The sequence below is a fragment of the Pseudoalteromonas sp. GB56 genome, assembly GCF_054923835.1.
Window position 1 is genome coordinate 207,501 of the sequence record NZ_JBPCHK010000001.1, and the last position, 57,671, is coordinate 265,171.

A 57,671-nucleotide genomic window follows, 5' to 3' on the forward strand; every position below is an offset into this window, starting at 1 on the left:
CACCCGTCCGCCGCTCGTCATCTTCTAGCAAGCTAGAAATGTTACCGCTCGACTTGCATGTGTTAGGCCTGCCGCCAGCGTTCAATCTGAGCCATGATCAAACTCTTCAATTAAAAGTTTTTTGAATCCGAAGATTCGGCGCTCATTGAATTCTGATTTTGATTCTTTCGAATCGAATTGACTGTGCTGAAACAAGTAAACTTGTTTCCGTTGGTCACTCAGTTCAATTGAGACTCTAAATTTGTTTGCGTCATCTAGCGAACTAGAATCTGCTGTTAGAACTCAACCTGTACGAGTGCCCACACAGATGATTGCTTCATATTTTTAAAGAACGTTTCGAGACTCTTTCGCGTCTCGAGGGCTGTGCATTCTACTCAACCCTGATTTGTTGTCAACACTTAATTTTGAGAATCTTTAAAGTTTTTCAAAACCCAGTTTTACTTGACTCAACCAACTCGTCGTATCGCTTGTTTGTAAGCAGTCCGCCGTGTCGGTGGATGCGCATTATAGGGAGATTCGATTTTGACGCAACCCCTTTTTTAAAGAAAATTGCTAAAAATGGATCGTTTGCACAAAAATAAAACGAAAACCGCTCTAATTAACAGTTAACGATCTAATTTAGATCTAAATTGTTACATTTAAACTGTGAAACTAGTAGGAAAGGAATACTTATATAGATGTATATATAGATGTGAGATGTTTTATTTTGGCCATATAAAGAAAAAGCCGAGCATAAGCTCGGCTTTTTGTGTCTTTTTAAGACTTACTCTGCAGACTGCGCGTCTTCTTGAACTTCTTCAGTCGCAACTGGGCGATCTACTAGTTCAATGTAAGCCATTGGTGCGTTGTCGCCAGCACGGAAACCACACTTCAAAATACGAGTGTAGCCACCAGGACGGCTTTCGTAGCGAGGACCAATCTCGCTGAACAACTTACCAACAACTTCTTTATCACGCGTGCGAGCAAACGCTAAACGGCGGTTTGCAACGCTATCAGTCTTAGCCAGTGTGATTAAAGGTTCAATTACACGGCGCAACTCTTTCGCTTTAGGCAATGTTGTTTTGATGATTTCGTGCTTCACCAAAGAACCAGCCATATTGCTGAACATCGCTTTGCGATGGCTGCTGTTACGGTTTAATTGACGACCACTCTTACGATGGCGCATGACCCTATCCTTCTAACTAAACTAAATATAGTGATTTAGATTACTCAGCTAAGCTTGCTGGCGGCCAGTTTTCTAGGCGCATGCCTAGAGAAAGACCACGTGATGCAAGCACGTCTTTGATCTCAGTTAGAGACTTCTTACCTAAGTTAGGTGTTTTAAGAAGCTCAACTTCGGTACGCTGTACTAAATCACCGATATATTGAATTTGCTCGGCTTTCAAGCAGTTTGCTGAACGAACTGTTAGCTCAGAATCATCAACTGGACGAAGCAGAATAGGATCGAATTCTGGCTTCTCTTCTTTCTCTTCTGGCTCAGAAACATCACGTAAATCTACGAATGCTTCTAATTGCTCAGCAAGAATAGTCGACGCACGGCGGATCGCTTCTTCAGGATCTAAAGTGCCGTTCGTTTCCATATCAATGATTAACTTGTCTAAGTCAGTACGTTGTTCAACACGTGCTGATTCAACCGAGTACGCAATACGCTCAACCGGACTGAATGATGCATCAAGCAACAGACGGCCGATTGGACGCTCATCGTCTTCAGAGGATACGCGGCTAGACGCTGGTACATAACCACGACCACGCTCAACACGAATACGCATGCTGATCTCGCTGTTATTTGTCGTTAAGTGACAAATTACGTGATCAGGGTTAGCGATTGTTACGTCGCCATCGTGCTGAATATCTGCCGCAGTCACAGGGCCTACACCAGATTTAGTCAGGGTCAGAAAAACTTCATCTTTGCCTTCAATGTTTACTGCCAATCCTTTCAGATTAAGCAAGATTTCAATGATGTCTTCTTGTACGCCTTCTTTCGCGCTGTACTCATGTAAAACGCCATCAATTTCTACCTCAGTAACTGCACATCCAGGCATAGATGACAACAGAATACGACGTAGTGCGTTTCCTAGAGTGTGACCAAAACCACGCTCGAGCGGCTCAAGAACCACTTTTGAACGAGTCGGGTTGATAGCGTCGATATCGACTAACCTTGGTTTTAGGAATTCGGTTACAGAACCCTGCATTTTATCCTCTCTTAACTCTTAACTTTACTTCGAGTAAAGTTCGACGATTAGTTGTTCGTTAATGTCCGCAGACAGAATCAGAACGCTCAGGTAGGCGCTTGAAAGTACCTTCCATTTTCTTACCGTCAACTTCAACCCAAGTTGGCTTTTCACGTTGCTCAGCCAATTCTAGAGCTGCTACGATACGCGCTTGTTTCTTAGACTTCTCACGGATTTCTACCTGATCTTTCAGGAGAAACGTTGAAAGAAGGAATGTTAACAACACGACCATTAACCATAATCGCTTTGTGGCTTACTAGCTGACGTGCTTCAGCACGTGTGCTTGCAAAACCCATGCGATATACAACATTGTCTAGACGTTGCTCTAGAAGCTGAAGTAGGTTTTCACCTGTATTGCCTTTAAGGCGAGCAGCTTCTTTGTAGTAGTTACGGAATTGCTTCTCAAGGATGCCGTACATACGACGAACCTTTTGCTTTTCACGTAGCTGTAGACCGTAGTCAGATAGACGACCCTTACGAGCGCCGTGCTGACCTGGTGCAGTCTCAAGTTTACACTTAGAGTCGATAGCTCGTACGCCGCTCTTAAGGAACAGGTCAGTACCTTCACGACGACTTAGCTTGAGCTTAGGGCCCAAATATCTTGCCATGTTCTTTCTCCTAACCTATTGTTATACGCGACGTTTCTTCGGTGGACGACAACCATTGTGTGGAATTGGCGTCACGTCAGTGATGTTGGTAATACGGAAACCAGCAGCGTTCAATGCACGTACAGCAGACTCACGGCCTGGACCTGGACCTTTAATGAAAACTTCTAGGTTCTTTAAACCGTATTCTTGAGCAGCAGTACCTGCACGCTCTGCAGCTACCTGAGCAGCGAACGGAGTAGATTTACGTGAACCACGGAAACCTGAACCACCTGCTGTTGCCCATGAAAGTGCATTACCTTGACGGTCTGTAATAGTAACAATAGTGTTGTTGAAAGAAGCATGGACGTGAGCCATACCATCAGCAACTTGCTTTTTTACCTTCTTACGACGAATTGGTGCTTTAGCCATAACTTACCCCACCTTATTTCTTGATAGGCTTGCGAGGACCCTTACGAGTACGCGCGTTAGTCTTAGTACGCTGACCACGTAGTGGAAGCGAACGACGGTGACGTAAGCCACGGAAGCAACCAAGGTCCATAAGACGCTTGATGTTCAAAGTAACTTCACGACGAAGATCACCTTCTACAGTGTACTTGCCAACTTCTTCACGAAGTACGTCAAGTGTTTCGTCTGAAAGTTCACCGATTTTTGTGGTTTCGGCGATACCAGTCGCAGCTAAGATCGCCTTAGCGCGAGTTTTACCTACACCATAGATGCTTGTTAAACCAATAACTGCATGCTTATGGTCAGGAACGTTAATGCCAGCTATACGGGCCACTAACACATCTCCTATTTTAAGTTTGGTAATCATCTTCTTGAAAAGCCCGTAAGGATACTCAAGCGATAACCAAACTATAATGAAAAACACAGGCCGAGTAGGATACTCAGCCTGCATGACTGTTTAATTAGCCTTGCCTTTGCTTGTGCTTAGGCTCACTGCAGATCACACGTACTACACCAGCACGTTTGATTACTTTGCAGTTACGGCAGATTTTCTTAACGGAAGCACGTACTTTCATTACTCAACTCCGTAAACCGACCTTATCGGCCATAGCCTTTAAGGTTTGCTTTTTTCAGCACAGAATCATACTGATGAGACATCAGATGGGTCTGTACTTGTGCCATAAAGTCCATGATCACAACAACGATAATCAAAATTGATGTACCGCCGAAGTAGAATGGCGTTTGCCATGCCATGGTCATAAACTCGGGCACCAGACAGATAAAGGTAATATACAATGCACCTGCCAATGTCAGGCGTGTCATCACTTTATCAATGTATTTCGATGTCTGCTCACCTGGACGAATACCTGGGATAAATGCACCAGATTTTTTCAGGTTATCTGCTGTTTCACGTGGGTTAAACACCAACGCTGTGTAGAAAAAGCAGAAAAAGATAATAGCTGCAGCCAAGACCATCGCATACAGCGGCTGACCTGGAGTCAACGCTGTCGAAATAGCTTGTAACACATCAGCTAACGGACCTTCACCCTGGCCGAACCAGCTTGCAATTGTACCAGGGAACAGAATGATACTACTAGCAAAGATTGGTGGAATAACCCCAGCCATATTAACTTTTAACGGCAAGTGTGTGCTTTGAGCAGCATATACTTGACGACCTTGCTGGCGCTTCGCGTAGTTAACAACGATACGACGTTGACCACGTTCAAAGAATACCACCAAGTAAGTTACGGCAAATACGATTACCGCAATCAATACCAGTACCAAAATGTTCAATTCACCTTGGCGCGCCATTTCGGCTGTCGAACCAATAGCAGACGGCAGGTTAGCTACGATACCAACAAAAATCAGCACTGAGATACCGTTACCGATACCACGTTCTGTAATTTGTTCGCCCAACCACATGAGGAACATACAGCCGGTTACTAAGCTCACTACAGCAGTGAAATAGAAACCAAAGCCAGGGTTAACAACTAACCCTTCCATCATGTTCGGTAAGCCAGTGGCAATACCGATTGATTGGAATGTAGCAAGCACGAGCGTACCGTAGCGCGTGTACTGGCTAATTTTCTTACGCCCTTGCTCACCCTCTTTCTTAAGCTCTATCATCGCAGGATGTATGTGCGTTAATAGTTGCATAATAATCGAGGCCGAGATGTAAGGCATAATACCCAGTGCTAGCACTGAAGCACGCTCAAGCGCACCACCGCTGAACATGTTGAACATTTCAACAATGGTGCCCTTTTGTTGCTCGAAGAATTCGGCAAGTACAGCGGCGTCAATCCCAGGGATCGGCACGAATGAACCTAGACGGTAAATGATGATAGCACCGAGAACAAATAGTAAACGACGCTTCAATTCCGCAAGCCCGCTTTGTGCACTTTGCATATCGTGACCTGGTTTAGCCATAAAGTACTTCCTTACTCTTCTACCTTGCCTCCGGCAGCTTCAATCGCTTCAAGAGCACCTTTAGTCACTTTAAGACCTTTAACGGTAACTGCGCGAGAAACTTCACCAGATTTTACTACTTTTACGAACTGGACGTTCTTTTTAATCAGACCAGCTGCTTGTAACGCGTTCAAATCTACCACATCGCCTTCAACTTTAGCGATTTCGAATAGATTTACTTCAGCAGACGCAAGCGACTTACGTGAAGTAAAACCAAACTTAGGTAGACGACGTTGCATAGGCATTTGACCGCCTTCAAAACCAACGCGTACTTTACCGCCTGAACGTGATTTCTGACCTTTGTGACCACGGCCACCAGTTTTACCTAGACCAGAACCAATACCACGACCAAGACGTTTCTTAGGTGTTTTAGAACCCGCAGCAGGAGAAAGTGTATTCAAGTTCATCGAATTACCCCTCAACCTTAACCATGTAAGAAACTTGGTTGATCATACCACGTACTGAAGGCGTATCTTCTAGCTCTACAGTGTGGTTGATGCGACGTAAACCAAGGCCACGTAATGTAGCTTTATGCTTCGGTAAACGACCGATAGAGCTACGTACTTGAGTTACTTTTACTGTGTTTGCCATGGTGTCTTACCCCAAAATCTCATCAACGCTAAGACCACGTTTCGCAGCCACTGCTTCTGGAGATTTCATGTTCTCAAGAGCAGCGATTGTTGCGCGAACAACGTTGATCGGGTTAGTCGAACCGTAAGCCTTTGATAATACGTTCTGTACACCAGCTACTTCTAGTACTGCACGCATCGCACCACCGGCGATGATACCTGTACCTTCAGATGCAGGCTGCATGTACACTTTAGAACCAGCGTGACGACCCTTGATAGGGTGCTGAAGTGTATTACCTTTAAGGTCTACGTTGATCATGTTACGACGTGCTTTTTCCATTGCTTTTTGAATAGCAGCAGGAACTTCACGTGCTTTACCATAACCAAAACCTACTTTACCTGCGCCGTCACCAACTACTGTTAGTGCAGTGAAGCTAAAGATACGACCACCTTTAACCACTTTAGACACACGGTTTACCGCGATTAGCTTTTCAGCCAAATCAGGCTGTTGTTGCTTTGCTTCTACGTTAGCCATTGTCTACTCCTAGAATTGCAAACCGGCTTCACGCGCTGCATCAGCAAGCGCCTTCACACGGCCGTGATATTTAAAGCCACTGCGGTCAAAAGCGATACTTTCGTTAACGCCTTTTTCAGCCGCACGTTCAGCAACTGCTTTACCCACTGCTTGTGCAGCTTCGATGTTGCCTGTGCCTTTAACTGTTTCAGCAATTGCTTTTTCAACAGTAGAAGCAGCAGCCAGTACACTACCTTCTGCGCTAATAACTTGAGCGTAGATGTGACGTGGCGTGCGGTGGATAACAAGGCGGATTTTGCCTTGTTCAATAAAATTTCTACGAGTGCGTTTAGCACGACGTAGACGAGCTGTTTTCTTATCCATCGTCTTACCTTACTTCTTCTTAGCCTCTTTACGACGCACGTGTTCGTCAGCATAACGTACACCTTTACCTTTATAAGGCTCTGGCTCACGGTATGAACGAATGTTCGCAGCAGTTTGACCAACTAGCTGCTTATCTGCGCCCTTAACAACGATCTCAGTCTGACTAGGAGCTTCAATAGTGACGCCCGCTGGGATCTCGAAGTTTACTGGGTGTGAGAAGCCTAGAGTTAAATCTAGAACATTACCTTTTACCGCAGCACGGTAACCAACACCAACAAGTTGTAGCTTCTTCTCGTAACCGTCGTTTACACCAACAATCATGTTGTTGATAAGTGCACGAGCAGTACCAGCTTGAGCCCAAGCGTTAGCAACGCCTTCAACTGGGTTCGTTTTGATTACGTTCTCTTCGATTGAAACTTCAACAGCCTCGTGGATAGTACGGCTTAGTTCGCCGTTCTTACCCTTAACTGAGATCTCCTGGCCTTTTAGCGTAACTTCTACACCGGCAGGAACATTAATAGGTGCCTTTGCTATACGCGACATAGTCCCCTCCGATTACGCTACAAAGCCAATGATTTCACCGCCAACGCCAGCACTACGTGCAGCACGGTCAGTCATTAGGCCTTTAGAAGTTGATACGATAGCGATACCTAGACCACCCATTACCTTTGGTAATTCGTCACGTTTCTTATAGATACGTAGACCTGGGCGGCTAACACGCTGGATGTTTTCGATTACAGCTTTGCCTTCGAAGTACTTAAGTTCGATAGCAAGCTCAGGCTTAGCACCTTCAGTTACAGAGTAACCAGATACATAACCTTCGTCAGTTAGCACTTTAGCAACTGCTATTTTCAGCTTTGAAGATGGCATTGAAACAGAAACCTTCTTCGCAGTCTGGCCGTTACGGATACGTGTGAACAAATCCGCAATAGGATCTTGCAAGCTCATTGTCTTACTCCCGTGATTCTATTACCAAGAAGCCTTTTTAAGGCCAGGAACTTCACCGCGCATAGCTGCTTCGCGTAGTTTGATACGGCTAAGGCCGAACTTACGAAGGAAACCATGTGGGCGGCCCGTGATGTTACAACGATTACGTTGACGTGCAGGGCTTGAATCACGCGGAAGACTCTGAAGCTTCAGAACCGCGTCCCAACGCTCTTCATCTGATGTATTAACATCGCTGATGATAGCTTTAAGTGCCGCACGCTTTTCAGCGTACTGTGCTACTAATTTAGTGCGCTTTGCTTCGCGCGCTTTCATTGAATTCTTTGCCATAACCCTACCCTTATTTCTTGAATGGGAAGTTAAACGCTTCTAACAACGCACGGCCTTCATCATTCGTTTTCGCAGAAGTAGTGATTGTGATATCCATACCGCGAACGCGGTCTACTTTATCATAATCAATTTCTGGGAAGATGATTTGCTCACGTACGCCCATGCTGTAGTTACCGCGACCGTCAAAAGACTTAGCGCTTACACCACGGAAATCGCGAATACGCGGGATAGCGATTGAAACCAAACGCTCAAAAAAGTCCCACATACGCTCGCCACGTAGGGTTACTTTACAACCAATTGGGTAACCTTCACGAATCTTAAAGCCTGCAACTGACTTGCGAGCTTTAGTGATTAGAGGCTTCTGACCAGAGATTGCTTCTAGGTCCGCAACAGCGTTTTCTAGAATTTTCTTGTCAGCTAGGGCTTCGCCCACACCCATGTTTAATGTGATCTTTTCGATCTGAGGGACTTGCATGACAGAGCTATAACCAAACTTCTCTTGAAGTTCTGCTACTACTTTGTCTTTGTATACTTCATGCAGTTTCGCCATCTTCTACTCCAACTATTAGATAGTTTTACCAGTAGATTTGAAGATACGCACTTTCTTGCCATCTTCAAACTTGAAACCCACACGATCTGCTTTACCCGTTTCCGAGTTGTAGATCGCAACGTTTGATACGTCGATAGACGCTTCTTTCTCAACAATACCGCCAGGCTGGTTCAACTGAGGAACAGGCTTTTGGTGCTTCTTGATAAGGTTTACGCCTTCAACAAATACTCGACCAGTTTCAGTTACAACTGAAAGCACTTTACCGCGCTTACCTTTGTCTTTACCGGCTAGTACGATTACTTCGTCATCACGACGGATTTTTGCTGCCATGATCGACTCCTTATAGTACTTCTGGTGCTAGTGAAACGATCTTCATGAACTTTTCAGTACGAAGTTCACGAGTCACAGGGCCGAAGATACGAGTTCCGATTGGCTGTAGGTTATCGTTAAGGATAACTGCAGCATTGCTATCGAAACGGATCAAAGAACCGTCTGGACGACGAACGCCTTTTTTGGTACGCACAACTACTGCGTTTTTAACATCACCTTTCTTCACTTTACCGCGAGGAATAGCTTCTTTAACAGAAACCTTAATGATGTCACCAACCGATGCGTAACGACGGTGTGAGCCGCCAAGGACTTTAATACACTGCACTTTGCGAGCGCCGCTGTTATCAGCAACGTCCAGCTGAGTTTGCATTTGGATCATTTTAGATGCTCCGGTGTAGTTTCAACTCGCCATAATTTGTATAAAAATTAAGGCATTAAATATCTTTTCCGCTCAATTATCAGGCAATTTTTATGTCACATGACGTCTGAGGGCGGGCAATTGTATCAGTAATGACGAGCAAAAGGTAGGCTAATTTTTAATTAATTTGAGAGCCAACAGGCTGTATGTACTTACATATTTACCTAGTGAACCGACCTAGTCTTAATCTGTGTTTGCAGCCAATGTGCTGAAAGTTACTACTGCTCAATTGGTTATAAAACAAACAGGGCGCTCAATGCGCCCTGCTCTTAACCGTTTATATGGGGTCAATTAACCACCAAACAAGCCTTTCAATTTATCTTTTACCTTATCTTTTACTTTTTCTTTAGCTTCTTCTTTCGCTGCTTCGCTGACATCCAGACTGATACCCACATCGTGGAATGGCCCTTTTATACGCATAGGAATCTTGAACCCAGTACTTTCATCTGCCGTGCCCTGACCTTCAATTGAGCTCACAATGCCCGTGACCAAGCGGTAATTCACATTAGTCGCTGGTAGGTCTACTGTGCCGCCGCCAGATACGCGAATAAGTGGGCTCTTAAGAGATAAGTCAGAGTTAGTGCCTACGCCTTTGTCGAACGTCATGGTTCCCGTTAACTCGGTGAAGTCCGTTTTTTGCGACTCGTCGTAGCCTGTGTTTAGACCTTCAGTTAACGCACCAGTATTGCCTGAAAGCAGTTCTTTTGCTTTGCGGACCAATTCGGCGACATTGGCACCTTTAATTGCACCATCCGCAAAGTTGAAGCCCAATGTCCCCGCCAACGCATTCACAAAGTCTTTTTGACTTTGACCTTGAGTACTGAGCTGCCATTGCATAGACCCTTTACCCATTAGCTTGTCGAATTTAACCGCATCCGTTAGCAGTGGTTCCGCATCAATGCCTTTAAGCTCGAAGCCAGTGGTAATTTTGTAGGGAGTTTGCTTAGCATTAAGCGTGACTTTGCCTAGGCCTTGACCTTCATACGCGACAAATTTGTCCATGCTCAAGTTCAACAACGCATTTTGCAGTTTAACCGTGAATTGGTTTTCTCCTAATTGGATGTCTCGCGCTTTCAAGCCACTTGAGCGCACGACAACATTCGCATCAAGGCTATTAAGTGCAGCTAAATCAAGCTTCGTGTCATCCCACACAATAGGCTGCGCTTCGCCTTGCTCAGCCTCAGGTGCTTGAGTTGGCGCCTCGACAGGCTCTGGTAAATATGGATTTAAATCTAACATACCCAAGTCAACATTCGCCGAGACCGATAGACGCTCACCTAAATTCAGCGTACTTGAACCTTCGATCGCTAACGCATCAAGCTTGGCAGTGAGCTTAGATACAGTGAACGTTTGTCCTTTAAACTGCATAGAGCCATCAAGGCTAAATGCATTGAATGCTTCATCTTTTGCTTCAAGAGTGACGCCCTGCCATTTAGCAATGTCTTTAACCGAGTCGCCATCTACATGAAGTTCACCGGTAATATTCCCGCCTTGCTCAGCAATTTGCCCCTTAAAATCGAGATTAAGCAGCTTTGACTCAACACGATTTTCAACTGAGAAAGTACGACCTTCAATTGCTTTGACCGGGTTATCAACTATCACGTCCAAATCAAAACGTTGATCCATGTAAGTAATGCCACCTTTAAGCTCTAACGGTTTACGTAACGATTTAAGTAAGACAGCTAAATCAAGAATCGGTGATTTGTTGTTGAGCACCCGTTTGACCGTCCAGATATGTGAACTGACCACCATAGATAGCCACTTCACCCAGCTCGATGTCAAAGTTTTCAGGTAAGGTGATTTGCCCTGCGCTTTTTTGTTGCTCTGTTGGCTGTTCAGCTACGTTGTCAAATAATTGCCAGTTACCTTTACCTTGCTTGTCTGTTTCCAACAAAATGTTTGGCTCACGGATCACAAACTTATTCAGTTTGATTTCTCCAGAAAATACGGTGCTCCATGGAATATGAATATCGAGCTGCTTCATCGTTGCCATATTGTCACGGGAGCCACTGTCCATGTTAGAGAAGCTAACATCGTTAAGCTCTAGTCGTAGGGATGGAAATATGGCCAAGTCTTTATCACCGGCGATAGTGAGGGTACGCCCAGTCGTTTTTTCGACTTGCTCTGAAACCTTAGAGAATATCGCATCCACAGGGATGAAAAATGGAATTGCAATCAACAAACCGATAATCACAATTAGAATAACACCAAATACCTTAGCAAGGGTTTTCATGTTTAACCTCGTTCCTTTTAAGACAACATAGCGAGTAGCTTAACCGATCGGTTAGTGTCCTGTCATTGTAGTAAATCTTAATGAATATATGATGATAGTCGTATGTATCTCCGTTACCAACGATAGCCAATTTGTAATCCAAGACCATCTACTCCGGGATTGGGTGGTGCTAGGCCACCATTGGAAGTGTGTTGATAACGTAGGCTTGTGAAAACATCACTGCCGACAATAAAGTAGGTATAATTCAAGCTCGACATAAAATGCCAGCGGCTGCCTACATAGTGAGCATAATAATAGTTACCATCAATGTAAGTTGGGGAAAATTCAAAGGTAAAGCGAGTGTCGTCACCTGCAAACAACTGCCAGTAAGCCCCAGCTGAGAAATAGAAGACATCTTCAAAGTCATTCCAACTGTATTTTTTGTCTAGTCCATTGAATTCACCGAACGTAAAGACAAAGCCGTCTGCCCAATCAAAAGAAGACGACGTATCGATGCTGTATGAAAGAGCCGTGATACGATCATCGTCATTGGCGCCTAATGTGTACCCTGCATAAAGCGCAATTTCATCTGCAATTGCTCGTGAACTTATTATTGAGCCAAGTAAGACAAACAGGAATAAAAAAGTTGTTATGAGTGTTTTCATCGACGCAGGTTTCATTACAGCGGTAGGCATAAGGCTTCTTAACATCCTGTATTGAAGTAGTTATTCTGTGAACAAGCATAGCTTAGTTGCTAGTTACAAGATACAAAAAGGGGAATAGATGAATATCTTAATAGATACTCCGCGGCTACAAATGCGAGAGTTTTGCATGGAAGACGCCGAAGCGGTATTAGCGTTTAATGCAAATGAAGAAGTCACACGCTACACAGGTGATGCAGGACTCGTTAAAACACTTGAAGATGCTAAAAAGGTCATCTCTGAAATTTGGCTAAGTGACTACAGTAAATACGGCTATGGGCGCTATGCCCTGATACACAAAGCGGATAACAAGATAATTGGCTTCTGTGGATTAAAATATGACCCTGAACTACCAGGCACCGACTTGGGTTATCGCATGCTGCCGGAATATTGGGGGCAAGGACTAGGCTATGAAGCGGCAAAAGCGGCGTTCGATTATGGCCTTGAAACTTTAAAACTAACGCACATCATTGCTGAAGCTGACACCGCTAATCTAGGGTCCATTAAGATTATTGAAAATTTAGGCTTCACTCTGTGCGATAAATACGAAAAATGGGGGCACCCTCTGCTTCGCTATGAATACACAGTTACCTCGTGAACCAGCGGAGTAAATTGAAAAGTCAATATTGCAACAAAACTCAATCTCAGTATGATGCACAGCCCCGCTAATGTCGGGGCTGTGTTGTATCTAGTGAAGCGAGAAGTACCGAGCATGAAGAAGTTGCTGATTTCCCCATCAAAAATGGCGTTGGCCGAACAAGAAAGCCTGATTTATCAAAATATCCTAAAACAAGCGACAGACATCAGTCTTAATTTAATGGCTGTAAAAGTCGACAATCATCCCGAGGACTTTCTTGGTTGGTGCTATGAACTTCTTGATATTGTAACAACTCGTCTTAATTTCGATTTGCTGGAGCCATCGCAACTACCAACGGTTAAAAAGTTACAGACTTTACTAAAAGACGCGATTAGCTTTTTACAATTAAAGACCCTGCGTGTAGCTCCATGGCCTGTAATATGTGAATACTTAAAGCACAATAGCGACCGCGTGTTACTGGGTGAACATCTGGCACTATGTGCTCATATCAAACAGATTCTAGCAACACCGTTCCAAGAATTAACCGCCGAGGATAGGCTGACACTCACCGGTAAACACACAGCAAATCATGACCCTGCGGTATATCGTTTTGATGTTGAACACTTTGCCAGCACAAAAAGTGCAAAAGCGTTTCACCAACAAGTAGATGAACAGCCTCATGCTGTGAATGATGCGCTCGCTCTCATTCCCCTAACGGGTGACGTGACGATTGAACACTACCAAGCCTTTGTAATGGCTTACCTACAATTGTTTGTTGGAAGTGATGACAAACCAACACTCGCACCGGCAACACGATTACTGGCAATGCGTCGCCCCGATGTTTTCACTCCACTTACTAGTTCAAAAATGGACGCATTGTGTTCTGCGCTCAATATTGCCAAGTTGAACAATCGCGACTTCGAACGTTATTGGCAAGATATGGTGTTAACGATCGCTAAATTGCCTTGGTTTTCCATGGCGCACGCGCAAGACGAGCAAGAACAACAACTAGCAGATATCAAAGCCTTACTGCCATGCCTATTTTTCTACTTTGACGAAGATGCTAATGAGCAGTCGAACTACTACAAGCTGTTACACAAACCCAAGCGCAGCACGAGCAATGTAAATACATCGGGCCGTAAACGCTCGAAAGAGTCAGCAGAGCAAATCGTTGACCGAGCATTAGCGCAAGACGATATTCCTCAGCACATTCGTGACAAACGCGATTCAATTGTGCAAGAAGTGGAAAAAGGGCGCAGCGTCGCGGACACCATCAGTTTGATGCGCGCGATTTTTGGATAAACACCCGATTTCAAAGCGCCGTAAGGCGCTTTGTACCCTAGTACCAAAGTTCAACGATTCATTCTGTCCGCGTATGCACGTCCAGTAGCGGGAACTTGCTATGCCCGAAATATACAGTCAGCGATAAAGTCTCATTGGCTTTAAATACCTGAGAAAATTCAATAGGACTGATGCGCTGACCATTTGCAACTACAGCATTCAAGTGCTTCTGAGTCATAGTACGTAGACCATTGGCCTGATTAGATACGGTGACGACTGCCCATCGCTCACCTTCTTCATTACTCATTAATACAACGCTATCCACCACGAATTCACTTAAATCCGGCTGAATTTTCTCATCATTGGGAAAGGCCAATTTCACGCTGTCGACAACGACCCGATCAACCATGATCACGTCATTATTCGCCCACACAGAACTTGCGCTCAATAGTGCTAACCATAAAATCCTTTTCACCATGACTGTTTCCTCAAAGGCCTGAAACAACTCACAATGTGAGCCTAATAAAGTTAATGTAGGATTAAGCGAATTGGGTTAGCACACTCGAGAGACACTCAACCGTTCGCATTAATGACCCTACGTATTAAATTCGTACCGGCTTGCTTAGCGTCGTACATAGCGGCATCAGCCAATTTAAGCAGATCGCCCGTGCGCTGTGCATCTTGCGGATATATCGCCACACCGATACTGCAACCGACACTGAGTTGATGGTCGCTAATGAACACGGACTCATTGATCGCCATCATTATTTTACTAGCAACACCCTCAGCGGAATCACCCTCCTCCATATCCTCAAGCAACACCACAAATTCATCACCGCCATACCTTGCGACGGTGTCACACTCACGAATTTGCTGACAAATTCGTGTAGCGATTGTTTTTAGTAGTTGATCGCCAACATTATGACCTAGCTCATCGTTCACGGGTTTGAACTTGTCTAAATCAATGAACAACAAACCGAGCAAACTGTCGTAGCGCTTGGCCCGCGATAGCGCTTGATTAAAACGGTCAACAAAGAGTGAACGGTTCGCCAAACCTGTTAGGTAGTCGTAATGGGCCAACATGCGCAATTGCTCTTCGGCAGCAACGCGCTCAGAAATATCCGTTAGTACAATCACATAATTGTTTACTGAACCGGCTTCATCACGCACACCATTAATGGTAATCACAACAGGAATTTCGAATCCGCTTTTGGTGTATGCCGTCAGCTCTCCTTGCCAGGTATTTTTCTGCGCCAACTCCGCCTCGATATTTAATCCCTCTGCATGGGCGTTGACGAGAAATGATGGCACTGCGCCAAGCAGTTCGTTTTCGCTAAAGGCCGTCATCTCTATATAAGTGTGATTTACAGATGCAACGTGAAGATTTCTGTCAGTGATGAGGATACCGTTGTTCGCGGAGTTAAATACGGTTGCTGCTAAGCGGATTTCATTCTGCGCTCTTTTTGATTCAGACAGGTCCAAGGTAAAGGCAATCCCTTTGTTTGTTTCGCCACCGAGTAACGCAGGGCCCACCAATACGGGAATTGCTTCCCCCGTGTCACTGACAAATACTTTTTCGAATGGCTTACAGTGTCCAACCTCCAACACTTCACGTAGCTTTTCATCATCTTGTTGATGATACTGCTCGGGAGTAATATTGCGCCAATTCACTTGCCCCCTAGCAACATCCTCTTCGCTAAATCCAAGCATTGTTAAAAAGACATTGTTTGCATCTGTGATGGCGCCATCTTTATCCCAATCGATGATTCCCAATAGCTCTGTACGATATAAGCTTTCAAACCGATTTTCACTGACTATCAGTTCCTCTTCAGCTTCAACTATACTCATCAACGCGCGGCGTGTGATCCATACGATCAGCAAAATAATCAACAGCAGCATGCATGAACCCGCAATCACTGTCACTTTCTTAATCCACCGTGCACCTTCACTTAGGACTGCCGAAAATTGATACTCTTTATCGTGCAACTGGTGGTTCAAGTTATGAAGCGCATCGACATGATTTTCGATAGCACTTTGATCATTTGTTTCAATCGCGTTTTTTAACTTTACGCCTAATGTCAGTAGCTCTTGGATGAGTACATCCGCTTCTTCCCATATGACTATGGCGTCTTTCATATACGGAAAGCTTTGAAAGTGTATAAAGAAGGTGATCAGAATCATTTATGTCTTCAGGGTCATTGCCGCCTTGTACAAACCCTTGAAACGCCCTGTCATAGTCAGGCTTGTCTGTTTGCAACGCAACACGCGCCTGACTATCCCCAAGGTTAACCTCTAATGCAGCTATGAATGACTGGTACTGCCGCACATCCTCACTGTGGGCGTAAGCCAACAAATGTCCCACCGCGTCCTTTTGCGCTTTTGCATACAGACCTTCTCCGCGCACATAACCACGCACGGCATTCAGGACACTTGTTTGTAGGTAGGAGGCCAATGACAAAACAAATAGCGCAACTATCAGTATCGATACCAATACCAACACTTTTCGTTTAATGAATGATTCTCTCTTGGTTCGATGCATTTTCGAGTTAGAGTGATTCAACGGCCTCTCCGTTTAAAATTGTTGTGCATACAACTTCAACTATCTATTTACTATAGATTACAAACTCTTGATAAGGCGGGGTTTATGGAAGGACCGAATGAAACACTATAAAGTTAACGACCTCATGGCGCGCCGCGATGCTGGCAAAACAACGGCGTTACTCGACCAGCACCATTGAAGTCTGAGTCTATTGATAGAGGTTATCCCAATAATCATCCAATATGCGTATTCCTTCAGCCAACGGCTTCGCAAGGTAACGCGCTTCATCGTGAATAACTAGACCCATATTAAGCAGTTTTCTCAGTGCATCGGTGACGTCAAAATCTAAAATGCAGCTATGTTGCTGAGCAAACCACTGCTCGATATCCTGATCAAGTTGCGCTTCTGTTGCTCCCTGATCACCTCTTATCAACAGAAACGAGTAAGCCAACAAGGCTTCTTTGCAATCTTCCTCTTCGGCTGCATCTACAAGGGTATGAAATACCCCAGCGTTATTATCGAGGTTTTTAAAATAGAGGTTATCGGATAGCGCCTTCATAAAACGAATTTTGCGGTTTTTGAATTTCGTCCACTCCTTGAATACAAAACTTCCAAATACCCCCATGCCGATACCAAACGTGATCAAATGTTTTTTTGTCACTTCCACTTCTTGATCTTGCCAACCAAACCAAAAAGCTAAAAAAGAGGCGAGCAACACGATAGACGCGCCGAGCTTGGTCACCAGCACCACCGCGCCACCGATCGCAGCAGAGCCACCGATAACCACCTTGTCGATGGGGCGCATACGTACTTCGCTGTTTGGAAATAACATTTCTAAGTCTGCTTTCGGCACATTTTGAAATAACTTGATGATGGTCGAGCCGGGCGTGAACCCCAAAGGCGTTTTTCGTTTGTTGGCAAAGTGCGTTTCATCTTTAAAAGTGATGTAGATAGCAACGCGATCATAGTTGGTAAATTGCACCTGCTTTTTACGAAGACCCCAAAAACTGCGTATCGTTTCTGTTTTTTGCGATTCCCCGCGACGATAGAACACCACCTCTTCGAAATCATCGAAGGTGACTTCAAGACGAACCTTAAACAAGGATTCCTCACTCAGCGCATGTTGTAAGTCTTGGTCTGTCACCTTTTCAAAATTGGCAGAATCCAGTAACGCAGCAAACTCTTTGGCAAACTGGTTCTTACTCTGTGCCTGCTGCGCTTGTGACGCAGTTAATAACGTGCGGGTATCGCGTTGAGGATCAAATGCGGCGTAGTTATCTTTTAGGCTTTCTAATTGTTGGTGGTACTCATAATGAATGCGATTAACCAGCAGTGAGCAAAACGAGGCAAATTCTTCTTTATTAACATGAACAGGAAGCACCTCGGTACACATACTAATGATGTCTTTTTTACGAAAAGGGATAAAGCGGTCACCAGACATGGATGTTTTCAAATTCGGTATTCATGCGTGCCATCTTAGCGCAAAGCACTCAAAACGCGTACGTTCATGGCCAATTTTATTTATAGAGCCGTAAAGCTAACAATCATGACTCCGCGATCGTTCAGCCCGATAGAGTTATGCATTTAGACTGATTTAACTCGGTGCACAAGCATAAAATATGCACCACCAAGGTGCATGCAGGGGTTTATCACTATCAGATAAAATTCCTAACTTCATCAATTAATAATCTGATAAATAAAAAGTTTTTTATTTTTTTCGGTCAAAAATCAGACATTGGCACATGCTTTGCGAAAGAGAGCGAGTAACACAGCGCTAAAATTAACAGGAATGAAACGATGAAAAAAAATAACTTAGCGAAAGTCATTGCCTTGGCGGCTTTGACGCTTACTCCTTTAGCGAGCCAAGCAGAAGTCACGGCCAACATTGCAGCCAGCTCAAATTATTACTGGCGTGGTATCACCCAGTCAGCAGATAAAGCGGCAGTATCAGGTGGCATCGATTTTTCTTCTGAGAGCGGCTTCTATGCGGGGACTTGGTTATCAAATATCGATTTTGGGGATGAAGCAAGTACTAGCTATGAACTTGACCTATACGGTGGTTTCGCTGGCTCTGCTGGTGATATGGGCTATGACGTGGGTTACATCTATTACGCGTACCCAGACGCTGCTGGCGACATCGGCTTTGGCGAAGTCTACGGTTCAGTCAGCTGGGAGTGGCTAAGTGCGGGTGCAAGCTATCTGCTTAACGCCGAAGATGATGCCACCAGTGAAGAAGACATGCTTTATCTTGAGCTTAATGCCAGCTTCACCATCTTAAACGACACTGAGCTTGCCTTACACCTAGGCCACTCTAGTGGCGATACCGTTGAAGAATGGTACGGTGAAGATGACAGCTATTTGGACTATGGCGTCAGCATTAGCAAATCAGGCTTTACATTCGGTCTATTGCAAACTGACTTAGACGCGGATGACGATTTAAAAGCGTATGTTTCGTACAGCTTAGACTTCGAGCTATAACCTCTCGCTCGACGTTGAACCTTCTTATTGTTGCTGCAAAACCAGGGCCGAAAGGCCCTTTATCTTTTTGCCGCTGTTAAGGGACTGAATGCCCTTTCGAGGCTTCCCAAATTCGATACCATTGCTCACGAGTTAGTGCCAACTGTTGCGCGTCAACAGCACTTTGCACGCGTTCGATATTACCTGTTCCCAGTACCACAGCTGGATTACTCGGGTGTTTCAACAACCATGCGTATACCACTTGGTCCATGCTCGCAGCACCAATCTCTTGAGCAATTGTGGTTAAACATTGCTGTAATCGACGTGCTTTTTCATCGTCTTGTGCGAATAAGCGTCCACCAGCAAGCGGCGACCACAACATTGGGTTTTGGCGTAATTGCTGACACTGATCTAAGGTGCCATCATCCAACGCCTGCATGTTGTATGGTGAAAATTCGATTTGATTGGTCACCAAAGGGAAATCAAGACGTGATTGCAATAAGGCTAGCTGACTAGTGGTAAAATTAGACACGCCAAAGTGCAACACATCTCCTTGCTCTTTCAGTTTCGTGAAAGCGTGTGCCACTTCGTCAGCGTCCATCAAATAATCTGGGCGGTGAATTAATAAACAATCAAGTCTATCAGTGCCAAAATTTCGCAACGATTGCTGTGCACTGGCTATAATGTGTTCGTGCGTTGAATTGTAGTGATTAACATGGCCTGGAACCGCCTTCTCACCTTGCTGTAACACAATACCACACTTAGTGATTATCTTAATTTTCTCACGGATTTCAGGCTGTAACTTAAGCACTTTGCCGAAAGCTTCTTCACACTGATATTGGCCATAGATATCCGCGTGATCAGTGTCTGTGATCCCAAGCTCGATGCATTGTTGTAAGAAAGAAAGGCTTTCTTGATCGGAACGTTGCCAATCCAGCATTCGCCAAAAACCCATGACCAAAGGAGAAATGATTCGTGTAGTCATACTTTGCATCCTAAACATTTTTTGCCACTATAACACGGCCCATCCAATGCACTTCAAGGACGTACCTACATTGCCAAGCTTTTACATGCTTTTATTACTTATTTTCGCCCATTGGCAACAGTCGGTTCTCCCAGAACAGCTCGAAAACAACCAAGTAAGTGCGAACACACCTGAACATTGCGCACAACTTATCACCCAACCTACCAAGATCAGCGCAGCTCCAGTGCCCGAACATTTTAGCGTATTAAGCTGGAATATTTACAAGGCCAGCCACCCACAGCTGCTCCCCGATTTACAAAATTTTGCTCATCAAGCTAACTTCTTATTGTTACAAGAGGCGTATGACGACCCTCAATTTGCCGTACTCAAACCCTATTCGCAATTCGCCCCTGGCTATCGCAGTTATCGCCAACAGACGGGCCTAACGGTATTAAGTGATTGGCCAACGCAATTTAATTGTCGCTTCTATCAACGTGAACCCTGGTTACGCACACCAAAAGCATCCAGTGTAAGTAGCTACGCCACCGCAAATGGCAATTCGCTACTCGTCATTAATATGCATGGCATTAACTTCACACTTGGGACGTCAGATTATGAAGAGCAACTTACGCGTCTAACGGATTTGGCCACCTTGCACACTGGCCCAATCATTTTTGCCGGAGACTTTAATACTTGGAGTGACCAACGGTGGCAGCTAGTACACGATGCACTGATTGGTTTAGGTATGCAAAGAGTGAGTTTTTCACCGGACCATCGCACGACCGCATTTGGGCTGGCGTTAGATCATGTATGGGTAAGAGGTGTGATCGTCACAGATGCACAAACACTCGAGCGCACCAGCTCTGATCACAACCCATTATTGGTATCGGTGTATATCACCACCGATTAGCTCGGTGGTGATACTAGCCTTAGAACTTCTTGATGTTATTGGCACTGTCTCTATCGACCAGTTTCACCAGAGGGTCAACACCGGCATAACTTGGCTTCTCATCCACCAACAACTCAATCACATTTTCGCCCGACTTCAGCGAATGCTTTTGCAAATAAATCACCGCGTTATTTGCGCTGAGTTTTTCAGGGTCTTCACTAAACAAGCCGATATCGATGAGTTGCTCCATCGGTTGCTCCGTTTCATTCCCCTCACCATCTGCAAATGCCTTGCTCGCAGCAATGGTTAAGGTGACCTTGTATTTACCCTGCTCGTTTGCTTCTTGGGCAACTTGCGCATCTTTCATTTCCAATTCAAACAAGGTGATACGTTTGAATTGGTCGTCAATAAACGCTTGTTCCATATCATCGGCATCAGCCTTTAAAAACGTCAACAAATCCAGCGTAGTAGGATATGGCGTATCGCTGTATTGGTATTTATTTAAGAAAGCTCTAAGCGCTGCGTTAGTGCGTTCAACACCAATACGGTCGGCAATTGCCATCATCACAATCGAGCCTTTCTGATAGTGCAGATACTGCTGGCTCTCAGAACGATAAAGCGGCATTTCTTCATAGCTTTCATTAGTACGCCCCATCAAGTAGCGATCCAGCTCGTACTTCAAGAACTTACGCAGCTTTTGCTCACCGTACTTTTCACGCAACACTTGAATCGCGCTGTATTGCGATAGGGTCTCTGAAATTACAGCGGAACCTTGTACATCTGCCGCACCAACCTGGTGCCCCCACCATTGGTGAGCGACTTCATGAGCTGTTACATAGTATGGTGCGTTGATGTCATCAGGGTCACGCAAATCGGTAATGAAGCCGATATTTTCAGAGTACGGTACAGTATTGGCAAAGCTTTGTGCAAAAGAACGGTAACCTGGGAACTCCAAAATACGCAATTGTTTGTGCTGATAAGGGCCAAACACCGCAGTGAAATAGTCAATCGAGTCCTTCGTTGCTTGAATCATGGTATCCACGTTCCACGCATGGTCTCGGTGATAATACACTTCGATATTAATGCCTTTATGTCGCTCTTTTTTCACTTCAAGCTGAGCAGACATAATGTTGTAGAAGTGCACCATGGGCGCATCCATTTTATATTGGAAGCTGCGACGACCTTTGTCTTTATCCACTTCTTCACGCTGCAGATAACCAGGCGCAATTGCAAACTGATCAATGTCGGTGGTGATTGTGGCGCTAAAGTCGATGAAGCCCACTCCTTGACCGAAAAAGCTTTGGTTATAGTAGCGACTGTCTTCGAGTTTGTGCGCGCGCTCTAGTTCAGGCAAGCCTCGCTTGCGACGCTCGTTTCGATCGAACAGTTGATAATCTTCACGATAACCGAACACAGGGAACAACTCGTAGTTATTGATAAAGGTGCCATTTTCGACCAACTGCGTATCAAAGCCATTGTTCTTGAAGCCGTGATGTTCACGTACGACTGACATTTCACCTTTACGGACTTCATTAGGCTGCAATGGCGTATCAAACTCGTACCACCATGATTTAAAGTCAGGCAACTCTTCACCTAACTGGCCACCTTCAAGATTAAGCTGCCATTGTGATGAAAAACGCGGTTTACTCACTAAGAAACGAGAGATAGCCTCATCGCTGGTGTTAGTAAATTCAATCTCAGCCTTAGCCACTAAGCGTCGTTCCTTTGGATAAATATCCGCAGTGACATCTACTTTAGTCACTACAGGGATCGGTGACTCTTTATACTGGACCAACTGTTGCTCGTACTGTGTACGCAGATCTTCGCTTTGGTCATTTGTTTGATAGTCATTCAATACTCGGGTGTTGTGGTAAATCCACGTACCGCTGGCCACAAAAATCACCAAACCCACTGCAACAACACTCTTTCCTTTGCTGCCTAAGTGATAACCCAATAAACGTAAGCGTGACGCTAAACTCTGGTCAGGGCCGCGATGCCATAGTGCATAACCTAAAGCGCCAAGCACCAAGGTTAACCCTAACCAATACAAGTTATACCAATGTACACCCGTTAAAAAATGACCATAAGTGTTTAAATCTGAATAGGGTGCAGACGGTGATTGAGCAAAACGATACATATTGTGGCTAAAACCATAGTTGCTCAGGACCATATTTACCGCGTAGTAAACGATAAACAGCAGCATACCCACGTATTTATTCGGGCTGATCACTTGGAAGAAGAATGCCAAAATCGTGGTCATGATGAGCGGAACCATGGTCATATAACCTAAGCGGAACAAGTATTGCCCTAACTCAATGTTAAATTGCCCCTTAATCAGCTGATATGTGATGGTGAACATCATGCCTGCTGTATAAAGCAGTAAAAGAACCGTGGTGATTGCCAGTAATTTTGATGCCCAAAACACCAAGTTATGTGTTGGGTATGAATCGATGATGTCACCAAAGTTCGAATTGCGTTCACGCCAAACCACTTCAGCGCTGTAGTACACCAAAATGATAATCATGAAGATGCCCATCACCCCTTTAATAAGTGGGATCATGGCTTGGGTTAGCGGCCAGTTCGAGGTGCCGTACCATTGTCCAGGTACTAGCAGCGGCGAAATAAGCATGAACAAGGTGAGCGCTGCCAAAATCATAAAGGGTGCACTGAACACCACTTGCACAATTTCAAAGCGCGTACGCAATAAAAATTGGCTTTTAATACTGATATTCTGAGGTCTTACAGCAATCTTATTTTCCAAAGCTTGCTGAGCACGTTTAAGCATTGACGCTGAAGGTTGCTGTTGCTTTTTGTCCTTACCACCGTTTTTGAATCCACCTCTGAGGCCAAATAACGCAAACATTACCATGCCAACTGCCAACCAGATCAAACGGTTGTAGAGCACATTTCCCTCAAGAACGAGTGTTTGCGTTTCCTTTTCGGCCACAGTCCAATAGCGCGTCGCTTCTGCAAATGCACCATAACCGAAAGGATCAAACAAGGCCGCCCATAAACGAAACTCTGGCTGATCGAAATACACAGATACGGTGTTGTAGCCGATGAAAAGCATCACCGCTGCAATGTACACCGCCATCATGGTACGAAAACGCAGTGCGGCCACATGACAACTTACCGCCATCACAAACAAGGTAGGCACCGCTAAGATTAAGAAAGGCTGTGAATAATATGAGAATTTATTAGGTGCCAACAGTTCTGGGTCTAACCAACCTATGATGGAACCAAACCATGTGCCCAAGAATATGCCCAATGGCACAAAAGCGAACACGACTAACGTCACCAAGAATGAGCCCAAAAAGCGTCCCGCATGGTAGCTTTTGTGAGCGATTGGCTTAGAGTAAACAAGCTCGGCCATTCTCTCACTGTCATTTCGTATGGTGGAGGAGGCAACAAAATTCACCACGGCGAACAAGGCGAAAATCAACATCACCGTAGTAACCATCAATATGGTGTAGGGGCTATTTGCATTAACATTGCTACCGCCTATTTGCACATTGTCAGAAACAGTCGCCAAGAATGAAAGTAAGAAAAACAGCAAACTACATACGTAGAAAGAGGGCTGGCGAACGAAGTAGCGCAGCTCAAAGGCTAACATTTTTAACAGCATGACCCCTCCTTAGGCAGAGACTGCTTGGCGTTGCTGATGCAACGTCGAGAAGTACACGTCTTCTAAACTACTGGTTACCGACTCAAAACCTTCAGGTGCTTGATCAGCGAACACATGCAAGATGGTGTTACCCGCAAACAATCGCTTCGAGATCACAGGCAGTGCTTGCTCAAGTTCTTGTACTTCTTGCTGCGTCACCACTTCTTTGCGCCAAATACGGCCATTTAATTGATGCGTTAGGTCTATTGGATTGCCTTTTAAGAGGATTTCGCCGCCTGCTAGAACCGCCATATTAGGGCACAGTTCACTAACATCATCTACGATATGGGTTGAGAGAATAACGACTTTTTGTTCCCCTAAACTCACCAGCAAATTGTGGAAACGGTTACGTTCTTCAGGGTCTAGACCCGCAGTTGGTTCATCTACAATCAATAAGTCTGGGTCGCCTAACAAGGCTTGCGCGATACCAAATCGCTGGCGCATACCGCCAGAAAAGCCACTCACAGATTTAGACTTGTGTTGATATAAGTTGGTATGTGCAAGCAAACCTTCAACAACTTCTTTACGCTCTTTGGCATTGTTGAGCCCTTTGAGCACAGCCATATGATCAAGTAACTCAAAGGCACTAATACGCGGATAAACACCAAAGTCTTGAGGTAAATAGCCTAAGCGACGACGCGTTTCTTGTGGTTGTGTTAATACGTCAATGCCATCGAAGGTAATGCTGCCGCTGTCGGCACTTTGCAACGTTGCGATAGTACGCATCAGCGACGATTTGCCCGCCCCATTGGGACCCAATAGACCAAACATACCCTTGGGTATTTCCAAGTCCACTCCTTTGAGAGCCTGAACACCATTGCTATAGGTTTTGGTAAGACCTTGAATTGTTAGCACCTGTTTATCCTTAAATTAGCTTTTATTATCTATGCTGGTTATACCATAGGGGTACAGTGGCACAAAGGTGAATGAGACATTAATAATGTAAAAATTTATAACAAACAAGCTTGCTGCCCCCGATTCAAATGGGTATAAAAAATAGTAACTTACCAATTCAGTTGTCGCGTACACATAGGAGCAAGCATGCAACCTCATGAACACCAACCACTGTGTGATTTCATCGAGTACCCAGAGCAAGAGATGCAAGCACGAGCAGATGAATTTCTAGAGACCGCGAAACGCCGCCACAGCATTCGTAAATTTAGCGACCGTCCTGTTAGTGCTGAGCTCATTAAAACCTGTATTAAAGCGGCAGGAACAGCACCCAGTGGCGCTAATCATCAGCCATGGCATTTTGTCGCCATTAATTCTGCGGATGTGAAAAAGCAAATTCGTGAGCAGGCCGAACAACTCGAACGCTCGTTTTATGAGGGCCGAGCGGGACAGGAATGGTTGGACGCATTAAAGCCTTTGGGTACCGATGCGCAAAAACCCTATCTAGAGCACGCGCCATGGCTTATTGCGGTATTTAGTCAGAAAAAAGGCGGCTTACATACGGAAGATAAAAACACTAACTACTACGTTCATGAGTCGGTGGGCTTAGCAACGGGTTTTTTAATACAAGCTTTGCATCGAAGTGGGTTGGCCACCTTAACCCACACGCCAAAACCAATGAGTTTTCTAACCGAAATATGTGGTCGAGACAGAGATAACGAGCGCCCCTATATGCTTATCATAGCGGGTTATCCAGCGGAAGATGCCACAGTACCCGCACACGCTTTACAGAAAAAGACGCTCGATGAAATAGCTACTTTTTTAGAGTAAGTTAGGCTGTGCATCCAAGGCGAGCTCATCGCCTGGCTGCAAGCCACTGATCACTTCTATTTTGTCCCCTTGGGGCTGGCCTAAACGCACATAGCGGCGTTTCGCTTCCTTATTTTCAACCACATACACCATATCTAATTGGCCGAAGCTATGTACCAAAGCGGGCTCGATTAACACCGCTTGGCGAGTTGGCAACGGCAACTCAAGCTCTGCGAATAAGCCTGGTAATAACTGAGTTGAATTGGGCGCACCAAAGCGCATTAACAACGAACGAGAAGCACTGTCTGCCGCTGGCACAATTTCCACAAGCTCGGTGGACGCTTCAATTGCCAATGCGGGGATGGTCACTTGGCGTACATCAGCAAGCTGCAGATTTACCGCCTGTTGTTCACGTACCGCAAACTCAAGCTGCATTTGCTGTGGATTGTAAATGGCAAGCAAGGCTTGTCCGGGTGAGGCAGTATCCCCCGCTTTCGCAAATCGCTCCACCACACGCCCAGCAATAGGCGCCTTGATTGTCGCATACCCCAAAGCCACATTAGCTTGCTGTTGACGCTGTTTTGCCTGCATTAAACTCGCTGATAGATTGTCGTGACTCGCTACTGCTGCGTCGATATCACTTTGGGATACTAAGCCTTGCGCATAAAGATCTTGAGCGCGCTTTAACTGTTTTTGTGCCTGCAAGTAAGAAGCTTCCAGCGCTTTTACCTGCGCTTTCGCCTGCTGAAACTGTGCATTGAGTTCCTGCTGATCCAAACGCACCAAAACTTGACCTTGGGTGACAACATCCCCTGCTCGTACGGCCATTTCTTCAATTTGTGCCAATACGCGTGCCGCTACTGTGGTATTTTGTTGCGCAATCACGCGCCCAGGCACAGTTTCAAATTCAATTAATTCCTGATATCCAACACGGTGTGTTGCGCCAGCATACTGATGGGCGGCGTCTTTTTGTCCGGGCTCAATGTGCTGGTTAAACACGCCCGAAAACCACACGATTGCCACACCTAAAAAGCAAACCACTAAAATCATTGTAAGCTTAGCCTTCATGGGCATGCTCCTCATTTGCAAAAACAAGGTAGTACACTAGAGGCACTACCAATAATGTGAATAATGTTGAGGCAATAATGCCAAAGATAATGGCAATTGCGAGACCGCTAAACACAGGGTCAAACACGATAACAATGTTACCTAACAAGGTGGTGCCTGCGGTTAATAGCACCGGTCTCATGCGCACTCGGCCCGCCGTGACCAAGGCTTCTTTTATCGCCATGCCTTGCGCTCTAGCTTGATTAATAAACTCAACCAGTATCAGCGAGTTACGAACCACAATCCCCGCTAATGCAATCATGCCTATCATCGCTGTAGCGGTGAACAGTACGGGCTCTGGCGCTCCCGCAACCTGACGCTCCCCGAACTGATTAAGCAGTAAAAAGCCCGGCATAATGCCAATCACAGTGAGCGGAATCGCTGACATAATAATTAACGACAAACTCATTGAGCTGGTTTGAATACGCAACACTACCAGAATCGCAGTTAACGCAAAGGCAAAGGCAATGCCCATGTCCCTAAACACATCAATGGTGATGCGCCATTCTCCCTCTCCGCTGAACGACGCCTCTACACCTGGCGGTAGTTGCCATGCACTTGTACCACCAGCACTTAGGAAGGTACGTGACTGCCATTGGCTCACATCCACATCGTGAGCCCCGAAGTCAGCGCTCACATCTGAAATAATTTCAGCGGGTGTGCGACCGTTTAGTTCAGCCATCACGTAAATGACGCGCCTCAAGTCTTTGCGCACAATAACTTGTGGACGTTCAGAATCAACAAACTGCCCAACTTCCGATAACGGTACTAAAGGTTGTGGTGCGGATGTTAAACCCAACTCATTACTAGTTTGACTGAGTTGACGCTGACCTTTGATTTGCAGTGCCAGTATTTGTGCTTCATTTCGCTGCTCGTAGGGCAATGCCACATGAATAGGTAAAACTTTCGCCTCTTCAGGCACGTACAATGCCCCAACATTCTTGCCACTCACTGCGACTTCGAGCGCATCGGCAACATCTTGCGTGCTCAGCCCAGACAGTGCAGCCTTCGTTTTGTCGGTCACAAAACGAGCTTGCTGTTGTATGCGCTCCATCGTAGTATCAACTTCGACCACATGCGGCTCTTTTCGCAAGCGCTCAACCAACAATGCCGCACCTTGGCGATGTACGTCTTGACTGACAAAAGGCTCTGCGTACACTTCCGCCACTAAGGTACTCAACACTGGTGGACCTGGTGGTACTTCAATGACTTTGATGCTGACCCCATCCGTTGCAAGGTCTAACAACTGCTGGCGCATTCGCAACACCACAGCGTGAGATTGATGCTGACGTTCACTTTTATCACTGAGCAATATTCGCAGCTCACCCATGTGCTCGCCGTAACGTCGATAGTAACCGCGAACCATGCCATTAAAATCCATACTCGAAGGCTGACCTACAAATGCAGCGACTGTATTAACTTCATTGAGCTGCCAAACTTTAGCTTGTACCTTGGCAGCCATGGCCGCAGTGTCTTCCAATGATGTGCCCTCGGGCATATCGATGAGTACTTGTACTTCGCTCTTGTTGTCATAAGGGAGTAATTTGAGTGGTACCAAACGCAACACAGGTAAGCTGGCGCTGAGAACAAACAAGCCGAGTACGGCGTAGAGCACCCATTTAGCGCGACGATGACTTTGTAGGAAGTAATCAAGCAAACGTGTATAGCTGTTCGCTTGTGCCTCGTTTGTATGACTTTCTTGTGCTTGCGGCTTAAGTAGCTTCATCGCCAACCAAGGCGTTACGAAGAAAGCAACAACTGTCGAAATCGCCACACTAATGGGCACGTTAAACGCCATGGGAGCCATGTAAGGTCCCATCATTCCTGTGATGAAAGCGAGCGGAAAAAACGCCACCATAATAGTCAATGTCGACATTAACAGTGGCGTGCGGATTTCAGCCATGGCTGCAACAATGCGCTCTTGAACTGTACCTGACCTGCCCAAGTAACGGGTGATGTTATCAATACCTGTGATCGGGTCGTCCACCAGCAGGCCCAGCGCCAAAATAAGTGCAAATAGGGTGACTCGGTTGATGGTGTAACCAAAGGCCCAGTCAAAACTGAGCGTGAGACCGTAACAAATAGGCAGCGCCAAAGCGATAACAATAGCTGGACGCCAGCCGAGGAACACTCCGATAAATAGCACTACGGTGATCACCGCAAATACTAAACTGGCACCTAGATTGTTAACCTTCTCATTTGCTGTTTGGCCATAGTCTCGCAGCGTAACCACCTTTACTTCGGCTGGTAGCAACTGCTGTTGCAGCTGCTGCATTTGTGCATGCACAGCGCGCGCAACACTGACCGCATTAGCGCCGGACTGTTTGGCCACGCTTAACGTCACCATGGGCATGCTGTCAGTGTTACCGCTGTTAGTTTGTAACCATTGATAGTGCGACGGCTCACTGGGTCCGTCTACAATAGCGGCAACGCTGTCTAAACGCACAGCCTGGCCATTAACCACATTCACAACCAGCGCGCCTAGCTGCTCGACGTTACGCAGCGCATCTCCTGCTTGAACCTGAACACGCCATCGACTGTTTGCCTCTTTCACAGTGCCAACATCGCGCAATTGATTGGACGCGTTAAGTGCATATAGCACGTCTTGAATCGTCGTTTTATGCGCACTCAACGCGGCGCTATCAAGATACACATTGGCACTGCGCGTGCGACCAGCAATCACTTTTACTTCGCTGGTATCTTCTATCTGCTGCAAGTGTGTTGCGAGTTCTTGCGCTAAACGCGTTAATTGATAATCATCGTATTTTTGCTCGTCTTCGCTATACAAGCCGAGCATGACTATCGCCACATCATCCACTTCGATGGGTTTAATTTGCCACTGCTGAACAACTGGCGACATAGTGTCTTGATAAGCGTAGAGTTTTGCGTAGGTATCGATCAGTGCTTGTTCTCGAGAGTGCCCGACCTCAAAACGTAAGGTACTCACAAGTTGGCCGTTTTGCGTCATCGAGTAGATGTGCTCTACCCCTTTGATTTGCGCCAACAGCTTCTCTAGCTCAACGGTTACTAAGCGCTCCACTTCAGGTGCCTCAATATTCGGCGCAGACACCATAATATCGAGCATCGGCACGACAATTTGTGGCTCTTCTTCACGAGGGGTATTCACCATCGCGAAGCTGCCTACAACCAAAGCGAGAATAAATATAAACAGTGGCAGTGGACCACTGAGGCTTGCTTTAACTCCCTGATTTAACCATCGCATTTGTTATTCCTGACAAAATATCTCATAGAGCGTTGAAAGAATTGCGCGTGCATGATCATTGCACAGACTGTAAAAGATAGTCTGGCTTTCACGGCGTGTCGTAACTATGTCTTCTTGGCGCAATGCAGCGAGGTGCTGCGATAATGCAGACTGACTTAAAGGCACACGCTCATTAAGCTGCGAAACACTCATTTCACCTTGCTGTAAACAACATAAAATCATCAGACGATTTTTATTCGCTAATAGCTTTAACAAGGCCTGTGCTTGTTCGGCATTGTCTGCCATTTTCATGAGGTCCATACGTCTCCCCTTCTACTTTGGTAATGAGTATAGAAATTAACATTAGGGAAGTCTAATATTAATTGTTGCTAAATTAGATTCTACTAATATACTTAATTATAAATTCACTAACTGCATTGGGTGCAAAATGAAAATTAACGCAGCTTTACGGTTGATCGCTGGCATCATGATTTTATTGTCGCTATTGTTAACCTACCTAGGTGGCCCAATGTGGCTATGGTTTACCGGCTTCATCGCCTTGAACCTAATACAATCTGCGTTCAGTGGCTGGTGTCCGATGATTTCTATTCTTCGCAAATTAGGCATGGAGGAGTAATATGCTCACGCCAATCCCAGATTTACTTAAGACTATCACCCCAAACCAACGCCGTATTGATGCTCATCAAGCAAAAGCCGAGCTCGCTGAAAATCACGGCTTACTCATCGATGTTCGCGAACCCGCAGAGCATGCAACACGATCGGCGACGGGCGCTATCAACATCCCTCGCGGGGTGTTAGAAATGAAATTGATGGAAATCGAAAAAGACGCTGCACGTCCGATTTATTTGCACTGTGCGAGTAGCGTGCGCGCCACACTCGCAGCAGAGCAGTTAACTCGCGTTGGCTATGAAAATGTCACTGTGATCAGCTGCAAAGCGGATGATGTGTGTAGTGCATTTTAAGCACTTCAGCCAACAATAGAGGTCTTCATACTTCTATTTGCCAATAAAAAGCGTCACTCTCTTTCGATAAGTGACGCTTTTTTGCGTTTAACTCACTAACATACTGGCTATTGCACTGCTGATACCGTCACCGTTAGTTTACTCAAGTCTGGCCCTTTCACAGTAAAGCGATAATTGCCTGCATCAGCGATACTCAGCGCAATATTGGCCCCCACAGCTTCAAGCGGCGTTGCTTCACCAAGCACAGCAACTGGCGCGTCACCACTGCCGCCAAAGTCCACTGTACTCCAGTCTTCAGAAGCAACTTTGAACTCGTAGTCACCCGCCTCGAGTGTCACGGTTGTGCTGTACATAGCATCGCCGTCATAGATCAGTGGGTTGTCTGTCCCCCAACCATTCACACTACCGCGCAAGTAAACTTGTGTGTCGCCAAACATTTGTGCATTAAACACGGTCATTAGCGGCTCATCAAGATTACTGGCGTCAAATACAAACTGATATTGGCCATCTGCTGGGATATCAATCGTCATGTTGGAACCTTTTGCCGCGAGGAGCTTTTCGGTGCCAATAATGACCGAATTACTGCTCTCGCCAGAGCCATAATCAACCGTACTCCAATCCTCAGAAGCCACTTTAAATTCATAGCTGCCTGCTGTTAATTGCTTAGTGAAGGCGTAAATACCTTTACCTTGGTAACTTAGCTCATCGCTGGTCCCCCAACCATTCAAGCTGCCACGCAGATAGACAGGCGTGCCCACAAATGGCTCTTCGTTATACACTGTCAGAACTGGATTATCCGTATTTGTCGCATCAAACGAGAACACGTAGGTTGCATTCATGGCGGCATTAAAGGTGAGGTTTGCACCACTGCGAGTGAGTTGCTCAGCTTCGCCCTCAATGACTTCCGCTACGTCCCCTGAAAGTGCACCGAAATCAACGGTAGACCAATCCTCAGAAGCTACTTTGAATTCATAACTGCCCGCAGTCAGTGCAATCGCAATTCGGTATTCGCCATTACCCACATACTCAAAGGCATCTGCTGTACCCCAGCCATTCAATGAGCCGCGCACATACACTGTTGTACTGCCAAATGGCACGATGTCTGGTGCGCCTACTGTAGCATTCGCGCTTAAACCTTCACCTTGGGCGTCACCTTGCGGCTTAACAAAAACAGCAATGGTGTAAGCAGGAACACTGAACGTGCCTTCACCTTCACCTTGAGCAAAATAAGACGATGACATAGAGGCATCGACACTTGCTTTTAGTAATGGGTGTAATTCAAAACCTGCCGCTGTTGGTACAGTGTGCGATAACGTTTGTTCGGTACCATTCATCACCATAAGGATGGCATCAAACTGGCTATCTAAATCTGTCAGACCCACACCATCATCAATACTCATCACCACCAAACCGTGTTGTTGACGCTTACCAACATTGTGGAAACCAACTCGGTCTAAGATAGCTTGTTCAGAGGTCAGGCTAAACAGTGGACTGGTACTACGAACAGCTAGGAACTCAGCGAATACATCGCTTGCGTATTGGATGTCACTGGCCATCGCTTGAGCATTGGTATTGGCTGAAATCGGCGCAATTTCACCCCATTTACCTTGGTTATCTTGCGCAAGAGGCAAGCCAACGTTCCAGTTATTACTGTCTTTACTGAAATCGACGTAGTTGAACCAGTCGCCCGAATCATAGCTGTTGCGGTCCATTGATTTAGAACGCAGCATATCCGAACCCATTTGCATAAATGGGATACCTTGGCTCATCAGTGGCATGGCCAACGCCATGTTATGAACACGTACGCGGTCGCTAATGCTTAAGTTAGTGCCGTTTTTATATTGCAACTGGTCCCACAGCGTCTCATTGTCGTGTTTAGAGACATAGTTAATGCTGTCGGCAGGGTCTAGCGCATACGCTGCTGGCTGACCACCCCAACTGAAACTACTGCCTTTTGACGAGTTGCCCTTGAAATCTTTTAAGACGTAATTTTGCAAGTTACCTGCCAATGACAAACGTAAAGTGTCTTGCTCAGACAAGTTACCGTCAGTGGCATTGTTGCTAAAGAATGCGCCGCCGCGAATTGCTTCGCGAATACGGTCATTAAATGTACCTACCTCAGTGCCAGCCATATCCATTTGCTTCGCTTGCACGAACAAACGGTTATCAGCTACTTCCCCGAAGTTCCAACCTTCGCCGTAAAAATAGGTGTCTGGGTCTACCGCTTGTACCGCTTCAAGTGCTGCCATTATAGAGGCTTTCGGCATGTGGCCCATCACATCAAAGCGGAAGCTATCGTAGCCAAAGTCACGGGCTAGAATCACCATTGAGTCAGCGACAAACTTGTCCATCATCACGTGCTCTGTCGCTGTATTTTCACAGCAAGTCGAACGTTCGATATCGCCTGAGGTTTCGTTGTATCTGTGGTAATAACCAGGGACCAATTTATCGAAAACTGATTTATCCCAAATACCCGAGGACGTAGTGTGGTTGTAAACAACATCCAACACCACACGTAAGCCAATTTCTTGTAACGATTGGATCATCGCACGCGTTTCTTGTACGCGGGCCACACCTTCTGGTGAAGACGCATACGAACCTTCCGGTGCAATAAAGTGGTGTGGATCGTAACCCCAGTTAAAGCTATCAACACCGCGCATCGCATTGGCAAGCGCTTGGGCCTCATCTGAACCCGGTAAGTAAGATGCCATGAGATCAATGATTAATGCGCTTTTATCTTCAGTTTTACAGGCATCTGCGTCGTCATTGATACGTGTACACAACTCACCCAAAGTTGCTGTCACATCAATACGCTGGCTGGCATCTTCGTCAATGGTGCCAATGTCGGTCAACGGCAGTAAATGGAAGTGTGTTAAGCCACTATCTGCCAGTTTTTTCAGATGCTGCATTGGCGCACTATTAAGCTCGGTAAAGGCTAAGTACTTACCGCGATTCTCAGCGCTCACAGTTTCATCTCGCGCACTGAAATCACGCACATGACCTTCGTAAATAACCGCTTTTTCAGGGTAATCTATGGTAGGAACTATACGCTCATCCCAACCGCTTGGTTTTGTGTCTTCATCGTCCAAGTTAATAAGTTGGCTATATAAACCATTGGTTGAAACATTCAGAGAGTAAGGGTCGGTGCTCCACAAATTTTCTATTTTCTTAGTCGTTGGATGGTATACATCAAACACAAATCGATAGTAGTGACGATCATGCGCCAAATCGACGTTACTTGACCAAATACCCGTGTCCATATCAAAGCTCATATCAAGCTGTTCAAGCTCAGCTTTGTTGGCATCATACAGGGCCAACTTCATGTTGCTTGCAGTGGGTGCCCACACTGATACATCAATACCGTTCGTGGTGTAATGAACGCCTAATTGTGCTTCATTCGCATCGTCCTCAGCGCTGGTGTATAGGTCATCCAATGCTTTCGCAGTTTGCACGTAGGTAGCTTCGATGAGTTTGCCATCAGCGTCATAGCCTGCCACAACGAGCTGTTGTTTAATTAGCTCTTTCGCCGTAGCGGCATCCCAATTGCCTTCGTAGGCGTTCCAGCCACTCAGGTGCGGTACCTTTGCAGCTTGCTCATCACTGAGCGATGTTTCCATAAGCTCTACGGCTTGACCGTTTAGTTCACCACTGTCTGCATCAACGGCAAGGTCAGCGGCGCTAGAAGCGTGAAGTTTGATGATACTGGTAAGCTCATCACTCGGTTGATAAACAAATGTAGAGAGATCAAGCCAATGTGCAGACGCACCCGAGATACTCACTGGACGTTCGCCCAAACTCATAATCGGGTATTCAAACACTGATGCCTCACCGTGAATGGTGAAGTTCATGCGTTGAAATTTTTCGTCATCTTGCATCAGCGGCATTTTTAAGTCGATGTCACCAAATGCTTTACCCGACCCTTCGGTGCCTATATGCACAATAAAGTTAGCGCACTCGTTGTAACCCTCTTTGAGTTTTACAATCCAGTAAGCGCCATAGTTGGGGTCAATGCCATCATACTCATGGCCGTTAGCCCAATCCGTTGCATCAAATGGCGGTGCATAGGCATCACATTCCTCGTTGTTCCACGTATGCAAACGGTAGCCTTCATACGCACCATCATTGATGCGGTTATAAAACAAGATTGCTTCATCATCCGCAGGGAATACGATGGGATCTGGCAGTGTCGGGTCTGCACCAACGATACACTGTTCATTCTTGTCATCCGGTACTGTAGGGGGTGGACAATTTATAGGCGGCGGGTCGACACAGTCAGTACCCGCTGCATTAGGTACTTGTGGTACGTTACAGGTTAATAATACTTGCCCTGGCTCTATATCACTGCTGCCACCACCACATGCGCTCAGTAGAACTAGGCTTAGAGTGATCAGCAAGCGGTTTAAATTTGCTATTATTTTCATTATGTTATCTCCAACTTGCTGCTCAGTGATTATAGGTAAAACCTAAATAAAACTGGCGACCGAAGAACTGCGTCGTACCGGTTTTACTGGTTGTGCCAAAATAGCTTTGTGTTGGCTCATCAGTGAGGTTATTCACTTGCAACAACATGCCAAACGAGTCTGAGAACTGATACGAGGTTTGGAAATCCACGACGGTCTCTGCGTCAAAGTTAACCACCTGCTCATTTACCGCCACTTGCTCCGATACGAAGTCATCGCGGTAGCGCACGTTTAAACGCGTTTCAAAGTTTTCATAGCTGTAGAACAACGTGGTGTTAAATACGTTATTTGACAGTCCAGGTAGGTCTTGAGCGACCGTTTCACCACCTAAATCAGTGATTGATTGCACTTCACTCTCGGTGTAGGAGTAGCTGGCATTGACACCCAAGCCATCAAATGGTGCGGGTAAGAACGAGAATACTTGCGTATAAGCAAGTTCGATACCGCGAATATAACCACCTTCGGCATTGTTCACAGCTGTCGTATAAACACCATTGGTGGTCTCTATCTGCTCACCGCTCACAGGGTCAACAATGAAGTCAGGTACGTTGAATCCGTTGCCTTTGAAGTCAAAGTTTTCAAGCGCTACGGTATCGATAAATGAGTCGATATTCTTGTAGAAACCCGCCACGATAAACGCACCGTCAGTGTCTTCAAAGTAGCGCTCATAAGAAATATCGTATTGATCGGCATAGAAAGGTTTTAGGAATGGGTTATTGGTACTTGAACCGTTGATTTCACCGTCATTGTTAACTGATGCACTGGCATCACCTGCTAAACGGTTGATGGGTGCTCGTGCCATCACTTTAGCGGCAGCAAAACGCACTTGCGTTGCGTCGTTTACCTTGAAGTTAAGGTTGAGAGATGGTAAGTAATCGGTGAAATCAATCCCCAGTACGCTGGGTGCATACAGGCTGTTCACAATGCCATTTTCGTCGACAATGTACTGCGCCCCTAACTGCGGATCGCCACCGACATTTTCTAAAACCGTCGCAGACTGGTCAGTATCAACACGGCGAATACCGATATTACCTGTGACTGGTAAAGAACCAATTTCAGTGTCGATATTGAGCATCACATACGCCGACACCACCTCTTCATAAACCGAACCGCTTTGCAACATGGTCCATGAGTAGTTAGTGGTATAGCCTTGAGCATCTGGTTGACCGTCACCATCCAAATCCACTACGCCATCGGCATTACCCCAAGTTTGTACTGGTTGTGGGATGCCATTTGGGAACCAAGCATTGAGCGCTTTGTTAAGGTCAATGGCAAGATACGATGGGAAGTAACTGAACTCACCTTGCCAATCCACTACGGTTGCCATGTCATCTGTTAAGCGCAGTGGCGGCTGAGTAGCAGAAAATGCGCCGTCATTGCCGTATTCAAACACTGAGCGATCGTTACTGTATTCACGATCTGAATAACGTGCGCCAAATTCAATTGAGCTAAACCAGTCATTTTCCAGTTCATATTTGAAATCGAGACGAAATGCTTTCACTTCGTCTTCGTTTTCGTACGGATAAATACCGTACTTACTCACCATGACGCGATCGATATCACTAAACGCAGCGGCTTGATTAAAGCCAATATCAGGCAGATCCAAACCATTTAACTGGTAGTTAATCGATACATTGGTATCAAACACTGGATTTTCTACGGTTGCATCTTCCGCCACCAGCGCCCACAGCAAACCATTGCGGAAATTGCTTTTCGCGCGCGATAGCGACACATCGGCGTTAACGTTTAAGCGTTCTGTGACTTGCCAATCAGCATTAATGCCATAGCTATCAACTTCATCGAAATCTTGGTTGTCATCATTCACAATTTCAACACGAGTAAAACTGTTCGACGTGCGGTTGATAGCGCCGCCAATCACCGCATTGCCATCTAAAACAGGATTCGCATACACAGCTGAAGGGCCACCAAACTTCACTCGGAAGCCACGGGCAAACGATTCACTGTCAAAACGCGACAAAAACGCATCGCCTTTGAGTTTGAAGTTATCGGTTGGCACCCACTCAATTGAAGTTAAATAACCATTTCGGGTTTCTTCACCGCCTAAATGTTGCAGCTCAAAACCTTCACTGATGTACTCATTAGCAGGGTTATCCGCCGGACCGTTCGTGTCATTTTCAAGACCATCGACATCTTTATTGCCGTTGTAGTGCAAACCTATGAATTGCGTCGCGACACTCGGCTGAAACAAACGTGCATAACCTAACGCAACGCCAAGCGTTTCATCAAGAAATTTACCTTGGTATGAGAAACTAATACGATCCCCATATTCTGTGGCGTCAAATACCTCAGAAGCTCGGTCGTTATACATGCCGCGCACATTCGCCGTAAATGAATGTTGTTGGTCGTTGTCCAATGGGCTAGCTGTTTGCAGCTCAACGGTGCCGGCTACGCCGCCTTCTATCAAAGATGCTTTAGGCGATTTATAAACCGCCGCAGAGCTAATTAGCTCTGACGGGTATTGGTCGAACTCAATGCTGCGACTGCCGCTGGTTGATACTTGCTCGCGACCATTAAGGGTCGAAAATACAAACCCACCTGAGAGACCACGAATGTTAATTTCCGCCGCTTGTCCGCCCGTACGCACCGCCGAGATACCGGGTAGTCGCGTTAATGCATCGGCCATCGATACATCAGGTAAGGCACCAAGATCATCCGCAGATAGCTGCTCTGATACGGTGTCGGTAAAACGTTTTTGGTTTAGTGATTGAATTAAGCTGCGACTAAATCCACGTACTTCGATTACTTCAAGCTCAGGATCTTGCTCCTTTGCTGTTGTACTTTCTTCGTCCGTCGCGGCTATGGCACCCTGCGTTGCGAACATCGCAAGCATTAATGCACTTAGCTTGAATTTCCCCATTGGAATTCCACCCTGTTATCGTTGGAGGCTTTGCACCTGTTGTATTGTTGTTGTCAAAAACCAACTAATAAATTGTAACTAATAGGTGAATTACATGTGATGAATACGTATGCAATATGTGGGGTACGGGGTACAGCGAGGAGTGAAGGTTAAAAAACAGTCATACAAACGTGCTAGAGCGGCGAATAACCAAAAATCCCGATAATCGCAATAGAAAAAGTGCTGGCGAAACAAGCCACTCAATCAATTATGCGCAAAAACATGTCGAAAAATGCAGATGATTCGACCCAAAACGACGCAGTCAATTAAAAGCGCGATTAATGATCGCGCTTTTCAATGCTGGCTAGGCGTGCATCAATGCGCTCCACAGCCTCAACTAAGCGCTCTATGAGTTCTCGCTGCTGTGAACCGCAATCTGACTGGCGCAAACCTTGTGTTGAAGATACTGATTCAGAGGTGTGCTGTTGGTTGTCTGCTAATTTTTCTTTTTGGGTGAGAATGGCTTCACGAAACTGCGCGGCTTCTATGACACCGAGCAAAGATACCAAAGCGCCGGTGCCTGATTGTCCTGCTGTTTCAAAACTCAGACGGTGAATACCAAACATACGCATGATTGGCCCCTGACTTAAGGCAACGTCGGTGATTTTATCCAGCGGAATCGATTTTTCGACGCGCACCAAGATGCCACGTTTTACCACCAGCTTCTTTTCGCTTAAAGTCGCTGACATGGCTGCCAAGATGCGCCCACTGACTACCCACACAATCAAGGCTATAACGGGGATCAACACAATCCCAAATAAGGTCAAACAACATACTAGTAGCCAAATGACTAACCAATACTGTTTTACCTTGGGGTCAAATTGCGCACTCGCAAGCACCTTTTCTTGCGCACTCATGCATTAGACTCCAGCTCAAAATCAAACTCATAAACGTGTTGGCCATCTTCAATTTTGATGCTCATTTTTCCAGACAATCCTGTTAACTCACCACTGCCTGAATCTGGCACTACTTCAAGAGTCAGGGCATCTTTACCTTTGTTCATGGTGCCAAAATGTTGTAATACAAAGCTTCCCTTTTTATCTACCAGCGTGCCCGTTACTTGTTCAATCGCAACATACCCCGCCGAACCTTTAACAGCGGTCATGGCGCTGAGCATTTCACCCTGACTAATTCCATGTAAGTCACCACTGAAGGTTTTGTCTATCGACATGCGCCCTAAGTTTATATTGTCCACACCTGTGGCATACGCATCTTGAGGATTCAAAGTGACATTAAACGTACCTGTTGCTTTCATAAATAGACGCCTTAAAAATAAGCTGTTTACCCTATTTATACCCAAAAGGGTTGAAGTTACAAGCCGTCTACTCGAGATAAAAAGCTCACCTAGGTCGGTGAGCTTGGAGTGGTTACCTATTCGATATTTCGACGCAGTTCTTTTTTGTGAACTTGTTGTTCGGGTGCAACCTTCTTATTCGCTTGATATTGCATCCACTGGGTAAGCGCGATGGACATCTGCAACGAATAATCCAATGAACGCCATTGCTTGTCTGAACTGCCCGAATAATTGGGCGCATTGCTAGCGACCATCAAGTTGACCGTTTCACCTTGCTCATTCGGCACCATCATATTGAACGGTTGTCCTGCTCCCGTATTGGTGAAATACGTTTGGTCTACCGTCGCAAATGCGATGCTACTAAGTACCTCAGCGCTATCGCCAGCGCGATCCATGCCCTGCTGTGTATTGCTGATCAGTGGCGATACACATTGATGGGTTTGGTCGCCAGAGAACTGAGAAATTAATGGTGGTGTGGTGAATTCGTCATCGGGAACTGATGCCGTACCATGGCACGACATACACGAACTATTGCTATTGTCTGCGGGGCCATTCAATCGCTCATTACAACCCAAATGCCCCGGTGCTCGAGTGCGCCCTGAACCCGCATATTTGTTTAGCTCATCCACTGTATCCCAGATGATCACCGCTTCTTTAAAACCGTTTTCTCGTGGTGATTCTGGGTAGTTAATGGCGTAGTGGCCTTGTGCTGGCGTATCGTTACCCCACATCACGCCTAGCAATGACATACGACGCCACGGATTTTTTTCCTTGGCTTTGCGAAGTCCATCCGCGACAAAGGTACCGTAGACCCAGCTGGTATCGGGTGCGCGACTGTCTTTGACGGCAAAGTCGAATTGCAGCAGTTTTACGTCATCCCACTGGGCATAGCTACGTGGGCACTGTTGTGCTTCCTCTTGCAAGGTACACTCGTTGCCTGACTTTGGTTTACAGTTACAAAAATCGGGATCAGAAATGTTGGCATTCCAGCTCGGCATATTGGTCAATATTGGTAGCTGCGTGACAGTTGAGGTGTTAAATAAAGGCTTAGCAATGACCGCCCCTTCATCGAAAGTGATGTTGCTTTGTGGCACCTTCGCTGACCCATTCTGCCACACTGTACCAAGAGTGTAGGCCGCTGTGGCATTATAAATGCCCACTGCCCACATGGTTGATTGGTCAGTGCCTGTGCCGCCCTGTACAGAAAAGGTCACTGGCGCTTCACGTGTTAAGCCGTGTGTAAATTCACGCCCTGACATCGGGTCGTATGTTTGAAATGGCATGTGGAACCAAGGCCTTATCTCGTTTTCACACACATTAAAGTCTTCCATTCCCGCTCGCTGAGTATTGCCTGCCAAGACGTAGTCCATTACCGCCTGCGAATACTCGAGTGCGAGTTTGTATTTCTTTTTCGCATCGGTGTTTTCATCAAACAAGGCATCAAAGCGTTTATCTCGCCATTTTTGCGCTTTGGCGTCATCGACAGGTTGCGTTGGATATAAATCGGATAACTGAAAAACGGGCCCCGAATATACTTGGGTGGGCACATTAGACATGACCTGCCCCGGCCACATGTCACTGAATTTTGGATCTTGCCAATAACTCGGAAATTGCCCTGAGCACGTATTCAATGTGCTGTACTGGTCTTTGTACATGGATTCTTTTTGCCAATCGGCGTGAGCCGATAGACTCGCAATCATCGCTATAGCGGCGCATACACGCTTGATAGTGTGATAATCTTCACTTAGTTTCATCTTTATTCCTTTCTTTAAGTCACAACGCCACAGACAACCTTAGAAACCACAAGGTTAATTATTAGTTAAATAACAGTTAATTATTTTAAAATTGATATTACATCTGCTTACGATATAAACCCGAGTTAAAGAAGTATTGATGTATATTCACCCGTAAAATGCTCTGTTACACTGTAATCGTCAGTCCCTAACTAGGTTCCAGCATGACCAACACAGCAACAGAAAAAAGCGCATTGCGCCATTTGCGTCCCATTTTTCGTTTTCTTATCCCTTATAAATGGGTGGTTGCTGGGGCACTGCTCGCGCTCGTCATTACCGCAGGTATCAACTTATCGCTTGGGCAAGGCTTGAAGCAGGTAATTGACCAAGGATTTATTGCTGGCTCTATGGAGCAATTACGCAGCTCTGTGTTCATGCTTATTGCTTTAATAGCGGTGATGGCAGTCGGTATATTTTGCCGATTCTATTTAATGTCATGGCTTGGAGAGCGGGTAAGTAGCGACATTCGTAAAGCGGTCTTCGCACGCATTGTGGCACTACACCCTAGTTATTTTGAGGAAAATCGCAGCGGTGAAATAATGTCGCGCCTGACGACTGATACCACTTTACTTCAAAGCATCGTCGGTTCTTCATTGTCCATGGCACTGCGCAGCAGCTTGATGCTGATCGGTGGCATCATCATGCTATTTATCACCAACGTAAAACTCACCCTAATTGTTCTATTGTGCGTGCCTGCGGTGCTGCTGCCAATGAAGTTGTTCGGTCGCCGCGTGCGTAAATTAGCAAGTAGCTCACAAGATGCGATTGCTGATATCAGTACCTACGCTGGCGAAGTGATGCAAAATATCAAAACGGTGCACAGCTTTAACCGCCAAAGCAATGAGCTTAATGCCTTTAGCGCCGAGGTAGACAAAGCATTTGCCGTCGCCAAAAAGCGTATTATTCAGCGCTCTTTTTTGATTGCCTTTGTTATTTTCATCTCCTTCTCAGGTATCAGTCTAATGCTCTACAGTGGCGGTGTGGATGTGCTCAGCGGGGCCATGTCTGGTGGTGAATTAGCAGCCTTTGTGTTTTATGCCATTGTGGTCGCCATGTCGGTAGGCACTGTGGCAGAAATCTATGGTGAGCTACAACGCGCGGCAGGCGCAGCGAAGCGTTTAGTTGAGTTATTGGAGGTGAACAGTGACATTATCGATCCCGAGCAGCCTCAAGTATTACAATTTGCTGTACAGCAAACCTTAATTCAGTTCCACGATGTGTCGTTCCATTACCCATCAAGACCCAATCAAGCGGCACTCAGTCATTTTAATTTAACCATTGCCGAGGGTGAAACTCTCGCCATCGTCGGGCCATCCGGTGCGGGTAAAAGTACCCTGTTCGAACTACTGCAACGCTTTTACGATGTCAGTGAAGGCGCCATTGAGCTTCAGGGTGTAAATATAAAAGAGCTTTCTCTTTTCGACTTACGCGACAAAATGGCCATCGTCGCACAACAACCGGTGTTATTCAGCGCGGATGTTTATCACAACATCGCTTACGGCAAACAAAATGCAGACGAACAAGAGGTGATTTCAGCAGCAAAACAAGCTCACGCCGATGAGTTTGTGCAGCAACTGCCTGACAAGTACCAAAGTTTTCTAGGTGAACGTGGCGTGCGTTTATCAGGCGGTCAAAAACAACGTGTCGCCATTGCCCGTGCAATCTTAAAAGACCCAGAAATATTACTACTCGATGAAGCGACCAGCGCACTGGATGCCGAAAGTGAGCATCATGTGCAAGCTGCACTGACTGAATTAATGAAAACCCGTACGACACTGATTATTGCGCATCGTCTCAGTACGGTCATGCATGCGGATAGAATAGTGGTGATGGACCAAGGAAAGGTAGTAGCAAGCGGCAATCACGCAACCTTGTTGCAGCAATCACCGCTTTATCAGCGTTTATGTGAGTTGCAGTTTAATCAACCCACACAAAGCGCTTAGTTTTGTACGTTAGGTACGATTTGAATCTCTACGCGGCGGTTTAACGCACGACCGTTTGCTGTGCCATTGTCTGCAATTGGGCGACTTTCACCGTAACCACGAGTGCTGATACGTGCAGCAAGAATGTTGCTGTTTACTAAGTAGTTTTTAACACTCAGGGCTCGCTGCTCTGACAAGCTTTGGTTGTAAGAGTCTTTACCTGTGCTGTCAGTGTGACCTTCAACACTGAGGTAGGTTTTCTCGTATTTGTTCATTACGCTGGCAATCGCATCAAGGGTGTTGTGGAACCCGCTTGAAATATACGATTGATCCGTTGCAAACGTGATGTTTGAAGGCATAACGAGGCGAATATTGTCACCTTCACGCACAACCTCAACACCTGAACCCGCAAGCTCATCTCTAAATGCTTGCTCTTGTTTATCCATGTAGTCACCCACAGCTGCTCCAGCGAGAGCACCGATTGCGGCACCGATGAAAATACGCTTATCATCGTGGTCACCTGTGGCTTTACCTAAAACGGCTCCAATCCCTGCGCCAATCCCTGCTCCTTTTTGCGTGTTGGTAGCCTGACAGCCTGTTAGCAATAATGCGACTGATGCTGCGGCAATAACGGGAGTAAAAGATTTTGCTAGTTTGGCCATGATTTGTTGTCCTATTTATTTCCTTAGGGGCTGATGTTATCAACGCTTAATGAACTTGCGGTTAAGATTGTTCATCTTACGCGGGCGGTTTTAAATTGTTTTTATAGCGAATAGCTGGGTACGGGAGGAAGGGCATATGGCGCAACCAACTCAGTGAGTTCACCTTGGTTTGCCATCTGTCGATATCTGTTGGTAATCTCTTTCGCCATCTCTGTTTTTGCGAAGTCATCGCTAAAGGCCATGTGACCAAAAATAGAATCTTCGAAGTGATACGGCTGTTTAATCAATTGCTCAGCCGGTTGCTGTAACACACTCATTGCATGATCGGCTGTGTCTTCAACACCAATAAACAAGTCGACACGATGTTTCAAAAGCATCTCGACCGCTAATTGCTCGGATGTGACGGGCACCTTCATTAACTTAGCGTCTTTATCAAATCGCAAAAAGTGGGCTGCACCGCGCATCACAGCAATACGTTTACCGTATAAATCGTCATATTCGCGCACGACTAACTCTGTTGCACGCAATGAATAGAAGCGAAAAGAAGAATGCAGCGCCATGTAGGCTGGGGTGACGAACGTGAGTTGCTGCTCTCTTTGCGGTGTGCGAATTAGCCCCCATCACATCGGCTTCACCCTGCTCGAGCATGTGAATGCAACGTGAGAACGGGCAAGTTACGGTCTTAATTTCAATACCTAGCTCTTGTGAGATAGGACGTAATATATCGAGAATTAATCCACTTGGTTGAGCGACATCATTGGTGTAACTATAAGGAGGGGCGTGATCTATAGCCACCGTCACTTTGGTTACTTCAGCGACGGCGAAAGAGCACTGTAATAAGAGAAAAAGCCCAGCGAAGATCCTAATACACATTAAGTAACTGCCTCGATTATATTGCAACTCGCCCATACCTTCCTGTAGTGTCACATATGTTACACACAGTACCAGTATAATTTAACAATGAAGTTGTTATCACTATTTTATCAGTTCTTCTTGCTCGGCTGTACCAGTTTTGGTGGACCAGCCGCACATCTTGGCTATTTCCAACGTCATTTCGTGGACAATAAGAAATGGCTCAGCCAACAGCAATATGGTCATTTGATTTCGCTTAGCCAGTTACTTCCAGGACCCGGCAGCTCCCAAGTCGGCTTTGCTATAGGTCTCGAACGAGCCGGATTTTGGGGAGGAGTGGCTGCTTTTCTTGGCTTTACGCTACCATCTGTGCTCATTATGACAATGCTTGCTGTCGGTGCTAGCCAAGTGCAATGGGCTACATCTGGTGTGATTACCGGTCTGAAACTCTTTGCCGTTGTAATTGTGTGTGACGCGCTGATATCTATGACAAAAAGCTTTTGCAACAATTGGACGCTGAGGGCTCTTGCAGCGCTTAGTGCCTTGGCGCTCATATTACTGCCAAACTTATATACACAACTTGCAGTATTAACTTTAGCGGCGTTGATAGGGGTTACATTCTTAAAGCCATTTGAGGATCATGTTGCACAAAAGGCTTCATCGAAAATCAGTCTATTGCCATTAAGTCTCTTTCTTATACTCTTCGCATTGAGCTTTTTGGCAAGCTCAGGTTTTTGGTTGCTCAGTGCCCAATTTTATCAGGCGGGTTCTTTAGTATTTGGCGGTGGTCATGTTGTTTTACCCTTATTAGATACCATCTTGAGCGATGTCGATGCTGATTCCTTCTTGTCGGGTTATGCTGCAGCACAAGCCATTCCTGGGCCGATGTTTACCTTTGCCACCTACTTAGGGGCCGTATTAGTGCCATCAGCTCCACTGGCTGGAGCGCTCGTGGCTACTTTAGGGATTTTCGCTCCGGGATTCTTACTCGTACTCGCTTTTCACAAGCATTGGCATGCATTGATGGCAAACCCAGCAATCGCGGGTATTAGCACGGCGATTAACGCCACAGTGGTAGGCTTTATTTTGGCTGCGCTTTATAACCCCATTATTCCAGCTGGGCTGACGCAGTGGTGGTATGTGGTTTTTGCGGTTATTGGGCTATGGATACTGCGCCAATTTAAGCCGCCTATCTTGATGCTTATCGCGGTGTTTGTAGCTCTGGGCCTATTGCTGGTGCAATTTAGCTAAACCAAAACTGCGGTGCTACTGTGCACCGCCGTTAAACTGCCCCGTCACGCTCTGATACGGTCTGAGCTCAAATATCGGCAATACCGCCAACAGATGGTCCATGATTTCCGCTTGCAGGTGTTCATACGAAATCCACCGTTTATCTGCACTAAAACAATAGAATTCAATGGGTAAGCCATGATTGAGAGGCTGAAGCTCGCGCACCATTAAGGTAAGATCGCGATTAATACGCTCATTTTGTTTCAAGTACCCTTCGGCGTAACGACGGAACAAACCCAAGTTCGTTACTTTTTCTGGTAAAGAAGCCTTATTGATTAACTCTGACAATCCTAGTGTTTGCTCTAATTGCTGCTGCAACTCTTCATCAGCAATACGAATACTGTTCATATCAATATTGAGCGAGCGTTTAATACGTCGACCACCTGATTCCTGCATACCGCGCCAGTTTTTAAACGACCCAGATACCAAGGTGTAGGTTGGCAGTGTGGTGATGGTGTTATCCCAGTTTCTAACCTTTACGGTATTCAAACCAAGATCAATGACCTCCCCGTCTGCACCATAGCTGTCCACTTGTATCCAATCACCATAGGTAACTAGGCGGTTAGCAGCGATTTGAATACTGGCAACAAAACCAAGGATGGTATCTTTAAACACTAACATGGTTACGGCTGCAATCGCACCAAAGCCCGAAATAATGTAAGTCGGTGAACGCTCCAGCAACAACGCCACGATTAAAATGCCGCAAATGATGAAGGTGATCAACTTAACTAATTGAATTAATCCCTGAATGGGCACTTCGCGAGAAAATGCGAATTGGTTATAAATTGCACCACCGATACTGACTACACTGCTAACAATAAAGCCGCCATAGATAATTAAGATGATTTTGACACAAGAACGGATGACATCAATGGTGACGTCCGATGCAAGAAAGACATTATGGAAAGTGGCTAAAAAGGCAACGCTGCAGATAAACCCCGCCAAGCGGCGATTCAATTTCACCAGCAATGGCTTGAGCGCAGATGTTGTCGAAGGCGCAACGCGCATCACCAGATTTTGCAATCCAGGTAACATCAAGCTGGTGAGAAAAAAGTACATCAGGATGATTGCTAACACACCAATGCCTGTCGCGGTCATCGCTGTTAGAAATTCCGCCCTCTCAGTTCCCGCAAATAGCGGGCTTATTAAGCTGTGTAAATGCCCTTGAGTCATACCTTTCCTGTATTGTTTGCGACTTCAGTGCAGTCCGTTGTTGCAACCGGTCTGATCTGTTTCGCGATGATCCCATCTTTGGTGTGCCAAATGTCATTTAATTGCTGTTGAAATTCAACTCTAAACGCTTTGTCCTGTTGGTAATCGCCCAGCATTTCGGGAGCAATTTCCCGCACATCGACGACTAAATCAATTTGCGACAACTGTCCCACCATAAAATCGCGACATATATGCGAGCTCTTTGATTTATAACACAGTGTAGCATCTAGCAGACCATCAAACTGTTCACCAAGTACTTGTAAAGCAAACGCTATTCCACCCGCTTTTGGTCTTAACAAGTAACTAAATGGGCTCTCTTGGCGTTGATGTTTATGCTCAGTAAAACGAGAACCTTCAACGAAATTAACGATACAAGAAGGGTATTGTTTAAAGTTGTGGCAGCTGCGCTTTGTGCGCTCTACATCCATGCCTTTTAACTTTGGATTTTTGGCTATTTGCTCTTTGCTGGCACGCTTCATAAATGGCATGCCCATGGCCCATGCACCACTGCCAATAAGAGGCACATACTTAAGTTCATCCTTTAGGAAGAATTTTGGCGCGGGCAAGTCAGTGATAGCACTTAACACTACGATATCCAACCAGCTTAAGTGGTTAGAAATCAATAAATACCACGCATTGCTGTCAACTTGACCGTTAAAATCAACATTAATTTGTTCGCATCCGAGTATCAAAGCAACGCGGTTGCCAGTGCGCCAACCATTGTAGGCCCAATGCAGTACGACTGTGGTTGCCCTCATTGGCAAAATGAGTTTCACCAATCCGAGTAAGAAGACGATTATTCCCCACACTAGGGTGTTTGCTAACAACAAACTTGTTGCCAGCATGCCTACTAACCAGTTGGGTAATAATCGTTTTAGCATACTTAACTCCCGCTATGCTCTGCCATTTGCTTGTAAGTGGCTTCTTTTTCTTGCCACAGTGTGTTCAAGCTTTGCTGAAACTCTACGCGAAATGCACTGTCGTTGCTATAGTCGCCGATTAGCTGCTGATCCAGCGGCATCACGTCAACATGTATCGCGACTTCTTTCACTTTACCGGCGGCAAAATCCATAAAAGTCGGCACCCCACTCGGGTAGTAAATAGTGACATTGACTATCTTGCTTATCTGCTCACCCATGGCTTGCAACACAAAAGCGATACCACCCGCTTTCGGTTTTAACAGGTGTTCAAATGGGCTATTTTGACGCGCATGCTTGTCTTCGGTATAGCGTGTACCTTCAACGAAGTTCACGATAGATACCGGCATTTCTTTGAATTTTTCACAGGCTTTACGCGTTGTTTCAATGTCTTTACCGCGCAACTTCGGATTCTTTTTGAGCTGTGATTTGCTGGTGCGCTTCATAAAGGGGAAATCCAGTGCCCACCACGCAAGCCCGAGAAACGGCACGTAAAGCAGCTCTTTTTTCAAAAAGAAGTTTAGAAACGGAATACGGCCGCGGAAAATACGCTGCATCACTAAGATATCAACCCAGCTCTGGTGATTGGCAATGACCAAGTACCAGTCTCTTTTACGCAACTGCTCAAGACCCGTCACTGAAAGTTTGTATGGTGTCACCAGCTTTTGATTCAGTGAATTACACGCCACCCATAAGCTAGCCATCGCTTTTGCTGTCGCACTCATTAACTTTTGCCAAGGCTTAATTGGCAGCAGTTTTAACACGCCACACAATACAATTGGGAAGAACCAGAACAAGGTATTCAGGGTGTACAAGCCAATACTAATAATTTGCCGAACAACAGCGACCACACAATGCAAAGCGAATTTCCTATTTGGGTATAAAAAACAAGCGCCAATGATAGCGCTTTTTTTAGAGTCTGTTGACCTTTAAGGATTTAAATTTGTTCAATCTGGGCAACAGTAAACCAATGTGTGGGCTTTACACCCACATTTAAGGTTAATCTTCGAAGTAGGTGTAACCTTCTAAACCATGGGTGAGCACTTCGAGGTAAGACTGTTTTTGCTCGTCACTGATGCTCATTTGCGAAATACGCTTGTTGTAGCATGCCTCAAGCGCCGCACTATCGTAATGAACGAACTTCAATACATCCTGAACGCTATCACCCTTAATCTTGTTGGTGAGTACGAATTCACTGTCACGCATTTCCACGTGAACTGAATCGGTATCACCAAACAAGTTGTGTAAATCACCGAGAATTTCTTGATAAGCACCCACCATAAACATAGCAATGTGATACTGCTGACCAAATTCATATCGCGGAATCGGCAAACTCGCCTCAACCCCTGCACCGTCTACGTAATCACGGATCTGGCCGTCTGAGTCACAGGTAATATCTTGGATAATCACGCGTTGATCTAATGGTCTATCAAGGTGCTCAATTGGCATCACTGGGAATAGCTGACCAATACCCCATACGTCAGGCAAAGATTGAAACAAGGAAAAGTTTACAAACAGTTTGTCAGCAAGTTTCTCATTAAGCTCATCAATCACTTCACGGTGGGCACGTGCCGATTCATTCAAGCACGCGCGCACTTTATGTAACGTTGCAAAGTACAGCTGCTCCACCAGCGCCCATTGCTCAATGCCTAACATGCCGTGTACGTATTGACTGTGCGCTTCACTGAACAGGTGCATGGCATCGTGGTAACTTTCAATTGCCATACGTGGACTAACCGATTGACAGGTCTGGTGCATTTCCAGCACAACTTTAGGCAAATCTGCGTATTGCTCAATGCTGACTTCATTATTGGGCGCACGTTCTACATCCACCACATCGGTGATCAACACCGCATGGTGCGCCGTTAAAGCACGACCTGATTCAGTAATAATCGCAGGATGTGGGATCTCGTTCGCATCGCTTACTTCCGCAAATGCAGCCACCACATTCTTTGCATACTCTTCTACGGTGTAGTTCATTGAGCAACTGCTACGTGAGCCAGAACCTTCATAGTCCACACCCAAACCGCCGCCAACGTCGACCGTTTTCAATGGTACGCCCATTTTGTAGAGCTGCGCATAGTGTCTGGCACACTCGGTCAATGCACGCTGGATGTCACGAATATTGGCGATTTGCGAGCCGATATGAAAGTGCACCAGCTCCATCAAATGCAGCTTGTTGTGCGCTTTTAACTTTTCAACGGCTTGCAATACTTGCGATGCGGTTAAGCCAAACTTGCCGCGCTCACCACCGGTGTTTTGCCACTTGCCTTTACCAACAGAGTTGAGGCGAATTCGAATACCGATGGGTGCTTCGAGGTTCATCGCTTCCATTTCGCGAAGCAATGCATCGAGTTCTGAGAGCTTTTCAATAACAATATTGACCTTGTGCCCAGTTGCCTGACCAATTAACGCTAGGCGCATAAATTCACTGTCTTTGTAACCATTACAGACGATGGTAATGTCTTTGTCAGCAAGACCTAAAATAGCCATCAATTCTGGTTTTGAGCCAGCTTCTAGGCCAACTTGACCACTGCAATGGGCCAACAGCTTATTTACTACTGAGCGTTGTTGGTTCACCTTGATAGGGTATACACACGTGTATTCGCCGCGGTACTCTTTGCTTTCTTTGGCTTGTGAGAATGCGGCAATCAAACGGGATGCTCTGTGCTGGAGAATATCCGTAAAACGCACCAATACAGGTAAAGTAAGCCCCTGCTCTTTAAAGCGCTCAACTAACGCATTCAACGCCAAACCTTCTTTGCTGTTATCACCATCAGGATAAGCAACTAGCTCGCCGCGCTCGTTAATATCAAAGTAACCATCGCTCCAATGACTGACATTGTATACAGCCTGAGCAGCTTGGTAACCTTCTGCTGGCACCGTTAGGGGACCCCTTTGCATATTGAACTCTCAAAAATTAACCACGTATTTTGCCGCTATTTTAATACCTCTTATGACGACTAGCGAATAGAAAATCGTATAAATAACGCTAAAATTTGATTGAGCATTGGATTACTCACTGGCAAAATTGCCCATCTCAACAACTGGCGATTATTTAGCACATGACAAGTTTAGATAAAAACCACTGGTTTACAGAAATCAGTGACCGTGATGGCAGTGCATTTTCACTGCGTATCAACAAATTACTTGAAGAAAAACAGTCTCCATTTCAGCATGTAGCCATGTATGAAACGACTGACTTTGGCAACCTGATGATTATTGATGGTTGTACCATGGTAAGTACCCGCGAAAACTTCTTCTACCATGAAATGATCGCCCACCCTGCCCTATTCAGTCATCCAAATCCTAAAAACGTGGTGATTATTGGTGGTGGTGACTGTGGTACGTTACGCGAAGTGTTGAAGCACGACTCTGTAGAAACAGTCACACAAATCGATATCGACCAAGTTGTTACTGAAATGTCGCTTAAATACTTCCCTGAGCTATGCAGTTCAAATGAAGACCCACGCGCAACGCTGTTATTTGATGATGGCATCAAGTACATGCGCGAAGCGGCTCCTGAATCTATCGACGTTGTGATTGTCGATGGTACGGATCCAGTCGGCCCTGGTGAAGGTTTATTCAACCACGCATTCTACGAGAGCTGCTTAAAAGCACTTCGCCCTGGTGGCGTACTTGTGCAGCAGAGCGAAAGCCCACTTATGCACATGCCACTGTTAGTAGACATGCGAGGTGCAATGAAGCAAGTTGGTTTTGGTGCATTGCAAACATTACCATTCCCACAGCCAATTTACCCTTCAGGTTTGTGGTCAGTAACGCTAGCGCGCAAAGGCATGGGCTTTGATGGCTTCCGTGCATGTGACCCAGTCTCAATGCAAACAGAATACTACACGCCGGGTATTCACCAAGGCGCACTGTGCGAGCCACCATTTATGGCACGCGCATTCGAAGCTGCTGGACAATAATCAGCACATCATAAAAAGGCGAGCTTAGGCTCGCTTTTTTATTGCCAGTCTCTTTCCCCTTAATGCTGAATACGTATGCAATCCCTATGTAAATGAAGGGTGTTCACCTTACTCTAAGGTTTACCTTTGGGCTAACGCCGATGTTCATGTTGCAACACACTAGTGAGCATAAGCGCGCATTATTAGGAAAAATCTATGCGAGTATTCATTCCTCTGCTACTGGCCTCGCCACTGGCTCTAGCAAAAACAGTGAGCGTCAGCTCGCCTGATGGCCAAATTCAAGTGTCACTCAGTGATGATGGTGCGCCAAGCTACCAAGTCAGCTTCGCAGGCAAACCTGTTATTAATTCTTCCAAACTAGGCTTCTACTTCAAAGATGCTGCGCCTCTGCGTGATGGCCTAGTAATAAGCAACACACAGACCCACAGCGTTGATAATACGTGGCAACAGCCTTGGGGTGAGCAACGCGAAATTCGCGACCAACACAATGAAATCGCGGTTACCTTTAGTGACGAGCAGGACGCAAGCCGCAACTACACAGTGCGTGTTCGCGCATTTAATGACGGCTTAGGTTTTCGCTATGAACTTGAAGGCAAAGACCGCCCTGATTATCAAATCACTGACGAGCTAACTGAATTTGCGCTCGCTGGGCAAAACAACGAAGCCTTATGGATCCCTGCGCGCGGCTGGAACCGTTATGAATATGTGTATAACCGCACAAATGCAAGCGATGCCGCTCATGTACACACGCCTTTTACCTTAAAAATGGACAGCGGAGTGCATGTCAGTATTCACGAAGCTGCATTGGTTGATTATGCAGGTATGACGCTCAACCAACGTCGTCCAGGCACTTTCAAAGCCGATTTAACGCCTTGGTCTGACGGCATTGCTGTAAAAACCGAGAACGGCTTTACCACTCCGTGGCGTACCATTCAAATTGCAGAGCAAGCGACAGGTTTGCTTAACTCACACCTGATTCTAAACCTGAATGAGCCAAATAAACTGGGCGATGTATCTTGGGTAAAACCAGGTAAATACGTGGGTATTTGGTGGAGTATGCACATCAATGAAAATACCTGGGGCAGCGGTGAAAAACACGGTGCAACCACAGAAAACACCATTAAATACCTCGATTTTGCTGCAAAATACGGCTTTGACGGCGTGTTAGTAGAGGGCTGGAACGAAGGCTGGGATGGCGACTGGTTCTTCAATGGCGACGTATTTAGCTTCACCAAAAGCTATGACGACTTTGACATCGAAGCCATTGCCAAACATGGTGAGAAAGTCGGTGCAAAATTAATCGGTCACCACGAAACCTCTGGCAATGTCAGCAATTATCGCAACCAAATGGAAGATGCGTTTAAACTGTATGCCAAAAATGGGGTGAGCCAAATCAAAACAGGTTATGTAGCCGATGGCGGCAACATCAAGCGCATCGATGATAAAGGTATCGCACGCTATGAATGGCACGATGGTCAGTTTATGGCCAACGAGTACCTGTACAACATTGAGCTGGCAGCGAAATATAAGCTCTCGATTAATACCCATGAGCCAATTAAGGACACAGGTCTGCGCCGCACCTACCCGAACTGGTTAGCGCGCGAAGGTGCGCGTGGGCAAGAATTTAATGCATGGGGCACACCGCCTAACCCACCTGAACACACCACTAACCTAGCCTACACACGCATGCTAGCTGGGCCAATGGACTTTACTCCAGGTATTTTTGATATGGGCTTTAATGGTTTAGGTGCGGATACTAACCGCCCACAAACGACGCTGGCAAAACAGCTAGCCCTGTATGTGGTGCTGTACAGCCCAATCCAAATGGCGGCAGATTTACCACGTAATTATTTAGCGAAACCTGACGCGTTCCAGTTTATCCAAGATGTTCCGACAGACTGGGAAACAAGTAAAGCAATCGCTGGTGAAATGGGTGAGTACGTGGTGTTCGCCCGCAAAGAGCGTAAGCGCGACCATTACTCTGGTAACGACTGGTATCTCGGTGCAATCACTGATGGTGATGCCCGCGAGGTCACCATCAAGCTTGACTTCTTAGAACCAGACCAACGTTTTGAAGCGCAAATCTACGCTGACGGTGAAAACGCGGAATGGATCAACAACCCATACAGCATGGCCATTAGTAACCAAGTTGTGAGCGCTAACGACAGCCTTACGCTGAAACTTGCGCCAAGCGGCGGTACAGCTATTCGCTTTAAAGCACTCAATTAAGATAGGAAAAGCCACCTTAATCGGTGGCTTTTTTATGAGTAGCCATGATGAGACTTTCCGTGCGCTTTAACTCACGAATGATGGAAGTGCGATTCATCTCCATAAACATCCAAAGCTTCACGGCAATTTGCATCATCAAGCCAACGATAAACCACACCGCCCAGAAAATTTGATCGCTCACGGTATCCGCGACAAAGAAGCGATAGCCCGCGTAAATAAAGCCAACGGATAACAACACCGCCAAAATCGTACTAAACCACATCCACCGCTGCATAGCGCCTTGATAAGTATTTCCCAAGCGTTTAAACAATCCCTCATCATGACTCAAAATCGTGTCTATGTGCTGCTGCTCTTGTTGCAAAGAAGCTTTGATTTGTTCATCTATATTCATCACTACACCCGTTATTTTGTGCCGCTTCACTGAGCTTATTTCGTGCTGAATGAAGCCGCGATTTAATCGTGCCTACTGGCGTCTCTAGGATAGCGGCAATGTCGCCAATCGTTAGCTCTTCTAAATAAAACAAGTACACAGTGTGGCGCTCAACCTCGGGCAAACAAGCAATCAGCGTTAATACATCCAAACCAGCCTCGATGTTGGGCGTTTGCTCTATTGTTTGCTCGGGAACTACCTCCATTAGTAACTCCTTTTTCTGCCGTCGCGTTAAATCGATAAAACGTCGATACACCGCGCGAAACAACCATGCTTTAAACGCACTGGGTTCAAGTAACGCACGAATATCTTTCGCGACTTTACTCCACACTTCCTGAGCAATATCTGCCGCATCGTGCTCACTCTGGCTAAGTTTAAAAGCAAAGCGAAAACTGGCTTGATAATAATGTTCGCATAACGCCACAAACGCTTGCTTGTCACCTTGCTGAGCGGCGATTACGAGTAATGCTGTAGAGGTTTGCGTCATAAATCACACTGAATCTTTATTACAAGACGTAGCAAGCAAGAAAAAGGTTGGCCGAATAAATCGTATTTTTATAGATTAACGCGAAGTTGCCTTGTTAGTATGGTCGAAATATCTGATTTTAGGTGCTTTTATGCGATTACTGCGCTTCTTTTTATTGTGCTTTAGTGGGCTTGTTTACGCCCAAAACGCCCCCTACACCATAGCGCACAGTGAAATTATTGACCTGCAAGACACACAAACAAAGCGCACCTACCCGCTATACATTAAGCTCCCTCATTCCTACGGTAAAAACAGCGACAGCCGTTATCCTGTGATTTATTTAACGGATGCTCATTACAGCTTCCAAACGGTTTCTGGCGCCACTCGTTTTGCCATGAATTCAGGCACTCTGCCAGAAGCCATTATTGTCGCCATTGGTTACAGCAACGAGGCCAAGGGGCCTGCAAGTCGGGTGAGAGATTACACACCATCTCGGGATTCAAGCTGGAAGTTGCAAACGGGAGAAGCGGGTGTTCATGCTCGGTTTATTCGTGAACATGTATTTCCCTATATAGAAAGCCAATATCGCACTGAACATTCGCAACGCCTGTATGTAGGGCATTCATTAGGCGGATTGTTTGGCGCCTATATGGCGTTGCACGAGCCGGATATGTTCACGGGGTTTGTGCTTAGCAGCCCATCGATTTGGTTCAACAAAAGAGCTGTACTTACCTTGCCTTTCAAACCGAGTAAAAATCCACCCAAGATTTATCTCTCTGTTGGTAGTTTGGAAACCCCAGAGCACGGCGAAGGCGAAAACATGGTGGAGGAAGCGAAAAAACTCGAAGCTTTGCTGCGCACTTTGCCGAAAAGCCACACTGCGTTAAAGATGAAGGTCATTGATGATGCTCGCCATGCGACGGCGTTCCCGACATCAGCCATCCAAGGTTTGGATTGGCTAATGCGGGAGTAGTTAAAGCCTTACTTCGGCCACTTGACCTCTGATGCCAACACTCGCTCTGGAGCAATGTAATGAATAATGTCGCCACCTTGAATGGTGTAATCCAACGGTGGATTCAAATCCATATCGAGCGCACTGCGGTTGTGTGCAATACCGAGAATAGTGGCGTCATATTGACGTTTAAACACTTCGAAAATATCCGCAAAGGTAAACTGCGCCACCTCGTTTGGAATCGTCATCGAGAAATGCGTATCGCCATGTAAGCTCGACATAATTTCTTGCTGTACTCGGCTTGCACCAGGGTCTTCCATCGAGCGCACTAACACTTCCGCAGTGCGGTTTGAGCTGCACTCTACGTTAGCACAGTGCTCAGACAGCATCTGCGCTTTACTCTCATCATCGAAGTAAGCACAAATATGGGCAGACTCCTTCACCAGCTTACTGATTTTCAGTGCCGTGGTGAAACTTTGGTTATCATCGACCCCTTCCACGATGATTCTGTCGGCCGTGGTAATGCCGACACGATTCAATTGCTCTTCATCGGTGTAGCTGCTGAGTTTAACAAAGCTAACATTGGGCTCGGAGAAAAAAGGATGTTCAATGTCCTCAATCACCGCCAGTACGATGTCTCTGCGAACTCGTTTTTCATCAGCAAGAATGTAGCGCACCATTTTACGGGTGCGCACTGGATGCCAGCCAAAAATAATGATGTGATTGGCAAAATGCGTTACGTCTTTTTCACCTGTCATAGCACGCCTTATTATATGTGTGA

54 protein-coding genes, 1 rRNA gene and 2 pseudogenes (2 of these 57 cut by a window edge) are annotated in these 57,671 nt (G+C 45.9%); 12 read left to right on the forward strand and 45 right to left on the reverse strand.

Annotated features, from left to right (window positions below; all coding sequences use genetic code 11):
• The 20 genes and pseudogenes from ACH19P_RS00980 to ACH19P_RS01075 form a co-directional block, all read right to left on the reverse strand.
• Window positions 1-113, reverse strand: a 16S ribosomal RNA gene (locus ACH19P_RS00980) (it extends 1,420 nt beyond the left edge of the window).
• Between the two features lie 650 nt (window positions 114-763).
• Window positions 764-1,165 (reverse strand): 50S ribosomal protein L17, encoded by a 402-nt coding sequence (rplQ, locus tag ACH19P_RS00985; protein ID WP_105200316.1) that lies wholly within the window; start codon window positions 1,163-1,165, stop codon window positions 764-766.
• 40 nt (window positions 1,166-1,205) lie between these two features.
• Entirely contained in the window at window positions 1,206-2,192 is a 987-nt protein-coding gene (locus ACH19P_RS00990) for a DNA-directed RNA polymerase subunit alpha (protein ID WP_462156687.1), read from the reverse strand.
• Window positions 2,193-2,216: 24 nt separating this feature from the next.
• Window positions 2,217-2,839 (reverse strand): annotated as a pseudogene (gene rpsD, locus ACH19P_RS00995) (30S ribosomal protein S4).
• 21 nt (window positions 2,840-2,860) lie between these two features.
• Window positions 2,861-3,247: a 30S ribosomal protein S11 gene (gene rpsK, locus ACH19P_RS01000; protein WP_022943956.1), complete on the reverse strand. Its 387-nt coding sequence runs from the start codon at window positions 3,245-3,247 to the stop codon at window positions 2,861-2,863.
• Between the two features lie 13 nt (window positions 3,248-3,260).
• Window positions 3,261-3,617: a 30S ribosomal protein S13 gene (gene rpsM / locus ACH19P_RS01005; protein WP_105189430.1), complete on the reverse strand. Its 357-nt coding sequence runs from the start codon at window positions 3,615-3,617 to the stop codon at window positions 3,261-3,263.
• A 127-nt stretch (window positions 3,618-3,744) separates the two neighbouring features.
• Window positions 3,745-3,858 carry a 50S ribosomal protein L36 gene (rpmJ, locus tag ACH19P_RS01010; protein ID WP_002959476.1) on the reverse strand — a complete coding sequence of 38 codons (114 nt, stop codon included), beginning with the start codon at window positions 3,856-3,858 and terminating at the stop codon, window positions 3,745-3,747.
• A gap of 22 nt (window positions 3,859-3,880) precedes the next feature.
• The gene (secY, locus tag ACH19P_RS01015; RefSeq protein ID WP_462156688.1) at window positions 3,881-5,209 is read right to left on the reverse strand and encodes a preprotein translocase subunit SecY; all 1,329 of its coding nucleotides are present in this window, start codon (window positions 5,207-5,209) and stop codon (window positions 3,881-3,883) included.
• An 11-nt stretch (window positions 5,210-5,220) separates the two neighbouring features.
• Complete coding sequence (gene rplO / locus ACH19P_RS01020) at window positions 5,221-5,655, reverse strand: 50S ribosomal protein L15 (RefSeq protein WP_347391980.1); 435 nt, start codon at window positions 5,653-5,655, stop codon at window positions 5,221-5,223.
• A 4-nt stretch (window positions 5,656-5,659) separates the two neighbouring features.
• Window positions 5,660-5,839, reverse strand: a complete 180-nt coding sequence (gene rpmD, locus ACH19P_RS01025; protein ID WP_105189433.1) for a 50S ribosomal protein L30 — start codon at window positions 5,837-5,839, stop codon at window positions 5,660-5,662.
• Between the two features lie 6 nt (window positions 5,840-5,845).
• Window positions 5,846-6,352 carry a 30S ribosomal protein S5 gene (gene rpsE, locus ACH19P_RS01030; RefSeq protein ID WP_105189434.1) on the reverse strand — a complete coding sequence of 169 codons (507 nt, stop codon included), beginning with the start codon at window positions 6,350-6,352 and terminating at the stop codon, window positions 5,846-5,848.
• A gap of 9 nt (window positions 6,353-6,361) precedes the next feature.
• Complete coding sequence (gene rplR / locus ACH19P_RS01035; RefSeq protein WP_347391979.1) at window positions 6,362-6,715, reverse strand: 50S ribosomal protein L18; 354 nt, start codon at window positions 6,713-6,715, stop codon at window positions 6,362-6,364.
• A 9-nt stretch (window positions 6,716-6,724) separates the two neighbouring features.
• Window positions 6,725-7,258: a 50S ribosomal protein L6 gene (gene rplF / locus ACH19P_RS01040; protein ID WP_462156689.1), complete on the reverse strand. Its 534-nt coding sequence runs from the start codon at window positions 7,256-7,258 to the stop codon at window positions 6,725-6,727.
• 12 nt (window positions 7,259-7,270) lie between these two features.
• Window positions 7,271-7,663, reverse strand: coding sequence for a 30S ribosomal protein S8 (gene rpsH / locus ACH19P_RS01045; RefSeq protein WP_462156690.1), 393 nt, complete (start codon window positions 7,661-7,663; stop codon window positions 7,271-7,273).
• A 21-nt stretch (window positions 7,664-7,684) separates the two neighbouring features.
• Window positions 7,685-7,990, reverse strand: coding sequence for a 30S ribosomal protein S14 (rpsN, locus tag ACH19P_RS01050; RefSeq protein ID WP_347391978.1), 306 nt, complete (start codon window positions 7,988-7,990; stop codon window positions 7,685-7,687).
• A gap of 10 nt (window positions 7,991-8,000) precedes the next feature.
• Entirely contained in the window at window positions 8,001-8,540 is a 540-nt protein-coding gene (gene rplE, locus ACH19P_RS01055; RefSeq protein ID WP_462156691.1) for a 50S ribosomal protein L5, read from the reverse strand.
• Between the two features lie 15 nt (window positions 8,541-8,555).
• A complete protein-coding gene (gene rplX, locus ACH19P_RS01060) occupies window positions 8,556-8,870 on the reverse strand; it encodes a 50S ribosomal protein L24 (RefSeq protein ID WP_347391977.1) in 315 nt (104 codons plus the stop codon).
• A 10-nt stretch (window positions 8,871-8,880) separates the two neighbouring features.
• Complete coding sequence (rplN, locus tag ACH19P_RS01065) at window positions 8,881-9,249, reverse strand: 50S ribosomal protein L14 (protein ID WP_105189441.1); 369 nt, start codon at window positions 9,247-9,249, stop codon at window positions 8,881-8,883.
• Window positions 9,250-9,579: 330 nt separating this feature from the next.
• Window positions 9,580-11,521, reverse strand: a pseudogene (locus ACH19P_RS01070) (AsmA family protein).
• A 113-nt stretch (window positions 11,522-11,634) separates the two neighbouring features.
• Complete coding sequence (locus ACH19P_RS01075; RefSeq protein ID WP_462156692.1) at window positions 11,635-12,195, reverse strand: acyloxyacyl hydrolase; 561 nt, start codon at window positions 12,193-12,195, stop codon at window positions 11,635-11,637.
• Between the two features lie 88 nt (window positions 12,196-12,283).
• On the opposite strand from ACH19P_RS01075, the gene ACH19P_RS01080 reads away from it, so the two are divergent.
• Entirely contained in the window at window positions 12,284-12,799 is a 516-nt protein-coding gene (locus ACH19P_RS01080) for a GNAT family N-acetyltransferase (protein ID WP_462156693.1), read from the forward strand.
• 114 nt (window positions 12,800-12,913) lie between these two features.
• Complete coding sequence (locus ACH19P_RS01085) at window positions 12,914-14,080, forward strand: hypothetical protein (RefSeq protein ID WP_462156694.1); 1,167 nt, start codon at window positions 12,914-12,916, stop codon at window positions 14,078-14,080.
• Window positions 14,081-14,138: 58 nt separating this feature from the next.
• Here ACH19P_RS01085 and ACH19P_RS01090 read toward each other — a convergent pair whose 3' ends face one another.
• The 4 genes from ACH19P_RS01090 to ACH19P_RS01105 form a co-directional block, all read right to left on the reverse strand.
• Window positions 14,139-14,537 (reverse strand): hypothetical protein, encoded by a 399-nt coding sequence (locus ACH19P_RS01090; RefSeq protein WP_462156695.1) that lies wholly within the window; start codon window positions 14,535-14,537, stop codon window positions 14,139-14,141.
• Window positions 14,538-14,632: 95 nt separating this feature from the next.
• Window positions 14,633-16,195 (reverse strand): diguanylate cyclase domain-containing protein, encoded by a 1,563-nt coding sequence (locus tag ACH19P_RS01095; protein ID WP_462156696.1) that lies wholly within the window; start codon window positions 16,193-16,195, stop codon window positions 14,633-14,635.
• Entirely contained in the window at window positions 16,107-16,619 is a 513-nt protein-coding gene (locus ACH19P_RS01100; protein ID WP_462156697.1) for a hypothetical protein, read from the reverse strand. Before ACH19P_RS01100 ends, ACH19P_RS01095 begins: the two co-directional genes overlap by 89 nt.
• A 187-nt stretch (window positions 16,620-16,806) precedes the next feature.
• On the reverse strand, window positions 16,807-18,039 hold the full coding sequence (locus tag ACH19P_RS01105; protein WP_462159292.1) for a TMEM143 family protein: 1,233 nt from the start codon (window positions 18,037-18,039) through the stop codon (window positions 16,807-16,809).
• Window positions 18,040-18,395: 356 nt separating this feature from the next.
• Between ACH19P_RS01105 and ACH19P_RS01110 the strand changes: the two genes are divergently transcribed.
• Window positions 18,396-19,076, forward strand: coding sequence for a TorF family putative porin (locus ACH19P_RS01110; protein WP_462156698.1), 681 nt, complete (start codon window positions 18,396-18,398; stop codon window positions 19,074-19,076).
• Between the two features lie 76 nt (window positions 19,077-19,152).
• Here the strand turns inward: ACH19P_RS01110 and ACH19P_RS01115 are convergent, their stop codons facing one another.
• Window positions 19,153-20,040 carry an aldo/keto reductase gene (locus tag ACH19P_RS01115; protein ID WP_462156699.1) on the reverse strand — a complete coding sequence of 296 codons (888 nt, stop codon included), beginning with the start codon at window positions 20,038-20,040 and terminating at the stop codon, window positions 19,153-19,155.
• Window positions 20,041-20,125: 85 nt separating this feature from the next.
• Here ACH19P_RS01115 and ACH19P_RS01120 point away from each other — a divergent pair, with 85 nt between their 5' ends.
• Window positions 20,126-20,929 carry an endonuclease/exonuclease/phosphatase family protein gene (locus tag ACH19P_RS01120; protein WP_462156700.1) on the forward strand — a complete coding sequence of 268 codons (804 nt, stop codon included), beginning with the start codon at window positions 20,126-20,128 and terminating at the stop codon, window positions 20,927-20,929.
• Window positions 20,930-20,948: 19 nt separating this feature from the next.
• On the opposite strand, the gene ACH19P_RS01125 is transcribed toward ACH19P_RS01120, so the two are convergent.
• The gene (locus ACH19P_RS01125; protein ID WP_462156701.1) at window positions 20,949-24,533 is read right to left on the reverse strand and encodes an ABC transporter permease/M1 family aminopeptidase; all 3,585 of its coding nucleotides are present in this window, start codon (window positions 24,531-24,533) and stop codon (window positions 20,949-20,951) included.
• A 9-nt stretch (window positions 24,534-24,542) separates the two neighbouring features.
• Window positions 24,543-25,427 (reverse strand): ABC transporter ATP-binding protein, encoded by an 885-nt coding sequence (locus ACH19P_RS01130; RefSeq protein ID WP_462156702.1) that lies wholly within the window; start codon window positions 25,425-25,427, stop codon window positions 24,543-24,545.
• Window positions 25,428-25,613: 186 nt separating this feature from the next.
• Between ACH19P_RS01130 and ACH19P_RS01135 the strand changes: the two genes are divergently transcribed.
• Window positions 25,614-26,294 carry a nitroreductase family protein gene (locus tag ACH19P_RS01135; protein WP_462156703.1) on the forward strand — a complete coding sequence of 227 codons (681 nt, stop codon included), beginning with the start codon at window positions 25,614-25,616 and terminating at the stop codon, window positions 26,292-26,294.
• Here the strand turns inward: ACH19P_RS01135 and ACH19P_RS01140 are convergent.
• From ACH19P_RS01140 to ACH19P_RS01150, 3 genes are read right to left on the reverse strand one after another with little or no spacing between them, the layout of a single operon-like run.
• Window positions 26,286-27,341: an efflux RND transporter periplasmic adaptor subunit gene (locus tag ACH19P_RS01140; protein ID WP_462156704.1), complete on the reverse strand. Its 1,056-nt coding sequence runs from the start codon at window positions 27,339-27,341 to the stop codon at window positions 26,286-26,288. The genes ACH19P_RS01135 and ACH19P_RS01140 overlap by 9 nt on opposite strands.
• Window positions 27,331-30,603 carry an efflux RND transporter permease subunit gene (locus ACH19P_RS01145; protein WP_462156705.1) on the reverse strand — a complete coding sequence of 1,091 codons (3,273 nt, stop codon included), beginning with the start codon at window positions 30,601-30,603 and terminating at the stop codon, window positions 27,331-27,333. Before ACH19P_RS01145 ends, ACH19P_RS01140 begins: the two co-directional genes overlap by 11 nt.
• A 3-nt stretch (window positions 30,604-30,606) precedes the next feature.
• The gene (locus tag ACH19P_RS01150; RefSeq protein WP_462156706.1) at window positions 30,607-30,903 is read right to left on the reverse strand and encodes an ArsR/SmtB family transcription factor; all 297 of its coding nucleotides are present in this window, start codon (window positions 30,901-30,903) and stop codon (window positions 30,607-30,609) included.
• Window positions 30,904-31,030: 127 nt separating this feature from the next.
• On the opposite strand from ACH19P_RS01150, the gene ACH19P_RS01155 reads away from it, so the two are divergent.
• Together ACH19P_RS01155 and ACH19P_RS01160 are read left to right on the forward strand one after the other, a co-directional pair.
• A complete protein-coding gene (locus ACH19P_RS01155) occupies window positions 31,031-31,219 on the forward strand; it encodes a YgaP family membrane protein (RefSeq protein ID WP_462156707.1) in 189 nt (62 codons plus the stop codon).
• 1 nt (window position 31,220) lies between these two features.
• On the forward strand, window positions 31,221-31,565 hold the full coding sequence (locus ACH19P_RS01160) for a rhodanese-like domain-containing protein (RefSeq protein ID WP_462156708.1): 345 nt from the start codon (window positions 31,221-31,223) through the stop codon (window positions 31,563-31,565).
• Between the two features lie 107 nt (window positions 31,566-31,672).
• Here ACH19P_RS01160 and ACH19P_RS01165 read toward each other — a convergent pair whose 3' ends face one another.
• The 5 genes from ACH19P_RS01165 to ACH19P_RS01185 form a co-directional block, all read right to left on the reverse strand.
• Window positions 31,673-35,986 (reverse strand): alpha-1,6-glucosidase domain-containing protein, encoded by a 4,314-nt coding sequence (locus ACH19P_RS01165; RefSeq protein WP_462156709.1) that lies wholly within the window; start codon window positions 35,984-35,986, stop codon window positions 31,673-31,675.
• Between the two features lie 22 nt (window positions 35,987-36,008).
• Complete coding sequence (locus ACH19P_RS01170) at window positions 36,009-38,903, reverse strand: TonB-dependent receptor (RefSeq protein ID WP_462156710.1); 2,895 nt, start codon at window positions 38,901-38,903, stop codon at window positions 36,009-36,011.
• 317 nt (window positions 38,904-39,220) lie between these two features.
• Window positions 39,221-39,799: a PH domain-containing protein gene (locus tag ACH19P_RS01175; RefSeq protein WP_462156711.1), complete on the reverse strand. Its 579-nt coding sequence runs from the start codon at window positions 39,797-39,799 to the stop codon at window positions 39,221-39,223.
• Complete coding sequence (locus ACH19P_RS01180) at window positions 39,796-40,197, reverse strand: DUF3224 domain-containing protein (RefSeq protein WP_462156712.1); 402 nt, start codon at window positions 40,195-40,197, stop codon at window positions 39,796-39,798. Before ACH19P_RS01180 ends, ACH19P_RS01175 begins: the two co-directional genes overlap by 4 nt.
• 116 nt (window positions 40,198-40,313) lie before the next feature.
• The gene (locus tag ACH19P_RS01185; protein ID WP_462156713.1) at window positions 40,314-41,990 is read right to left on the reverse strand and encodes a hypothetical protein; all 1,677 of its coding nucleotides are present in this window, start codon (window positions 41,988-41,990) and stop codon (window positions 40,314-40,316) included.
• 203 nt (window positions 41,991-42,193) lie between these two features.
• Between ACH19P_RS01185 and ACH19P_RS01190 the strand changes: the two genes are divergently transcribed.
• Entirely contained in the window at window positions 42,194-43,972 is a 1,779-nt protein-coding gene (locus tag ACH19P_RS01190) for an ABC transporter transmembrane domain-containing protein (protein WP_462156714.1), read from the forward strand.
• Here ACH19P_RS01190 and ACH19P_RS01195 read toward each other — a convergent pair.
• The 3 genes from ACH19P_RS01195 to ACH19P_RS01205 all read right to left on the reverse strand — a co-directional run bounded on the left by ACH19P_RS01195 (window position 43,969) and on the right by ACH19P_RS01205 (window position 45,522).
• On the reverse strand, window positions 43,969-44,613 hold the full coding sequence (locus ACH19P_RS01195) for an OmpA family protein (RefSeq protein WP_462156715.1): 645 nt from the start codon (window positions 44,611-44,613) through the stop codon (window positions 43,969-43,971). The genes ACH19P_RS01190 and ACH19P_RS01195 overlap by 4 nt on opposite strands.
• A 101-nt stretch (window positions 44,614-44,714) precedes the next feature.
• Window positions 44,715-45,173: a hypothetical protein gene (locus ACH19P_RS01200; protein WP_462159372.1), complete on the reverse strand. Its 459-nt coding sequence runs from the start codon at window positions 45,171-45,173 to the stop codon at window positions 44,715-44,717.
• Complete coding sequence (locus ACH19P_RS01205; protein ID WP_462159293.1) at window positions 45,106-45,522, reverse strand: substrate-binding periplasmic protein; 417 nt, start codon at window positions 45,520-45,522, stop codon at window positions 45,106-45,108. The genes ACH19P_RS01200 and ACH19P_RS01205 overlap by 68 nt, the downstream gene beginning before the upstream one ends.
• 51 nt (window positions 45,523-45,573) lie before the next feature.
• Here ACH19P_RS01205 and chrA point away from each other — a divergent pair, with 51 nt between their 5' ends.
• A complete protein-coding gene (gene chrA / locus ACH19P_RS01210) occupies window positions 45,574-46,716 on the forward strand; it encodes a chromate efflux transporter (protein WP_462156716.1) in 1,143 nt (380 codons plus the stop codon).
• Between the two features lie 15 nt (window positions 46,717-46,731).
• Here the strand turns inward: chrA and ACH19P_RS01215 are convergent, their stop codons facing one another.
• The 4 genes from ACH19P_RS01215 to speA all read right to left on the reverse strand — a co-directional run bounded on the left by ACH19P_RS01215 (window position 46,732) and on the right by speA (window position 51,788).
• Complete coding sequence (locus tag ACH19P_RS01215; protein WP_462156717.1) at window positions 46,732-47,928, reverse strand: mechanosensitive ion channel family protein; 1,197 nt, start codon at window positions 47,926-47,928, stop codon at window positions 46,732-46,734.
• Window positions 47,925-48,848 carry an acyltransferase gene (locus ACH19P_RS01220; protein ID WP_462156718.1) on the reverse strand — a complete coding sequence of 308 codons (924 nt, stop codon included), beginning with the start codon at window positions 48,846-48,848 and terminating at the stop codon, window positions 47,925-47,927. The genes ACH19P_RS01215 and ACH19P_RS01220 overlap by 4 nt, the downstream gene beginning before the upstream one ends.
• A 2-nt stretch (window positions 48,849-48,850) precedes the next feature.
• Complete coding sequence (locus ACH19P_RS01225) at window positions 48,851-49,744, reverse strand: acyltransferase (RefSeq protein WP_462156720.1); 894 nt, start codon at window positions 49,742-49,744, stop codon at window positions 48,851-48,853.
• 139 nt (window positions 49,745-49,883) lie between these two features.
• Window positions 49,884-51,788, reverse strand: a complete 1,905-nt coding sequence (gene speA / locus ACH19P_RS01230) for a biosynthetic arginine decarboxylase (RefSeq protein WP_462156721.1) — start codon at window positions 51,786-51,788, stop codon at window positions 49,884-49,886.
• 161 nt (window positions 51,789-51,949) lie between these two features.
• Here speA and speE point away from each other — a divergent pair, with 161 nt between their 5' ends.
• Window positions 51,950-52,813, forward strand: coding sequence for a polyamine aminopropyltransferase (speE, locus tag ACH19P_RS01235; RefSeq protein WP_462156722.1), 864 nt, complete (start codon window positions 51,950-51,952; stop codon window positions 52,811-52,813).
• 195 nt (window positions 52,814-53,008) lie between these two features.
• Window positions 53,009-55,042 (forward strand): glycoside hydrolase family 97 protein, encoded by a 2,034-nt coding sequence (locus tag ACH19P_RS01240; RefSeq protein ID WP_462156723.1) that lies wholly within the window; start codon window positions 53,009-53,011, stop codon window positions 55,040-55,042.
• A gap of 16 nt (window positions 55,043-55,058) precedes the next feature.
• On the opposite strand, the gene ACH19P_RS01245 is transcribed toward ACH19P_RS01240, so the two are convergent.
• Both ACH19P_RS01245 and ACH19P_RS01250 read right to left on the reverse strand, forming a co-directional pair.
• Window positions 55,059-55,433 carry a DUF6768 family protein gene (locus ACH19P_RS01245; RefSeq protein ID WP_462156724.1) on the reverse strand — a complete coding sequence of 125 codons (375 nt, stop codon included), beginning with the start codon at window positions 55,431-55,433 and terminating at the stop codon, window positions 55,059-55,061.
• A complete protein-coding gene (locus ACH19P_RS01250) occupies window positions 55,420-55,959 on the reverse strand; it encodes an RNA polymerase sigma factor (RefSeq protein WP_462156725.1) in 540 nt (179 codons plus the stop codon). The genes ACH19P_RS01245 and ACH19P_RS01250 overlap by 14 nt, the downstream gene beginning before the upstream one ends.
• 130 nt (window positions 55,960-56,089) lie before the next feature.
• On the opposite strand from ACH19P_RS01250, the gene ACH19P_RS01255 reads away from it, so the two are divergent.
• A complete protein-coding gene (locus ACH19P_RS01255) occupies window positions 56,090-56,911 on the forward strand; it encodes an alpha/beta hydrolase (RefSeq protein ID WP_462156726.1) in 822 nt (273 codons plus the stop codon).
• Between the two features lie 8 nt (window positions 56,912-56,919).
• Here the strand turns inward: ACH19P_RS01255 and ACH19P_RS01260 are convergent, their stop codons facing one another.
• A protein-coding gene (locus tag ACH19P_RS01260; RefSeq protein ID WP_462156727.1) for a potassium channel family protein crosses the window boundary here: on the reverse strand, window positions 56,920-57,671 show its 3' portion. Its footprint extends 307 nt past the window's final position; 752 of the gene's 1,059 nt are visible here — the last part of the coding sequence; its start codon lies off the right edge, out of view; it ends in the stop codon at window positions 56,920-56,922.

Bases quoted from the DNA above. Each gene is read 5' to 3' on its own strand.
- ACH19P_RS01120 (WP_462156700.1), top strand. From the start codon at position 20,126: ATGCTTTTATTACTTATTTTCGCCCATTGGCAACAGTCGGTTCTCCCA.
- rpmJ (WP_002959476.1), bottom strand. From the start codon at position 3,858: ATGAAAGTACGTGCTTCCGTTAAGAAAATCTGCCGTAACTGCAAAGTA.
- speA (WP_462156721.1), bottom strand. From the start codon at position 51,788: ATGCAAAGGGGTCCCCTAACGGTGCCAGCAGAAGGTTACCAAGCTGCT.
- ACH19P_RS01195 (WP_462156715.1), bottom strand. From the start codon at position 44,613: ATGGCCAAACTAGCAAAATCTTTTACTCCCGTTATTGCCGCAGCATCA.
- rplE (WP_462156691.1), bottom strand. From the start codon at position 8,540: ATGGCGAAACTGCATGAAGTATACAAAGACAAAGTAGTAGCAGAACTT.
- rpsN (WP_347391978.1), bottom strand. From the start codon at position 7,990: ATGGCAAAGAATTCAATGAAAGCGCGCGAAGCAAAGCGCACTAAATTA.
- ACH19P_RS01245 (WP_462156724.1), bottom strand. From the start codon at position 55,433: ATGAATATAGATGAACAAATCAAAGCTTCTTTGCAACAAGAGCAGCAG.
- rpsH (WP_462156690.1), bottom strand. From the start codon at position 7,663: ATGAGCTTGCAAGATCCTATTGCGGATTTGTTCACACGTATCCGTAAC.
- ACH19P_RS01205 (WP_462159293.1), bottom strand. From the start codon at position 45,522: ATGGGCGAGTTGCAATATAATCGAGGCAGTTACTTAATGTGTATTAGG.
- ACH19P_RS01250 (WP_462156725.1), bottom strand. From the start codon at position 55,959: ATGACGCAAACCTCTACAGCATTACTCGTAATCGCCGCTCAGCAAGGT.
- ACH19P_RS01220 (WP_462156718.1), bottom strand. From the start codon at position 48,848: ATGCTAAAACGATTATTACCCAACTGGTTAGTAGGCATGCTGGCAACA.
- ACH19P_RS01090 (WP_462156695.1), bottom strand. From the start codon at position 14,537: ATGGTGAAAAGGATTTTATGGTTAGCACTATTGAGCGCAAGTTCTGTG.
- ACH19P_RS01175 (WP_462156711.1), bottom strand. From the start codon at position 39,799: ATGAGTGCGCAAGAAAAGGTGCTTGCGAGTGCGCAATTTGACCCCAAG.
- ACH19P_RS01140 (WP_462156704.1), bottom strand. From the start codon at position 27,341: ATGAAGGCTAAGCTTACAATGATTTTAGTGGTTTGCTTTTTAGGTGTG.
- ACH19P_RS00990 (WP_462156687.1), bottom strand. From the start codon at position 2,192: ATGCAGGGTTCTGTAACCGAATTCCTAAAACCAAGGTTAGTCGATATC.
- ACH19P_RS01095 (WP_462156696.1), bottom strand. From the start codon at position 16,195: ATGAAAGACGCCATAGTCATATGGGAAGAAGCGGATGTACTCATCCAA.
- ACH19P_RS01150 (WP_462156706.1), bottom strand. From the start codon at position 30,903: ATGGACCTCATGAAAATGGCAGACAATGCCGAACAAGCACAGGCCTTG.
- rplF (WP_462156689.1), bottom strand. From the start codon at position 7,258: ATGTCGCGTATAGCAAAGGCACCTATTAATGTTCCTGCCGGTGTAGAA.
- rplN (WP_105189441.1), bottom strand. From the start codon at position 9,249: ATGATCCAAATGCAAACTCAGCTGGACGTTGCTGATAACAGCGGCGCT.
- ACH19P_RS01240 (WP_462156723.1), top strand. From the start codon at position 53,009: ATGCGAGTATTCATTCCTCTGCTACTGGCCTCGCCACTGGCTCTAGCA.
- ACH19P_RS01215 (WP_462156717.1), bottom strand. From the start codon at position 47,928: ATGACTCAAGGGCATTTACACAGCTTAATAAGCCCGCTATTTGCGGGA.
- ACH19P_RS01145 (WP_462156705.1), bottom strand. From the start codon at position 30,603: ATGCGATGGTTAAATCAGGGAGTTAAAGCAAGCCTCAGTGGTCCACTG.
- ACH19P_RS01135 (WP_462156703.1), top strand. From the start codon at position 25,614: ATGCAACCTCATGAACACCAACCACTGTGTGATTTCATCGAGTACCCA.
- ACH19P_RS01125 (WP_462156701.1), bottom strand. From the start codon at position 24,533: ATGCTGTTAAAAATGTTAGCCTTTGAGCTGCGCTACTTCGTTCGCCAG.
- speE (WP_462156722.1), top strand. From the start codon at position 51,950: ATGACAAGTTTAGATAAAAACCACTGGTTTACAGAAATCAGTGACCGT.
- rplX (WP_347391977.1), bottom strand. From the start codon at position 8,870: ATGGCAGCAAAAATCCGTCGTGATGACGAAGTAATCGTACTAGCCGGT.
- secY (WP_462156688.1), bottom strand. From the start codon at position 5,209: ATGGCTAAACCAGGTCACGATATGCAAAGTGCACAAAGCGGGCTTGCG.
- ACH19P_RS01170 (WP_462156710.1), bottom strand. From the start codon at position 38,903: ATGGGGAAATTCAAGCTAAGTGCATTAATGCTTGCGATGTTCGCAACG.
- rplR (WP_347391979.1), bottom strand. From the start codon at position 6,715: ATGGATAAGAAAACAGCTCGTCTACGTCGTGCTAAACGCACTCGTAGA.
- chrA (WP_462156716.1), top strand. From the start codon at position 45,574: ATGAAGTTGTTATCACTATTTTATCAGTTCTTCTTGCTCGGCTGTACC.
- ACH19P_RS01200 (WP_462159372.1), bottom strand. From the start codon at position 45,173: ATGGCGCTGCATTCTTCTTTTCGCTTCTATTCATTGCGTGCAACAGAG.
- ACH19P_RS01085 (WP_462156694.1), top strand. From the start codon at position 12,914: ATGAAGAAGTTGCTGATTTCCCCATCAAAAATGGCGTTGGCCGAACAA.
- ACH19P_RS01110 (WP_462156698.1), top strand. From the start codon at position 18,396: ATGAAAAAAAATAACTTAGCGAAAGTCATTGCCTTGGCGGCTTTGACG.
- ACH19P_RS01180 (WP_462156712.1), bottom strand. From the start codon at position 40,197: ATGAAAGCAACAGGTACGTTTAATGTCACTTTGAATCCTCAAGATGCG.
- ACH19P_RS01190 (WP_462156714.1), top strand. From the start codon at position 42,194: ATGACCAACACAGCAACAGAAAAAAGCGCATTGCGCCATTTGCGTCCC.
- ACH19P_RS01075 (WP_462156692.1), bottom strand. From the start codon at position 12,195: ATGCCTACCGCTGTAATGAAACCTGCGTCGATGAAAACACTCATAACA.
- ACH19P_RS01080 (WP_462156693.1), top strand. From the start codon at position 12,284: ATGAATATCTTAATAGATACTCCGCGGCTACAAATGCGAGAGTTTTGC.
- ACH19P_RS01165 (WP_462156709.1), bottom strand. From the start codon at position 35,986: ATGAAAATAATAGCAAATTTAAACCGCTTGCTGATCACTCTAAGCCTA.
- rpmD (WP_105189433.1), bottom strand. From the start codon at position 5,839: ATGGCAAACACAGTAAAAGTAACTCAAGTACGTAGCTCTATCGGTCGT.
- ACH19P_RS01160 (WP_462156708.1), top strand. From the start codon at position 31,221: ATGCTCACGCCAATCCCAGATTTACTTAAGACTATCACCCCAAACCAA.
- rpsE (WP_105189434.1), bottom strand. From the start codon at position 6,352: ATGGCTAACGTAGAAGCAAAGCAACAACAGCCTGATTTGGCTGAAAAG.
- rplO (WP_347391980.1), bottom strand. From the start codon at position 5,655: ATGAACTTGAATACACTTTCTCCTGCTGCGGGTTCTAAAACACCTAAG.
- ACH19P_RS01115 (WP_462156699.1), bottom strand. From the start codon at position 20,040: ATGACTACACGAATCATTTCTCCTTTGGTCATGGGTTTTTGGCGAATG.
- ACH19P_RS01105 (WP_462159292.1), bottom strand. From the start codon at position 18,039: ATGTCTGGTGACCGCTTTATCCCTTTTCGTAAAAAAGACATCATTAGT.
- rpsK (WP_022943956.1), bottom strand. From the start codon at position 3,247: ATGGCTAAAGCACCAATTCGTCGTAAGAAGGTAAAAAAGCAAGTTGCT.
- ACH19P_RS01255 (WP_462156726.1), top strand. From the start codon at position 56,090: ATGCGATTACTGCGCTTCTTTTTATTGTGCTTTAGTGGGCTTGTTTAC.
- rplQ (WP_105200316.1), bottom strand. From the start codon at position 1,165: ATGCGCCATCGTAAGAGTGGTCGTCAATTAAACCGTAACAGCAGCCAT.
- ACH19P_RS01155 (WP_462156707.1), top strand. From the start codon at position 31,031: ATGAAAATTAACGCAGCTTTACGGTTGATCGCTGGCATCATGATTTTA.
- ACH19P_RS01185 (WP_462156713.1), bottom strand. From the start codon at position 41,990: ATGAAACTAAGTGAAGATTATCACACTATCAAGCGTGTATGCGCCGCT.